The organism is Ruegeria marisflavi (genome assembly GCF_025673445.1).
Lineage (GTDB): Bacteria > Pseudomonadota > Alphaproteobacteria > Rhodobacterales > Rhodobacteraceae > Ruegeria_B > Ruegeria_B marisflavi.
In genome coordinates, this window is the sequence record NZ_JAOVQN010000004.1 from 1 (window position 1) to 55,172 (window position 55,172).

57 protein-coding genes and 1 tRNA gene (1 of these 58 running past the window's edge) are annotated in these 55,172 nt (G+C 61.7%); 34 read left to right on the forward strand and 24 right to left on the reverse strand.

The features are described 5' to 3' along the window. Positions 1-691: 691 nt before the first annotated feature. From OEZ49_RS05275 to OEZ49_RS05290, 4 genes are all read right to left on the reverse strand, one after another. Positions 692-767 (reverse strand) — tRNA-Thr (locus tag OEZ49_RS05275). A 107-nt stretch (positions 768-874) separates the two neighbouring features. Beyond that, positions 875-2,368: a heme biosynthesis protein HemY gene (locus tag OEZ49_RS05280; RefSeq protein ID WP_263387341.1), complete on the reverse strand. Its 1,494-nt coding sequence runs from the start codon at positions 2,366-2,368 to the stop codon at positions 875-877. Positions 2,369-2,378: 10 nt separating this feature from the next. Further along, a complete protein-coding gene (locus OEZ49_RS05285; RefSeq protein WP_263387342.1) occupies positions 2,379-3,605 on the reverse strand; it encodes a COG4223 family protein in 1,227 nt (408 codons plus the stop codon). 53 nt (positions 3,606-3,658) lie between these two features. After that, positions 3,659-4,339 carry a uroporphyrinogen-III synthase gene (locus tag OEZ49_RS05290; RefSeq protein ID WP_263387343.1) on the reverse strand — a complete coding sequence of 227 codons (681 nt, stop codon included), beginning with the start codon at positions 4,337-4,339 and terminating at the stop codon, positions 3,659-3,661. 131 nt (positions 4,340-4,470) lie between these two features. Between OEZ49_RS05290 and tsaD the strand changes: the two genes are divergently transcribed. Genes tsaD through OEZ49_RS05315 form a run of 5 tightly spaced genes read left to right on the forward strand, consistent with a single transcriptional unit; the run spans position 4,471 to position 7,657 of the window. Beyond that, on the forward strand, positions 4,471-5,568 hold the full coding sequence (gene tsaD, locus OEZ49_RS05295) for a tRNA (adenosine(37)-N6)-threonylcarbamoyltransferase complex transferase subunit TsaD (RefSeq protein ID WP_263387563.1): 1,098 nt from the start codon (positions 4,471-4,473) through the stop codon (positions 5,566-5,568). Then, the gene (locus tag OEZ49_RS05300) at positions 5,565-6,527 is read left to right on the forward strand and encodes an NAD(P)H-dependent glycerol-3-phosphate dehydrogenase (RefSeq protein ID WP_263387344.1); all 963 of its coding nucleotides are present in this window, start codon (positions 5,565-5,567) and stop codon (positions 6,525-6,527) included. Before tsaD ends, OEZ49_RS05300 begins: the two co-directional genes overlap by 4 nt. A 1-nt stretch (position 6,528) precedes the next feature. Further along, positions 6,529-6,795, forward strand: a complete 267-nt coding sequence (locus OEZ49_RS05305) for a YciI family protein (RefSeq protein ID WP_164131405.1) — start codon at positions 6,529-6,531, stop codon at positions 6,793-6,795. After that, the gene (locus OEZ49_RS05310) at positions 6,795-7,217 is read left to right on the forward strand and encodes an EVE domain-containing protein (protein ID WP_263387345.1); all 423 of its coding nucleotides are present in this window, start codon (positions 6,795-6,797) and stop codon (positions 7,215-7,217) included. Before OEZ49_RS05305 ends, OEZ49_RS05310 begins: the two co-directional genes overlap by 1 nt. Positions 7,218-7,261: 44 nt before the next feature. Then, entirely contained in the window at positions 7,262-7,657 is a 396-nt protein-coding gene (locus tag OEZ49_RS05315; RefSeq protein WP_263387346.1) for a DUF1761 domain-containing protein, read from the forward strand. Between the two features lie 232 nt (positions 7,658-7,889). On the opposite strand, the gene OEZ49_RS05320 is transcribed toward OEZ49_RS05315, so the two are convergent. The 4 genes from OEZ49_RS05320 to OEZ49_RS05335 all read right to left on the reverse strand — a co-directional run bounded on the left by OEZ49_RS05320 (position 7,890) and on the right by OEZ49_RS05335 (position 10,902). After that, a complete protein-coding gene (locus tag OEZ49_RS05320; protein ID WP_164131411.1) occupies positions 7,890-8,231 on the reverse strand; it encodes a DUF2853 family protein in 342 nt (113 codons plus the stop codon). Positions 8,232-8,416: 185 nt separating this feature from the next. Further along, positions 8,417-9,076 carry a DUF922 domain-containing Zn-dependent protease gene (locus OEZ49_RS05325; protein ID WP_263387347.1) on the reverse strand — a complete coding sequence of 220 codons (660 nt, stop codon included), beginning with the start codon at positions 9,074-9,076 and terminating at the stop codon, positions 8,417-8,419. A gap of 17 nt (positions 9,077-9,093) precedes the next feature. Continuing rightward, positions 9,094-10,488 (reverse strand): adenosylhomocysteinase, encoded by a 1,395-nt coding sequence (ahcY, locus tag OEZ49_RS05330; RefSeq protein WP_263387348.1) that lies wholly within the window; start codon positions 10,486-10,488, stop codon positions 9,094-9,096. A 99-nt stretch (positions 10,489-10,587) separates the two neighbouring features. Continuing rightward, positions 10,588-10,902, reverse strand: a complete 315-nt coding sequence (locus OEZ49_RS05335) for a hypothetical protein (protein WP_263387349.1) — start codon at positions 10,900-10,902, stop codon at positions 10,588-10,590. Positions 10,903-11,107: 205 nt separating this feature from the next. On the opposite strand from OEZ49_RS05335, the gene OEZ49_RS05340 reads away from it, so the two are divergent. Then, on the forward strand, positions 11,108-11,701 hold the full coding sequence (locus tag OEZ49_RS05340) for an HD domain-containing protein (RefSeq protein ID WP_263387350.1): 594 nt from the start codon (positions 11,108-11,110) through the stop codon (positions 11,699-11,701). On the opposite strand, the gene OEZ49_RS05345 is transcribed toward OEZ49_RS05340, so the two are convergent. The 3 genes from OEZ49_RS05345 to OEZ49_RS05355 all read right to left on the reverse strand — a co-directional run bounded on the left by OEZ49_RS05345 (position 11,674) and on the right by OEZ49_RS05355 (position 14,164). Then, the gene (locus OEZ49_RS05345) at positions 11,674-12,897 is read right to left on the reverse strand and encodes a glycosyltransferase family 61 protein (protein WP_263387351.1); all 1,224 of its coding nucleotides are present in this window, start codon (positions 12,895-12,897) and stop codon (positions 11,674-11,676) included. The two genes, OEZ49_RS05340 and OEZ49_RS05345, sit on opposite strands and share 28 nt — an antisense overlap. Positions 12,898-12,907: 10 nt before the next feature. Continuing rightward, positions 12,908-13,462: an ActR/PrrA/RegA family redox response regulator transcription factor gene (locus OEZ49_RS05350; RefSeq protein ID WP_263387352.1), complete on the reverse strand. Its 555-nt coding sequence runs from the start codon at positions 13,460-13,462 to the stop codon at positions 12,908-12,910. 84 nt (positions 13,463-13,546) lie between these two features. Next, positions 13,547-14,164: an SCO family protein gene (locus OEZ49_RS05355; protein ID WP_263387353.1), complete on the reverse strand. Its 618-nt coding sequence runs from the start codon at positions 14,162-14,164 to the stop codon at positions 13,547-13,549. An 88-nt stretch (positions 14,165-14,252) separates the two neighbouring features. Between OEZ49_RS05355 and regB the strand changes: the two genes are divergently transcribed. From regB to OEZ49_RS05425, 14 genes are all read left to right on the forward strand, one after another. Beyond that, a complete protein-coding gene (regB, locus tag OEZ49_RS05360) occupies positions 14,253-15,650 on the forward strand; it encodes a sensor histidine kinase RegB (protein ID WP_263387354.1) in 1,398 nt (465 codons plus the stop codon). A 27-nt stretch (positions 15,651-15,677) separates the two neighbouring features. Beyond that, positions 15,678-17,216, forward strand: coding sequence for a PAS-domain containing protein (locus OEZ49_RS05365; RefSeq protein ID WP_263387355.1), 1,539 nt, complete (start codon positions 15,678-15,680; stop codon positions 17,214-17,216). A gap of 39 nt (positions 17,217-17,255) precedes the next feature. After that, positions 17,256-17,720 (forward strand): tRNA (adenosine(37)-N6)-threonylcarbamoyltransferase complex ATPase subunit type 1 TsaE, encoded by a 465-nt coding sequence (gene tsaE / locus OEZ49_RS05370; RefSeq protein ID WP_263387356.1) that lies wholly within the window; start codon positions 17,256-17,258, stop codon positions 17,718-17,720. Next, entirely contained in the window at positions 17,684-18,733 is a 1,050-nt protein-coding gene (locus OEZ49_RS05375; RefSeq protein WP_263387357.1) for an aminoglycoside phosphotransferase family protein, read from the forward strand. The genes tsaE and OEZ49_RS05375 overlap by 37 nt, the downstream gene beginning before the upstream one ends. Further along, positions 18,730-19,416 carry a nucleotidyltransferase family protein gene (locus OEZ49_RS05380; protein ID WP_263387358.1) on the forward strand — a complete coding sequence of 229 codons (687 nt, stop codon included), beginning with the start codon at positions 18,730-18,732 and terminating at the stop codon, positions 19,414-19,416. Before OEZ49_RS05375 ends, OEZ49_RS05380 begins: the two co-directional genes overlap by 4 nt. Further along, positions 19,409-22,336 (forward strand): double-strand break repair protein AddB, encoded by a 2,928-nt coding sequence (addB, locus tag OEZ49_RS05385; RefSeq protein ID WP_263387359.1) that lies wholly within the window; start codon positions 19,409-19,411, stop codon positions 22,334-22,336. The genes OEZ49_RS05380 and addB overlap by 8 nt, the downstream gene beginning before the upstream one ends. Further along, on the forward strand, positions 22,333-25,689 hold the full coding sequence (addA, locus tag OEZ49_RS05390; protein ID WP_263387360.1) for a double-strand break repair helicase AddA: 3,357 nt from the start codon (positions 22,333-22,335) through the stop codon (positions 25,687-25,689). Before addB ends, addA begins: the two co-directional genes overlap by 4 nt. Before the next feature lie 65 nt (positions 25,690-25,754). Next, positions 25,755-26,075, forward strand: a complete 321-nt coding sequence (gene trxA / locus OEZ49_RS05395; RefSeq protein ID WP_164131423.1) for a thioredoxin — start codon at positions 25,755-25,757, stop codon at positions 26,073-26,075. Positions 26,076-26,266: 191 nt separating this feature from the next. Then, a complete protein-coding gene (locus tag OEZ49_RS05400; protein WP_263387361.1) occupies positions 26,267-26,617 on the forward strand; it encodes a Lin0512 family protein in 351 nt (116 codons plus the stop codon). Beyond that, positions 26,614-26,976 carry a Lin0512 family protein gene (locus OEZ49_RS05405; protein WP_263387362.1) on the forward strand — a complete coding sequence of 121 codons (363 nt, stop codon included), beginning with the start codon at positions 26,614-26,616 and terminating at the stop codon, positions 26,974-26,976. The genes OEZ49_RS05400 and OEZ49_RS05405 overlap by 4 nt, the downstream gene beginning before the upstream one ends. A 241-nt stretch (positions 26,977-27,217) precedes the next feature. Next, complete coding sequence (locus OEZ49_RS05410; protein ID WP_263387363.1) at positions 27,218-29,317, forward strand: hydantoinase/oxoprolinase family protein; 2,100 nt, start codon at positions 27,218-27,220, stop codon at positions 29,315-29,317. Then, entirely contained in the window at positions 29,314-30,963 is a 1,650-nt protein-coding gene (locus tag OEZ49_RS05415; RefSeq protein WP_263387364.1) for a hydantoinase B/oxoprolinase family protein, read from the forward strand. Before OEZ49_RS05410 ends, OEZ49_RS05415 begins: the two co-directional genes overlap by 4 nt. Further along, entirely contained in the window at positions 30,960-32,042 is a 1,083-nt protein-coding gene (locus OEZ49_RS05420) for a pyridoxal phosphate-dependent aminotransferase (protein WP_263387365.1), read from the forward strand. Before OEZ49_RS05415 ends, OEZ49_RS05420 begins: the two co-directional genes overlap by 4 nt. After that, a complete protein-coding gene (locus OEZ49_RS05425) occupies positions 32,039-32,800 on the forward strand; it encodes a maleate cis-trans isomerase family protein (RefSeq protein WP_263387366.1) in 762 nt (253 codons plus the stop codon). The genes OEZ49_RS05420 and OEZ49_RS05425 overlap by 4 nt, the downstream gene beginning before the upstream one ends. A gap of 73 nt (positions 32,801-32,873) precedes the next feature. Here the strand turns inward: OEZ49_RS05425 and OEZ49_RS05430 are convergent, their stop codons facing one another. Beyond that, entirely contained in the window at positions 32,874-33,068 is a 195-nt protein-coding gene (locus tag OEZ49_RS05430; RefSeq protein ID WP_263387367.1) for a DUF1127 domain-containing protein, read from the reverse strand. Between the two features lie 194 nt (positions 33,069-33,262). On the opposite strand from OEZ49_RS05430, the gene hslV reads away from it, so the two are divergent. From hslV to OEZ49_RS05450, 4 genes are all read left to right on the forward strand, one after another. Next, positions 33,263-33,820, forward strand: coding sequence for an ATP-dependent protease subunit HslV (gene hslV, locus OEZ49_RS05435; RefSeq protein WP_263387368.1), 558 nt, complete (start codon positions 33,263-33,265; stop codon positions 33,818-33,820). A 227-nt stretch (positions 33,821-34,047) separates the two neighbouring features. Beyond that, positions 34,048-35,355, forward strand: a complete 1,308-nt coding sequence (gene hslU, locus OEZ49_RS05440; protein ID WP_263387369.1) for an ATP-dependent protease ATPase subunit HslU — start codon at positions 34,048-34,050, stop codon at positions 35,353-35,355. Positions 35,356-35,509: 154 nt separating this feature from the next. Beyond that, positions 35,510-35,911, forward strand: a complete 402-nt coding sequence (locus OEZ49_RS05445) for a hypothetical protein (protein ID WP_263387370.1) — start codon at positions 35,510-35,512, stop codon at positions 35,909-35,911. Between the two features lie 240 nt (positions 35,912-36,151). Beyond that, positions 36,152-37,255 carry an alpha/beta hydrolase gene (locus tag OEZ49_RS05450; protein ID WP_263387371.1) on the forward strand — a complete coding sequence of 368 codons (1,104 nt, stop codon included), beginning with the start codon at positions 36,152-36,154 and terminating at the stop codon, positions 37,253-37,255. Positions 37,256-37,262: 7 nt separating this feature from the next. Here OEZ49_RS05450 and OEZ49_RS05455 read toward each other — a convergent pair whose 3' ends face one another. Beyond that, complete coding sequence (locus OEZ49_RS05455; RefSeq protein WP_263387372.1) at positions 37,263-38,120, reverse strand: LysR family transcriptional regulator; 858 nt, start codon at positions 38,118-38,120, stop codon at positions 37,263-37,265. Positions 38,121-38,214: 94 nt separating this feature from the next. Here OEZ49_RS05455 and OEZ49_RS05460 point away from each other — a divergent pair, with 94 nt between their 5' ends. Beyond that, complete coding sequence (locus tag OEZ49_RS05460) at positions 38,215-38,595, forward strand: tautomerase family protein (protein ID WP_263387373.1); 381 nt, start codon at positions 38,215-38,217, stop codon at positions 38,593-38,595. Between the two features lie 12 nt (positions 38,596-38,607). On the opposite strand, the gene OEZ49_RS05465 is transcribed toward OEZ49_RS05460, so the two are convergent. Genes OEZ49_RS05465 through OEZ49_RS05475 form a run of 3 tightly spaced genes read right to left on the reverse strand, consistent with a single transcriptional unit; the run spans position 38,608 to position 40,891 of the window. Further along, positions 38,608-39,198: a Smr/MutS family protein gene (locus OEZ49_RS05465; protein ID WP_263387374.1), complete on the reverse strand. Its 591-nt coding sequence runs from the start codon at positions 39,196-39,198 to the stop codon at positions 38,608-38,610. Further along, positions 39,198-40,238, reverse strand: a complete 1,041-nt coding sequence (mltA, locus tag OEZ49_RS05470; protein WP_263387375.1) for a murein transglycosylase A — start codon at positions 40,236-40,238, stop codon at positions 39,198-39,200. The genes OEZ49_RS05465 and mltA overlap by 1 nt, the downstream gene beginning before the upstream one ends. Continuing rightward, the gene (locus tag OEZ49_RS05475; RefSeq protein ID WP_164131439.1) at positions 40,235-40,891 is read right to left on the reverse strand and encodes a Tim44/TimA family putative adaptor protein; all 657 of its coding nucleotides are present in this window, start codon (positions 40,889-40,891) and stop codon (positions 40,235-40,237) included. The genes mltA and OEZ49_RS05475 overlap by 4 nt, the downstream gene beginning before the upstream one ends. Before the next feature lie 108 nt (positions 40,892-40,999). On the opposite strand from OEZ49_RS05475, the gene OEZ49_RS05480 reads away from it, so the two are divergent. Both OEZ49_RS05480 and secB read left to right on the forward strand, forming a co-directional pair. After that, positions 41,000-41,506, forward strand: coding sequence for an FxsA family protein (locus OEZ49_RS05480; RefSeq protein WP_263387376.1), 507 nt, complete (start codon positions 41,000-41,002; stop codon positions 41,504-41,506). 56 nt (positions 41,507-41,562) lie between these two features. Beyond that, a complete protein-coding gene (gene secB, locus OEZ49_RS05485) occupies positions 41,563-42,081 on the forward strand; it encodes a protein-export chaperone SecB (RefSeq protein ID WP_263387377.1) in 519 nt (172 codons plus the stop codon). Between the two features lie 25 nt (positions 42,082-42,106). Here the strand turns inward: secB and dnaQ are convergent, their stop codons facing one another. From dnaQ to OEZ49_RS05505, 4 genes are read right to left on the reverse strand one after another with little or no spacing between them, the layout of a single operon-like run. After that, complete coding sequence (gene dnaQ / locus OEZ49_RS05490) at positions 42,107-42,829, reverse strand: DNA polymerase III subunit epsilon (protein WP_263387378.1); 723 nt, start codon at positions 42,827-42,829, stop codon at positions 42,107-42,109. Then, the gene (gene coaE, locus OEZ49_RS05495; RefSeq protein ID WP_263387379.1) at positions 42,822-43,415 is read right to left on the reverse strand and encodes a dephospho-CoA kinase; all 594 of its coding nucleotides are present in this window, start codon (positions 43,413-43,415) and stop codon (positions 42,822-42,824) included. The genes dnaQ and coaE overlap by 8 nt, the downstream gene beginning before the upstream one ends. After that, entirely contained in the window at positions 43,412-44,245 is an 834-nt protein-coding gene (locus tag OEZ49_RS05500; protein ID WP_263387380.1) for a shikimate dehydrogenase, read from the reverse strand. The genes coaE and OEZ49_RS05500 overlap by 4 nt, the downstream gene beginning before the upstream one ends. Next, positions 44,242-44,841 (reverse strand): Maf family protein, encoded by a 600-nt coding sequence (locus OEZ49_RS05505; protein WP_263387381.1) that lies wholly within the window; start codon positions 44,839-44,841, stop codon positions 44,242-44,244. The genes OEZ49_RS05500 and OEZ49_RS05505 overlap by 4 nt, the downstream gene beginning before the upstream one ends. A gap of 411 nt (positions 44,842-45,252) precedes the next feature. Here OEZ49_RS05505 and OEZ49_RS05510 point away from each other — a divergent pair, with 411 nt between their 5' ends. The 7 genes from OEZ49_RS05510 (at position 45,253) to OEZ49_RS05540 (ending at position 52,616) form a co-directional block, all read left to right on the forward strand. Next, positions 45,253-45,702 (forward strand): CopD family protein, encoded by a 450-nt coding sequence (locus OEZ49_RS05510; protein ID WP_263387382.1) that lies wholly within the window; start codon positions 45,253-45,255, stop codon positions 45,700-45,702. Between the two features lie 123 nt (positions 45,703-45,825). Next, entirely contained in the window at positions 45,826-47,097 is a 1,272-nt protein-coding gene (rho, locus tag OEZ49_RS05515) for a transcription termination factor Rho (RefSeq protein WP_263387383.1), read from the forward strand. Positions 47,098-47,127: 30 nt separating this feature from the next. After that, the gene (mnmE, locus tag OEZ49_RS05520; RefSeq protein ID WP_263387384.1) at positions 47,128-48,414 is read left to right on the forward strand and encodes a tRNA uridine-5-carboxymethylaminomethyl(34) synthesis GTPase MnmE; all 1,287 of its coding nucleotides are present in this window, start codon (positions 47,128-47,130) and stop codon (positions 48,412-48,414) included. A 12-nt stretch (positions 48,415-48,426) separates the two neighbouring features. After that, positions 48,427-50,295, forward strand: coding sequence for a tRNA uridine-5-carboxymethylaminomethyl(34) synthesis enzyme MnmG (mnmG, locus tag OEZ49_RS05525; protein WP_263387385.1), 1,869 nt, complete (start codon positions 48,427-48,429; stop codon positions 50,293-50,295). Continuing rightward, positions 50,292-50,909 (forward strand): 16S rRNA (guanine(527)-N(7))-methyltransferase RsmG, encoded by a 618-nt coding sequence (rsmG, locus tag OEZ49_RS05530; RefSeq protein WP_263387386.1) that lies wholly within the window; start codon positions 50,292-50,294, stop codon positions 50,907-50,909. The genes mnmG and rsmG overlap by 4 nt, the downstream gene beginning before the upstream one ends. After that, positions 50,902-51,705 (forward strand): ParA family protein, encoded by an 804-nt coding sequence (locus tag OEZ49_RS05535; RefSeq protein ID WP_164131451.1) that lies wholly within the window; start codon positions 50,902-50,904, stop codon positions 51,703-51,705. Before rsmG ends, OEZ49_RS05535 begins: the two co-directional genes overlap by 8 nt. A 20-nt stretch (positions 51,706-51,725) precedes the next feature. Beyond that, positions 51,726-52,616, forward strand: coding sequence for a ParB/RepB/Spo0J family partition protein (locus OEZ49_RS05540; RefSeq protein ID WP_263387387.1), 891 nt, complete (start codon positions 51,726-51,728; stop codon positions 52,614-52,616). Here the strand turns inward: OEZ49_RS05540 and OEZ49_RS05545 are convergent. The 4 genes in view from OEZ49_RS05545 to rph are tightly spaced (at most 3 nt apart) and all read right to left on the reverse strand, a layout consistent with a single transcriptional unit that may run on beyond the window. Continuing rightward, positions 52,606-52,959, reverse strand: coding sequence for a YbaN family protein (locus OEZ49_RS05545; RefSeq protein WP_164131453.1), 354 nt, complete (start codon positions 52,957-52,959; stop codon positions 52,606-52,608). The genes OEZ49_RS05540 and OEZ49_RS05545 overlap by 11 nt on opposite strands. A gap of 3 nt (positions 52,960-52,962) precedes the next feature. Beyond that, the gene (gene hemW, locus OEZ49_RS05550; protein WP_263387388.1) at positions 52,963-54,120 is read right to left on the reverse strand and encodes a radical SAM family heme chaperone HemW; all 1,158 of its coding nucleotides are present in this window, start codon (positions 54,118-54,120) and stop codon (positions 52,963-52,965) included. Further along, the gene (gene rdgB / locus OEZ49_RS05555; protein WP_263387389.1) at positions 54,110-54,724 is read right to left on the reverse strand and encodes an RdgB/HAM1 family non-canonical purine NTP pyrophosphatase; all 615 of its coding nucleotides are present in this window, start codon (positions 54,722-54,724) and stop codon (positions 54,110-54,112) included. The genes hemW and rdgB overlap by 11 nt, the downstream gene beginning before the upstream one ends. Then, positions 54,721-55,172: the 3' portion of a ribonuclease PH gene (gene rph / locus OEZ49_RS05560; RefSeq protein WP_164131456.1), read on the reverse strand. 262 nt of this gene lie beyond the right edge of the window; only the last 452 of its 714 coding nucleotides appear in the window; its start codon lies off the right edge, out of view; the stop codon is at positions 54,721-54,723. Before rph ends, rdgB begins: the two co-directional genes overlap by 4 nt.

Consider the following 55,172-nt stretch of genomic DNA (forward strand, 5'->3'; position numbering starts at 1 on the left):
CGAATGCCGCCGTCTCTCCAGCGCGTCCGGCCGTCTCTCCAGCCCGTCAGCAGCACCTCAGCGCCGCCGGTGAGGGGCTATCTACGGTCTCTCTCCAACAGCCGCAAGAGCCTTTTTACAAAAAAATCAAAAAATGCACCAAAATCTTCGAAGCCGCTCTTCACCACAACTTTGCGACATACGGCCCTCTAAAAGCGACACAAATCCGGTGCGCACTCCGAATCTTTGGTCTATGTTCATCGGGAATACCCGTGGGTACCCACATATTGTAGGCCTGGAGGCAGTCAGCGCCAAGGCAGAGGTATCCCCAATACCCCGGTCGCAGGAGTCTTCTGCTTTCGGAAGAAAAACACTCGGTATTCGTCTGCCGGATTTCGATGGAGAGGGCTTGGGTCCCAGATGGAGTTCCGGCGGGTTGCCCCGGGATGTTCGGGCAAGAATCCGTCGTTTCAACTGTCGTGAAGTTCTTAAACTAGGATACCAGAAAGAACCAACCGGACCTGTTTTTCCGAAGGTATTCAAATTTCGAAGAGCCGAGAATCACCAAGAAACGCTGGACCCGCCTGTCACAGCGCCAATCCATTTGCGGCAAAGCGCGTCCCAACGAAGACCGGCGCAAGGCACACCAGGAAACAAGGGATACTGCCAGTAAAACGGAAAACGGAGAAACGTCATGTTTTTCCGAGAAGAATGGTGCCGCTGAAGGGACTCGAACCCCCGACCCCATCATTACGAATGACGTGCTCTACCAGCTGAGCTACAGCGGCATTCTTCTCTTGTAGCGGCCCGAACAGGGACCCAATCGTTACAATCAGCAGCCTAAGCTACCTTGACCGCGCGTGACTTATCAGTCGTTCAGGCCTTAGAAAAGAGGTTATTTGCGGTCGTTCTCCTCTGAGACGTCGGTTGGTGAGTCTTCCAGTACTTCCCCGTCTTCGGCGACAGAAACGTCATCGGACTCTTCCTCTTCCGGCTCGGATTCGGTTCCGTTGGACGCACCCACAATCAGCGGCAACAAGTTTGCTGCCGTGACCGATGCGATTTCCGGTGTCTGCGGCGCAGACCAGGCCAAAGTGTCGAAACCACCGCAGTTTTCACAGACCGGCGCCCATTCGCGGTGAACATGGCGGCAGTTGTCACAGACCCATTGCGGACCGCGCGGGGCCGTAAGCGCGCGCGCCAGCCAGCCCTGTACAACGGCGTCCGATGCCCCCTCGCCTCGTTCGATTGCGGCCATGAGCGTATAGGCCCGAGCGTCAGGATTACGCTCCAACAGGTCGCCCAATGCCCGCCTTGCTTCTGGAAAATCCTCCGCCACGATGTTGAGTTCCGCCATCATCAGACGGGTTTCCGCGTTGTCGGGCTGTACTTTTGCAAGCGCGGCAAAGCGTTTGATGCGTTCTGAGGGTGTTTCGTCAGGCACGATCTCGGCAAAGGCGTAGGCCAGATCGGGATGCGGGCGGACCTGCCAGGCCTTGGTCAGGATCTTGGCGGCATTGCGCGGTTTACCTTTGGCGATATGCGCCCGGGCCGCCATTGCAGCGGCGGGAATCAGATCGGGAGACAGTCGGTTGGCCTCGATCGCGCGCTCCTGCTGATCGACCGATGCGCCCTCGGCGATCAGATCCTTGGCCTCGGACAAGGCGAGAATCGCGTCGCGGCGCTTGTAAACGTCACGCGGCAAAGAGCCCGTCTTGAGCTTTGTTCCCAGTGTCGCCCGCGCGCCGGCCCAATCCTGTGCCCGTGTCTGAAGGTGCAGGAGCACATCCTGCGTCTCTTCGTGACGCGGCTTCAGGGCCAACGCCTTTTCCGCCAGCTTGCGCGCGGTTTCGTCATCCCCTTCGGCGAGTTTCTGTTTCATGATGCCCCGGACGCCGACGAAACGGGTCGACTGGTCACCGATCAGCTTGCGATAGGTCTCGGTCGCCTTGCGCGTGTCGCCTGTCATCTCGGCGGCTTGGGCGACCACCAGATTGGTCAGTTCAGGCTTTTGCAGCAATTTCTCGGCCTTTGCGGCCTTGCTCATGGCAAGGCGACCCTCACCCGAGGCCAGCGCCATCAGCCCTTCGGCCAGCGCCTGGTATCCGCGTCTTTCCCGGCCACGGTCAAAGAAGCGAGACAGCGCCGTCTCATCCCCGTTCAGGAATTTCAGCGTGGCGATCAGAAGCGTGAGAAGCTTGAAGAACAGCCAGACCAGCCCGACCAATGCCACAAATGCGATCACCGATTGCAGCGGACCAAGCGTATATTCCATCCCTGAAACAGTGATCTGGACACCGCCACTGGTTTCCATAAGGAACCCTGCGCCCAATGCCAGCATGGCAATGATCGCGACGAAAACCAGGATCTTGAGCAATGACCACAGCATGGACTGTCCTTCAGTTCGTGTTCAGGCTTTGCGCCAGCGAGGCGGCCGCCGTGATTGCATCGTGCCGTGCGCGGGCAAGTTCAGTCCATTCCGCCAGCGCGGCTTGGGCCGGATCCGGCAAACGCGATACCAAGTCGAGCGCCGATGCAAGGTCTCCGTTAGTCACCGCTGCCTCTGCTCTGGAAAGTACCGCATCGGGATCGTCCCCATCTCTCGGAACAACCGAACGGGCCCCGGTCTGCCGTTCAAGAAACGCAAGGAAACCGGTGCCTTTCTCGGTCTCGCGAAGATCGGACAACGCGGCCCTGGCAGCGACCGGGAAACCCTGTCGCAATTCTGCCAGGGTTGGCGCGCCTTCGGAGGCCGTTGCAGAAAGCGCTTTTGGCACGTCGACGCCCGCCAGGGAAAGCTGTTCCAGCAACGATGCATAAGGCATTCCCGCGTCCAGATCGGCATGAAGCCGGGCCATCAAGGCCCTGTTTGCGGCCGCCGTTGCATCGGATGCGGCGCTCGCTTTCAATGCCTGGGCCTCTTGCACCATTTGTTCGACTTCCGCCCGCTGCGCGGCAAGCGCCTCGCGCATTCTGGCAAGTTCGGCCTCGTAGGCGGCTACCGCTTCGGGTGATGCGCCTTCGGTGATTGGTCGCTTCTCGATTTCCGTCAGCCTGTTGGCCAATGCTAAAATTGCGTCGGATCGGCTGGCGCTTTCCGCCGTCATGGCCTCCGCATTTTCGGATAGCTTTGCGGCGATCTCTCCGACACGCGCATCAAGACCGGATATGTCCGGGATCTGAATCTGGCCGACCGACGATTTCAGTTCGGCCAGCGTAGCTTCCTGTTGTGCGATTCGGGCGCTCAGTTCGGCGATCTCTTCCTCGGCATTTCCTGCCCGCAGGTTCGGCGGCAGGAAAGAATCGATCACATCGGTCCGGCCGGCGAAATAGCCGAGCGTCGCAGCCAGAACCCCTCCAAGCATGATTGCCAAAAAACCGCCACGACGCTCTGTGGTTGGTGCGGGCGCAGTCGATTGCTCCTGGGTATTCGAAACTGCTTCTGCTTCTGCTTCTGCTTCTGCTTCTGCTTCTGCTTCTGCTTCTGCTTCTGCTTCTGACGAAACCTTGTTTTCCGACTCGGATTCAAGCTCTTTGTCGAGTGCAGGCTGGTTTTCAGGTGTCATTGAGTCCCCAGGGACTTGGTAGGTGACGGTTTCCAACTCTTGGTCTTTCTTGTCCGCCACTGCGATGTCCCTTTCGATTCTGAAAATCAAAAAATACCAGATACCGGTCGAGATTAATGCGGCTCCGACAGCCCCTCAACCCGCATGGCTTCGCGGATCAAGGTTTCCATCGCGTTCCGCATTGCTTCGGCATCTGGTCTCTCGGCCGTCACAAGGCGAATATTCTTCACGTTTTCAAGTGGTTCCCTGACAGCGCGACTCAAGGCAACCAACCATACAGGGGCCTTGGGGGCGGCAATGTCGGCAAATTGTCGCGCGGTGCGCGGTGAAAACAGCGATGCGACAACCGGCGATGTCCCGGCCAAAGCCGCTTGGGCAGGTTCAGACAATGGCAAGAGGTGCTGGGCGTAAATGACCCGCTCGGTGGTCGGCATACCTGAACGGGACAGGGTTTCCGCCACATCGCCGCGGGCATGATCCCCTCTGAGGTGCAAAAGCGGTGTCGCAGGTCGCGCGGCAAGCATAAACGCGATCAGCGTTTCCGCGTTCTCACCGGCCATCGTGGCCTTCCAACCCTCGCGTCGCGCGGCATCTGTCGTGGCTCGGCCGACGCAGAAACAGGGCAGGTCGCGGGACTCGGTCATTTGCGACGCGGCCGCAACTCCATGGGCCGACGTAAAAATAAGCCCCCGCACTTTTCGCAAGTCGAGGTCGTCCTGAAGATACTCTATTTCGAGCAAGGGAGAGTGAACCACCGTCACCTTGTTGAGGATTTCAGGGGAGAGCCTGGCCACGAACCTCTCGGATGAAGCCAGTGGACGAGTCATCAAGAGATAGGTCAGGGCAGCCTCCAGTGTGACGGGATTGTTTGCCGTTGCCTGCGGTGATACCCCGCCAACTGAACAGGATGCAACGGTTGGAACCGATGATCGAAAGCTTAACCGTACTTGGACTGGAAAGCAGTTGTGACGATACCGCCGCTGCCGTTGTGCGGCTTGTTGACGGTTCCACGCCTCAGATTCTGTCCTCGGTCGTGTTCGGGCAGTCCGAATTGCATAGCGCCTTTGGCGGTGTTGTTCCAGAAATCGCAGCGCGGGCGCATGCGGAAAAGCTGGATGTCAGCGTTCGTCAGGCGTTGGATCAGGCGTGCGTCGGCCTGGACGAGTTGGATGCCGTGGCCGTTACGGCCGGGCCGGGGCTCATAGGCGGTGTCATGTCGGGGGTCATGTGCGCCAAGGGGATTGCCTCCGCCACCGGTCTGCCGCTGATTGGTGTGAACCACCTTGCCGGTCATGCGCTGACGCCACGGCTGACCGACCGGGTCGGCTATCCCTATCTGATGCTTCTCGTCTCGGGCGGGCATTGTCAGTATCTGATCGTCCATGGCCCCCAGGCGTTTACCCGCCTGGGAGGGACAATTGACGACGCGCCCGGCGAAGCGTTTGACAAGACGGCGCGTCTGCTTGGCTTGCCGCAACCCGGCGGCCCCTCTGTCGAGGTCGAAGGCAGACTCGGCGACCCGAAAAGGTTCCGCTTTCCCCGACCCCTGCTGGACAGGCCCGATTGCAACCTGTCCTTTTCCGGCCTCAAGACCGCGCTCATGCGTCTGCGAGACCAACTGGTTGCCGAGCAAGGCGGCCTGACACGTCAGGACCGCGCCGATCTGTGTGCCGGCTTTCAGGCGGCGATCGTCGATACTCTGGCGGAAAAAACGCGTCGCGCGATGAAAATCTATCTGGAGGAAACTCCAGACACTCCCGTGCTAGCGGTTGCGGGCGGAGTAGCCGCCAATGCGTCCATCCGGTCCGCTCTCGAAGAGGTCTGTGGCGAAATGGGCATCGGGTTTGTCGCGCCACCCCTACGCCTGTGTACCGATAACGCGGCGATGATCGCCTATGCGGGCATAGAGCTGTTTCTTGCGGGTGCGCACGACAGCATGACCCTGTCGGCCCGCCCACGCTGGCCTCTCGATCAGAACAGCCCGGCCTTGTTGGGCAGCGGCAAGAAAGGCGCAAAGGCATGACTGTCACCGTTCTGGGCGCAGGTGCTTTTGGCACGGCGCTGGCAATCTCGCTGGCAGGCCAGGGAAAGGTTCGGCTGTGGTCGCGCAATCCTGACCATGTGCTGGAAATGAAAGTGACCAGGCGGAATGACCGGCGCTTGCCGGGCGCGCCGTTCCCCGACGATTTGATGGTTATCGACGATCTGGCAGAAATCCCTGACACGGAGACGATTCTGCTGGCGGTTCCCATGCAACAACTGCGCCGCACATTACAGGCTCATGGTCCGGTGTTGGCTGGTCGCCGTCTGGTCGCCTGTTGCAAGGGGATCGAATTGGGCAGCGGGTTGGGACCTGTTGCCGTCATCTCGGAAACCCTGCCTGACGCTGTGCCCGCCTTGTTGACTGGACCAAGCTTTGCTGCGGACATTGCCCGCGGGCTCCCAACAGCGCTGACACTTTCGTGTGAAGACACCGAAATCGGTAAGGACCTGCAAGCCGAATTGTCGACCGCCAGCCTGCGCCTGTACCGCACAACAGATATCATCGGAACCGAACTGGGCGGTGCCCTGAAGAACGTGATCGCAATTGCCTGCGGCGCTGTGATCGGCGCCGGTCTGGGTGAAAGCGCCCGTGCGGCGCTTATGACCCGGGGCTATGCGGAGATGCAGCGCATGGCGCTGGCGCTTGGTGCCCGGGCCGAGACACTGGCCGGGCTCAGCGGTTTTGGCGATCTGGCTTTGACCTGCACGTCAAACCTGTCGCGGAACTACCGGCTTGGCCTGTCAATCGGGCGCGAAGAGGAGTTTGACGGATCAATTACGGTTGAAGGCGCGGCAACCGCGCTTGCGGTGGCTGAAAAGGCCGCGCAAATGGAGTTGGATATGCCGATCACCTCTTGCGTGACCGGATTTGTGAACCAGAGCTTGACCCTGCCCGAGGCGATGGCTCAACTGCTGGCAAGACCGCTCAAGGAGGAATGACATGCTGGTTGCCCTGATCGCCAAGGACAAGGAAGGCGCCCTGCAAACCCGGCTCGACAACCGCCCGGCACATGTGGACTATCTCAAGACCTCCGGCGTCGTATCACAGGCCGGGCCCTTGCTGGATGGCGAGACCATGATCGGATCGCTGGTGATCCTCGACGTCGAAGACATGGCCGCCGCCGAAGCATGGGCCGCCAACGACCCCTATGCCAAGGCCGGTCTGTTCCAGTCGGTCGAGCTGATCCCTTGGAAAAAGGTGATCTGATGGCCTATTGGCTGTTCAAATCCGAACCCTCGACCTGGAGCTGGGACGATCAGACCGCCAAGGGCGAGACAGGCGAGGAATGGGATGGCGTGCGCAACTATCAGGCACGCAATTTCATGCGCGCCATGAAGCTGGGCGACAGGGGGTTTTTCTACCACTCGCAAACCGAAAAGGCGGTTGTCGGCATCGTCGAGGTCTGCGCCGAAGTGCATCCGGACAGCAAGGCCGGGGATCCGCGCTGGGAATGCGTGGATATCAAGGCAGTTCGTCCTTTCGTGCAGCCCGCGACCCTGGATCAGATCAAGTCGGATCCGCGTCTGTCTGACATGGTGCTGGTCAAGAACTCGCGCTTGTCGGTGCAACCCGTGAGCGAAGACCAATGGCTGGCGATCTGCGCATTGGGGCAGACAGAACCCGATTGATCGGGCATTCTTGACCTTGTCGTAACTCTTCGACGAGGCGGAAGATGGAAGTTCTCAATGTTTTCGCAGCCGCCCTTGGTGCCTTTGTCCTTGGGTCTGTGTGGTACATGGTGCTGGCCGAACCCTGGATGCAGGCGTCCGGCGTACCCCGCGGCCCAGACGGTAAACCCGAAGGCGGAATAAACCCTGGCATTTTCGCAATGAGCTTTGTGCTACAGCTGGTTGTGGCCGGAATGATGCGTCATGTCTTTGCCCTGTCGGGTCTTGATACACCGGGCGCGGGTCTTGTTGCGGGGATCGGTGTCGGTCTTTTCCTCATCTCGCCGTGGATTGCCCTCAACAACCTTTATGCCATGCGTCCATTCCGGCTCAGCCTGATTGACGGCGGTTATGCCACGCTGGCATGCGCGGCGATGGGACTGATCCTGACGCTATTCTAAGCGTTAGATCAAAAGAAAACGGGGAAGGTTCCGACGGCGCAGAACCTTCCCCCCACCCCGCGTGCTCCCAACTCACCACACGCGAACGAATTTCAAGGTTCTGACCGTACTGATCATGGACTCTCTATACCGCGAAAACCGGGACCTACTCAAACACCAAGCACGAAGAATACTCGTAAAATGCGAAACGCCTGCAAGAGCACAGGCGTTTCAACGTTCTTAGGGCTTGGTATCAGCCGTAGACCGCTTCTTTGCCGAAATGCTTCGTCAACATGTAATAGACCACGGCGCGGTACTTGTTGCGCTCGGACTGGCCATAGGTCTCCATTGCCTTGGCAATCGCCGCGTCCAGTTCCGGGCCGTCGGACAGGCCCAATTTCTTGATAAGGAAATTGTTCTTCACAGTTTCCAGCTCACCCGATTGGGTTGCCGCGACTGTCGAGGCATCAGCATCGTAGATTGCCGGCCCACAACCGATCGTGACCTTGGTCAGCAGGTCCATGTCCGGGGTCATCCCGCACTTGTTCTTCAGGTCATCGGCGTATTTTGCGATCAGATCGTCGCGTTTTCCCATCTCTTCACTCTCCCGAGTTTTTCTGTTTTCGACCGGTCAATCCGGCACTGGGGAGAGCGTAACGGCAGCCCGAGCATGCACAAAGGGAAAATTTGGCCGGTTTTTCCCTGTAAACAAACAAGGTCAGAGCGATGCCACGTAGGCACCATCGGTTTCCGCCTTTGGTGCCCGAGCTGGTCGATCCGTTACTTCAGAACCACACCCTCTTTTTTGCCATGGTCGGTACGCTTGTCCAGAACCTTGTCCTGGTTGCTCCATTTCTTGATGACGGCCTGACCATCGGCGCATTTTGTCTGTTCGATCTCCTGCGCGGCCTGAATGCCATGGGCACCATGCTTTTCCTCGTGTTTCCGCAGAACCGCAAGGAAGGTTTTCCAGTTCTCGCGCACCGCCGGATCAAGTTTGGCTTCGTTCTTGTGCTTGGGCATCGTGTAAGTGATCTTGACCGAGAGATCGCAGCTTCCGGTCCAGTTCACATACCAGTCGGTATAAGCCCAATAACCATTCGGCCCGCGCTGTCCCATCTGCTGAACCATGGCGCGCGCAGTGGTGGCATCCACAGTATAAGTCTTTTCCACAACCGAGATCTTTGGCTTGGCCTCAACCATCGTCGCGCCAAGCATCACGCCCAGAGCAAATACAAAAGCGGTTTGTTTGAAACCAGCATCTGAAAAGGACATCTTCATAACTCCACACTCCAATAAACGCCCCGCATATTGTCTTGCGGGTTCAGAACTCGTTGTTCTGCGAAGCTGTCGCACAACAGTTTTCTTTTCAACAATTTCGAACCGAATGAAAAAACCGCCCCGGTTTCCCGGGGCGGTCAGAATTCTCAGGACGGGCATCCGCCCGTCGCTGGATATCAATAGCGGTAGTGTTCCGGCTTGAACGGGCCTTCGGGCGTGACCCCGATGTAATCGGCCTGTTCCGGGCTCAGTTTGGTCAATTTCACACCGATCCGGTCCAGATGCAGGCGCGCGACCTTCTCGTCCAGATGCTTGGGCAGGATATAGACCTCGTTCTGGTACTTGTCGCCCTTGGTGTACAGCTCGATCTGCGCCAGAACTTGGTTCGTGAACGAGGCCGACATCACAAAGGACGGATGCCCGGTCGCGTTGCCGAGGTTCAGCAGGCGACCTTCGGAGAGCAGGATGATCTTGTTGCCCGAGGGCATCTCGATCATGTCGACCTGGTCCTTGATGTTGGTCCACTTGTGGTTCTTCAGCGCGGCAACCTGGATCTCGTTGTCGAAATGGCCGATGTTGCCGACGATGGCCATGTTCTTCATCTCGCGCATATGCTCGATGCGGATCACGTCCTTGTTGCCGGTGGTGGTGATGAAGATGTCGGCGCTGGCGACTTCATCTTCCAGGGTGCTGACTTCGAAACCGTCCATCGCAGCCTGAAGCGCGCAGATCGGATCAACCTCGGTCACCTTCACCCGTGCACCGGCGCCACGCAGCGAGGCGGCCGAGCCTTTGCCCACGTCGCCATAGCCGCACACCAGCGCGACCTTGCCTGCCATCATCGTGTCGGTGGCGCGGCGGATACCGTCGACCAGCGATTCCTTGCAGCCGTACTTGTTGTCGAACTTCGATTTGGTGACGCTGTCGTTCACGTTGATCGCGGGGAACGGCAGGTGGCCCTTTTCCATCATCTTGTAGAGACGGTGAACACCGGTGGTGGTCTCTTCGGACACGCCCTGGATCATGTGGCGCTGCTTCACGAACCAGCCCGGGGTTTCGGCGATCCGCTTGCGGATCTGGGCGAACAGGTACTCTTCCTCTTCGCTGGTCGGAACCGCGATCAGGTCTTCCTCACCCTCTTCGACGCGGGCGCCCATGAGGATGTACAACGTGGCATCGCCGCCGTCGTCCAGGATCATGTTGGCGCCGCCCTCGGGGAACTGGAAAATCTTGTCGGTGTAAGTCCAATACTCCTCCAGCGTCTCGCCCTTGACGGCGAACACCGGAGTGCCGCTGGCCGCGATCGCGGCGGCGGCATGATCCTGTGTCGAGAAGATGTTGCACGACGCCCAGCGCACGTCAGCGCCCAGCGCCACCAGCGTTTCGATCAGAACTGCGGTCTGGATGGTCATGTGCAGCGAACCGGCGATGCGCGCCCCCTTGAGCGGCTTGCTTTCACCGTATTCAGCGCGCAGCGCCATCAGGCCCGGCATCTCGGTTTCGGCAATGTCCAGTTCCTTGCGGCCATAGTCGGCCAGTGCAATGTCCTTGACGATATAATCCCCGGCCATTCTTCACTCCATTCCGGTAAAATCGGTCGCCAGACGCCCTATCATTCATGGGGACAAGTGGCAACGACGTTCGGCCCGGTCAGGTTTTTGGGGAAAGTTTCAGCTGGGAATATCCGTCTTGCGCGGCACCGGCGTGGCCTGAAAATAGTCGGTTCCCGCCGCCACAATGCAACTGACGCCATTCGCGTCTGTCAATAGAACAGTAAACGTGCCCGTCTCGGCCGAGACCCAAAGCTCGATCATCGACTGGCCTCGATGCATGGGTTGCAGGCCACCGGCGGTCAGTTGTTCGGAATATTTTTCCTGTAGCTTGCCAATCACCGCATCGCGATCCGCACAGGATTGCGCCACGGCCGGGGACATCAGGGCCACCATGCCAAATGTTGTTCCAATCCCCATCAGACGCTTGAACATGGCAAGCTCCTTTCGATAGAGGTTCAGGTCTGAAAGGGGACGTGCAGGGAGGAAAACACGTCCCCCCTCACTTGATATCGCGATCTTGCCGCCGGGCTGAACCCTCGACGAAAATTGGAACGGCTGGCAGCATTTGATCGGGATAAGGCAAAGGCTGCGCCCGGAATGTGGCGAAAAAAAGGCACTTGGAAAGGGACGTGGCAGAATGGCAACACAGCCCAGAGCATGGCAACGGATGCTGTCGGGGCGGCGACTCGACCTGCTGGATCCGACGCCGATGGATATCGAGATTGAGGATATCGCCCATGGCCTGGCCTTTGTCGCGCGCTGGAACGGGCAGACGCATGGCGATTATGCCTATTCGGTGGCGGAACATTCGCTGCTGGTTGAGACCCTGTTTGCCCGCATAGCCCCCTCCACCGGGCCGAAATGGCGCCTGGCGGCCTTGCTGCACGATGCGCCGGAATACGTGATCGGCGACATGATTTCGCCGGTGAAGGCTGCGGTCGGACCGGATTACGGCCATCTCGACGCCAGGCTTACCGCAGCGATCCACATCCGGTTTGGCCTGCCGGCGCAACTGCCGGTAGCGATCAAGAAACAGATCAAGCGCGCCGACCGTATAAGCGCCTGGATGGAGGCGACCCGCATCGCCGGTTTTTCCGAGGCCGAAGCGAACAGGTTTTTCGGGCGCCCGAACCCGGTCCTGATGGAAGGGCTCGACATTCTGCTCAGACCGCCCGTTGAGACGAGAAAGGCCTATACCGAACGTTACTTGGCGCTGATATCCGCGCTTTGATCCGACACCGCGCGTTCCGCACGACGGGCGCGGCGTTCATGTCGCATCTTTCGGCGACGGCGCGTCTGGTAGTCGGCGCTTTCGACAAAATCGCCAGCCTGATCCAGACCCTTGTCGCTGAACATCTTGGCGCGCTCTTCGTCTGTCGCCCGCGGCCAGTCGATATCCGGGCGAACAAATCCCCCCGCGATCAGGCCCCGGCCAATCACCGCGTGATCCAGCTCACCAAAAGACAGGCGGTTTGATTTGCCTTTGTCGCCGCGCACCCATTCGGTGTAGAGCGCGTCGATGACCAGCGGATTGTTCCGGCAAAAATGCGCAACGTTCTTGGCCAGCAGGTTGTTGGGCCCCGCCTTGCGCCGCAGGATCATCGCCACGTTCTGGTCGGGCCTTCCCACCATCGCAAATAAATGCAGCGCCGAACCATCGGCGGCCACGACATGGCTGGCGGCCTTGTATCTGGCAAGCTGGGTTTCGAGAGAGAACTTCTCGGGGTGGAAAATGTCGTACCCCTCGGCACGCAGCAGGTCTTCCAGCCGTTCTTCGCCCAACAGGCCACCCTTTCCCAGACCTAGCGCGGAACGGGAGATGTAAAGCTTGCTTGGACCGTCGGGTTCGACCGATTTGGCGAAACTCCGATGGATCGCATCGCGGAACCTTGGCGTTCCCTGCGTGATGTTTCCCAACCCGAACCCTTGTCCGGGTACGATCAGCTCTTCGACTTGCGTCGGTTCGGTCGCGACATGGATCGGCAGGTCCGGCCGCATCAGGTCGATGAAATCGCGCTGATATCCCCGGACCTGATCGCCGACCTTCGGTCGTTTGGGAATGAAGAGAATGCCGTCGATCGGGCCATCGACATGATCCAGTGCCCAAAGGCGGGAAGTGCTTTCGACCAGGAAATGACCGAAATGCGCCCACAGCACGCCGCCCCAGATCCAGCGCCCCGGCAATATCTGTGCCACGTCCTGCGGCATATCGGGGCGGGTCGTCAAAGGCCGGTATCGGCGCCAAAGGGCACCTTCGGGACAATAGCTGCCATCCGAGTACAAAACCCCGGCGGCCTGAGTGAAACCGCTGACTTCGGGTGGCACAACAACCGCCTCGGCCAGCCGCGTCAATGTCTCGGACCAGCCCCCTTCGGGCAGCGGCTGTGAATTTGGGTCGTCTGGATTAAGGTCGGGCGTTTCCGCCATTGCGAACCTCTCAGCGCGGGCTTCGTTTGGCCAGAATCCGTTGCAGGGTCCGGCGATGCATGTTTAGCCGGCGCGCGGTTTCGCTAACGTTTCGATCGCACAACTCGTACACGCGCTGGATATGTTCCCAGCGCACCCTGTCGGCACTCATCGGGTTTTCCGGCGGCGGCGGCAGGGTATCTCCATTGGCCAGGAGAGCATTGGTGATGTCGGTGGCATCTGCGGGCTTTGACAAGTAATCGGTTGCGCCAATCTTGACGGCAGCGACCGCCGTGGCAATCGCCCCGTATCCGGTCAGGACCACCACCCGGCTATCCGGACGACGTTCGCGCAAGACCTCGACGACATCTAGGCCATTGCCATCCTCAAGCCGCAAGTCGACCACCGCGTAGGCAGGTGGCCTTGCAGTGGCTATCGCACGCCCGGCGGTGACTGACCCTGCCGTTTCGACTTCGAACCCCCGCTTCTCCATCGCCTTGGCCAAACGGCGCAGAAACGGTTCATCGTCATCGACAAGCAAAAGCGACTTGTCGGGACCGATATCTGGCTGGAGGTTGTCCGTCATGCTCTGTCTTTCGCTGTTTTTCGTCTTTTTGGCTTGCCGCGAGTATTACCAGCCATCGCGCCCGCGTCAAACAGCCTTCACGCCCTACATTGCATCTATGAAGCATCCGATCTTGTCGGCCATTTGCTCAGGCGTGTCATCGCGACGGAAAAACTCGACGAATCCGACCTCGGGCAGGACGAGATAGGAAAAGGTCGAATGGTCGACCAGATAGTATTCATCGCTCTTGTCCTGCGCCCGGTAATAGGTCTTGTAGGCCTGGCTCGCGGCCTTCACCTGCTCGGGCGAACCGGTCAACCCGATCATCCGCTCGTGCAGGTTGGCGGCAAAATCGCCCACCACCTCAGGCGTGTCTCGGTCGGGGTCGATGGAAATGAAGACCGGTGTCACCATCTTGCCCCGGCCTTCAAGGATATCCACGGCCTCGGCATTGCGCGAGGTGTCGAGCGGACAGACATCCGGGCAGAAAGTATAGCCGAAATAGAGCAGCGACGGCTGGGTTATCACATCCTTGTCAGTCACCGTCTCGCCCTTGGAATTCAACAACTCGAACGGCCCGCCAATGGTATCCGCCCCGCCCGCGATCTGGCTGGACCTGCACTGCGCAAACCGGTCGTCCGAACCGCCGCGGGTCGCGATCCATGTTGCGCCCAGCGCCACCACTGCAACCGTGGCGGCAAGAATAGCATAAAATCGGTTCATCGGGATCCTCATGGACAGCGGCTGTTGATCGTGTCGGGCCGGAGACCTATCAAGAAACCCGACGGTTGCAACAGGACATAAGTGCGCGATGCCGGAATCCAACATGAGCCTTGTGCTGGGACAAGAACGCAGCAGCTGGATTCGCCTGCGCACCATGATCCTGTTGCGGTGGGTCGCCATCGCAGGCCAGATCGTGGCCATCACGGTGGCGCAACAGACCTATCACCTGCAATTGAATCTGGGTCTGTGTTACCTGGCGATCGGGGTTTCCGCCGTCGTCAACGTGATGGCGATCTTTGCTTTCCCCGGAAACAAGCGCCTCAGCGAGTTCGAGAACTTTCTGATGGTTCTGTTCGACTTGCAGCAATTAGGCGTTCTGCTGTACCTTACAGGCGGCTTGCACAACCCCTTTGCGCTGCTGCTGGTCGGACCGGTGATCATCTCGGCCAACGTGATGGGCCTGCGCTCGACCCTAATCATAGGCACCACCGCAATCGTTCTGGTGACGTTGCTGGGACTGTACCACATGCCGCTCAGAACCGAGATGGGATTTGTTCTGCGCATCCCGGATGTCTTCGTTTTCGGACACTGGACCGCAATCGTCATCGCGATGATTTTCCTGGGCGCCTATTCTTATCGGATCAGTTCCGAGGTTCAGTCGATGTCCGAGGCACTGGCCGCGACCCAGATGGCACTGGCCCGCGAACAGAAACTGACCGATCTTGGCGGCGTTGTCGCTGCCGCCGCGCATGAGTTGGGTACTCCGCTCGCTACCATCAAGCTGGCCAGTTCCGAGCTGGTCGAGGAATTGGACGACCGGCCCGACCTGCGCGAAGACGCGGCGTTGATCCGGGAGCAGGCCGATCGTTGCAGGGACATCCTGCGCAACATGGGCCGTGCCGGAAAGGACGACCTGCACCTGCGTCAGGCGCCCCTATCCACCGTTATCCACGAAGCCGCTGAACCACATGTCAATCGCGGCAAGGCGCTACATTTCGATGAGGGCCCCGGCGAAGGTGGCGATTTGCAACAACCTTCGATCCTGCGCAAGCCCGAGGTCATCCATGGCCTCAGGAACCTGATCCAGAACGCTGTCGACTTTGCGCGATCCACCGTTTGGGTCGAGGCCGAATGGACCGCCGACGCGATCACCGTGACGATCATGGATGACGGCCGCGGCTATCCCGCGCATATGTTCGGCCGGATCGGCGATCCGTTCGTGCGCCGGAGAAGGGCCGAGGTCGATACCCGATCGCGGCCTGAATACGAAGGCATGGGGCTTGGTCTGTTTATCGCCAAGACATTGCTGGAACGTAGCGGCGCTGAATTGAGATTTGCCAATGGGTCCGACCCCTACCAAACCTTGACGGACCTGTCCGAGCGGCGCGGTGCCATTGTCCAGGTGGTCTGGCCACGCAGCCAGATCGATGCGCAAACCGGCGAAAACGCCGTTCCGGTCGGGCTAAACGAACCATTTAGGGTTTAGTTAAGGTTGCCTTAACCACTTGAGCCAATGATTGCCAAAGTTGGTGTTGGCGTTCTGGATGCGATCATGGCGGAATGGGTGGCTTTAGCGGTAATTTGCCTTTCTTCGGCTGGGCTTACCGCCTGGTATCTGTCTACTCCGAGACAACTGTCCGGCTTTTCCCGCGATCTGTTGACCGCGGAAGACGCGGCACCGCATGTTTTCCTCTTCGATGGGTCGACTGTTATCGGCTCTTCTCACCTGGGCGACGACAGGCACGTTCTCAACTGGGAAGAACTGCGCCAGAAACTGTCCGACGAGTTTCCCGGGTTTCCGCCAGACCCGGATACCGTCGAGCAAGAGGGTGAAATCGTCGTCGAACCCATAGACGGTCGCACCGGGCGAGAGGTGTTCTGTGAATGGGTAGACGGTGTTGTCCGGGTTGAGCTGCGCAGCGGCAGCAAGGGGCAGCACGCGTTGCGGCGCTCTGACCCCGACCCGATCAGAATGGCAATGGATCCGGCGCCCTATCCGGTGTGGCATCTCGACAACGCCGGGAAGATCCGCTGGTGCAATGCCGCCTATGTGGCGTTGGCGCGAAAACTTCGGAACGGAAACCTCGATCTCTATGAGCCGCTGTTTCCCAAGGTCGAAGAGTTGGGCGGTGATAGAAAGAAATCCCGCGTTTCGATTTCGGTTTTTCCCACACAGGCAAAGCTTTGGTTCGACGTTGTGGTGGTGCCCCAGGAGTCGGGCAGCCTATGCTATGCGGTGGACATCAACGCGGTCGTCGACGCCGAAGTGGCCCAGCGCAACTTTGTGCAGACATTGGCAAAGACGTTCGCGCAACTATCCATCGGGCTGGCCATCTTCGACAGGAACAGGCAGTTGGCTCTTTTCAATCCGGCGCTGATAGATCTGACCTGCCTGCCCGCCGATTTCCTGACAAGCCGGCCATCGGTTTCAAGCTTCTTCGACCGGTTGAGAAACCTCAACATGATGCCGGAACCAAAGAATTACGGCGGATGGCGCCAAGAGATGAACGATCTGTTACAGGCGGCATCGGATGGCATGTATCGCGAAACTTGGACACTGCCGTCGGGGTCCGTTTATTCGGTGAACGGTCGCCCTCATCCGGATGGGGCCATCGCGTTTCTATTCGAAGACATTACCGCAGACATCACCCTGACCCGCCGCTTTCGGTCCGAGCTAGAGCTTGGTCAGGACGTTCTCGATCACATCGAAGATGCGATTGTCGTGTTTGCTTCTGACGGCACGCTCGCGTTTTCCAACAAGGCGTATCACACTCTGTGGAAATCGGATCCCGAGCGAAGCTTTGCGAAAGTCTCGATCGTCGACGCCACCCGCGCCTGGCAGGAGCAATGCAGTGCCACACCGCTGTGGGGCGACATTCGGGATTTCGTGGCCAATCGCGAAAATCGCACGCTCTGGGATGGTCAGGTCAGGTTACGCGATGGCCGGCCGTTGAATTGCACCATCAACCCAATCCAGAACGGCGCGACAATGGTTGTTTTCTCTCTGACGACCATCTCCAAGACGCTGACCGAAACCGCAAGGATCGGATAGCCGCTTGCAGCCGGAAAGCGGCGCGGCCATTGTGCGGCCATGACGGCTTCGCACCTTGAACTGACCATAGACTCCCCCGAAGAAACCGCCGCCATGGCGGTGTCCTTGGGCACCACGCTCATGCCCGGCGACTGCTTGTTGCTTTCCGGTGAAATCGGCAGCGGAAAAACCCATTTCGCCCGGAGCCTGATCCAGTCCATGATGACCGAGCCGGAAGACGTTCCATCGCCCACCTTCACTCTGGTACAGGTCTATGACACCGACCGGGGTGAACTTTGGCACTCCGATCTCTATCGCCTCTCCTCGCTCGAAGAGATTGAGGAACTAGGTCTTTCAGAGGCGTTCAACAATGCGATAACTCTTGTGGAATGGCCCGACCGGCTGGGCCCGCTGACACCCCCACATGCGCTGATGATCACCTTTGAGATCGACCCCGAACATGAAACCCGCCGAAAGCTGACTGTCGAATGGACCGACCCGAAATGGCCACCCCGTCTGACATGACCCGAGCGACCAGCCGGACCGCGCAGGCAGAAGAGTTTATCGCCCGGTCACCCTGGTCTGGCGCCCGGCGCGTGCCCCTTGCCGGAGACGCCTCGGCCCGGCGGTACGAACGGCTGACCGATCAGGATACCGGTAGGACCGCGATTTTCATGGATGCCCCACCGGACGGTGGAGAAACGATAGACAGGTTTGTCGAACTTGCCGAACACCTGCGGTCGATCGGTTTGAGTGCGCCGGAGATCTTGTTGTCGGACACCGACCATGGGTTTCTCCTGCTCGAAGATCTCGGAGACGATCTATTTGCGCGGGTGATTGACCGCGCTCCAGACCTTGAACGCCCATTGTACGAAGCCGCAACAGACCTGCTGATCTCGTTGCAGGATACCCCCCTGCCCGCCGGACTGGAAAGTTTCGGCCCAACCGTCATGGCCGAGAAGACGGCCATCGCCTTTGAGCATTATGTCGAAGGGATCACAGGGGATGCCCGCCCCGAAACGATGGCTCGGTTCATCGAAAGGTTTGAAAGTCTTCTTTTTCGCACTACGCAAGGACCCAAAGTCCTGATCTTGCGAGATTACCACGCCGAAAACCTGATCTGGTTGCCAGACCGTAAGGGTCTAGCGCGCGTTGGTCTCTTGGATTTTCAGGATGCAGTGACGGCGCACCCCGCCTATGACCTTGTCAGCCTCTTGCAGGACATTCGCCGCGATGTCTCGACCGCCACCGAGATGCGCATGATCGACAGGTTCATCGCCGCGACAGGCGCGAATGATCACGAGTTTCGCACCGCGTATCCGGTGCTTGGTGTCCAGCGTAACCTGCGCATTCTCGGCGTGTTTGCCAAATTGTCCCGTAAGCTCGGGAAAACGCGGTATCTGGCGTTGATGCCTGCGGTGTGGGCGCATCTGTTGCGTGATCTGGAACACCCCGCGCTGGCAGGGGTCGCCGATCTGTTGCGGGAAACACTGCCGCCCCCGACCCCGGAAAACCTTGCGCGGTTGAACCCGACATGAGCCAGCCCCGTTTTCCTGTCATGCTGTTTGCCGCCGGGTTCGGAACCCGCATGGGCGATCTCACCCGGTCCCGGCCGAAACCTCTGATTGAGGTCGCCGGCCGCCCGTTGGTTGACCATGCGCTCGATCTGGCCCGCGCCGTCGAGCCGCCCAAAATCGTGGCCAACACCCATTACCTCGCGCCGATGCTGGCAATGCATCTGGAGCCGCAGGGTGTGATCCTATCGGACGAACAGCCTGATATCCTCGACACCGGCGGGGGGCTGCGGCAGGCGGGACCAATGCTGGCCTCGGACACGGTATTTACCATGAACACGGATGCGATCTGGTCCGGCCCCAACCCCTTGGCCCTGCTGGCCGAACATTGGAACCCCGACAGGATGGATGCGCTGCTGATCTGCGTTCCGGTGTCGCAAACAGTGGGATATCTGGGCCAAGGCGATTTCTCCTGCGATGACGAGGGCAGGCTCCACCGGGGCGCCGGGCTGGTCTATGGTGGGGCGCAGATTGTCAAGCTGGATGGGTTGGCAGATATCCCCGAGCGCAGTTTCTCCCTAAACCTGCTTTGGAACAGGATCGGTGCGCAAGGACGGCTGTTCGGCCTCACCTATCCAGGCCGGTGGTGCGACGTCGGCCATCCGGGCGGGATCACCCTGGCCGAGGAACTGCTTGCGCATGTTTGATCCCTGTCCGCATCCGCGTGTCTTTGCGCTGCCACCCGGTGTCGATTTCCCCCGCGCGCTGGTGGACGGTTTGCGCAGCCGATGCGCCCATCTGCCGCCACAAGCGCTGGCGCAGGTGCAACTGGTGGTCAACACCCGCCGGATGGAGCGCCGTATCACCGCCCTGTTCGACGCGGGCCCGGCCAGCCTGCTGCCACGCATCTCTTTGGTCACCGACCTGAGCGCGCTGGGCCTGCCCACACACCTGCCCGCCGCCGTGCCGCCACTGCGCCGCAGACTGGAATTGGTGCAACTGATTACCCGACTTCTGGATCAACAGCCCGATCTGGCCGCGCGCGCCTCGATCTTCGATCTCTCCGACAGCCTTGCCGCGCTGATCGACGAGATGCAGGGCGAAGGTGTTGCGCCCGACACCATTCGCAAACTGGACGTGACCGATCTGTCCGGGCACTGGGCGCGCGCGCAGCAGTTCATTGCGATTGCCGAGCGCTACCTGGGCGCCGCCGAAGGCGCGTTGGATGTTCAGGCGCGGCAAAGGCGCATCGTGGAAACCCTGATCGCCGACTGGCAGACCGCCCCACCGCAGCACCCGGTCATCCTTGCCGGATCGACCGGGTCGCGGGGCACAACCATGCTGCTGATGGAGGCGATCGCCCGTCTGCCGCAAGGTGCCGTAGTGCTGCCCGGCTTTGACTTTGATCAGCCCGGCCACGTCTGGTCCGAGCTGGGCGATGCGTTGACGGCCGAGGACCATCCCCAGTTCCGGTTTGCCCGGCTGATGGAGCAGCTCTCTCTTTCGCATGACCAAATCGACAGGTGGACAGACCTCCCCGCCCCCTGCCCCGCAAGGAACCGGTTGGTTTCGCTTGCGCTCAGACCGGCACCCGTCACCGATGCCTGGATGACCGAGGGCCCGGAACTAACCGGGCTCGATATCGCAACGCGCGACGTTACCCTGATCGAGGCAACGTCGCCCCGGGGCGAGGCGCTGGCCATTGCGCTACGCCTGCGCCAGGCGGCCGAGAACGGGCAGACCGCCGCCTTGATCACTCCCGACCGCATGCTGACCCGCCAGGTCAGCTCCGCCCTGGATCGCTGGAACATCCTGCCCGACGATAGCGCCGGTTTGCCGTTGCAACTGTCGCCTCCAGGGCGGTTCCTGCGCCACGTGGCCGGGCTCTTCGCCTCCCGCCTTGATGGCGAGGCGCTGCTCACCCTGCTGAAGCACCCGCTGTGCCATTCCGGCTCGGGCCGGAACGAGCATCTGCTGCATGCCCGCGATCTGGAACTGGACCTGCGCCGCAATGGCCCGCCCTTTCCCGAGGCTGGCGACCTGGCATCCTTTGCCACCCGCCGCGACGTGCCGACGGATTGGACCCACTGGGTCGCTGAGTGCTTCTGTGGCCAAACGGTCGCCGGAACGCTGCCGCTTTCCGAATGGGTTATGCGCCTGCGGCAGTTGGCCGAAAGGCTCTCCGCCGGACCCACCGGCCAGACCGGGACCCTATGGGACCAGAAAGCCGGGCAAGAGGCGCTGGCCATCGTCAAAGCGCTCAAGGACGAGGCGCCACACGGGGGCGATATGTCCGCCCGTGATTTCGCCGATCTGCTGGGTGGGCTCTTGTCCACCGGCGAGGTGCGCGACCGCGACGCCCCTTATCCCGGCATCATGATCTGGGGCACGCTCGAGGCGCGCGTGATGGGGGCCGATCTGCTGATCCTCGGCGGGCTGAACGAAGGCAGCTGGCCCGAGGCCCCTGCCCCCGACCCATGGCTGAATCGACGCATGCGCCATGATGCGGGCCTGTTGCTGCCCGAGCGCCGGATCGGTCTGTCGGCGCATGATTTCCAGCAGGCCATCGGCGCGGCCGAGGTCTGGCTGACCCGTGCCAAACGCTCGGATGACGCGGAAACCGTGCCGTCGCGCTGGCTGAACCGGCTGACCAACCTGTTGCAGGGCTTGCCGGATCAGGGCGGCGATGTCGCGCTGGCTGAAATGCGCGCGCGTGGTCAAGGCTGGTTGACCTGGGCTCAGGCCCTGGAGGACGCGCCGCGCGTCGATCCCGCGCCACGCCCCTCGCCCCGGCCACCTGTCGCCGCGCGGCCAAGGCAATTGTCTGTGACCGAGATCAAGAAACTGATCCGCGATCCCTATGCCATCTACGCCCGTCACGTGCTGCGACTGAAGCCGCTGGACCCGTTGGTTCGGGCCCCTGACGCGTTACTCAGGGGTATCGTGATCCACGAGATCCTGGAAAGTTTCGTCAAGGACAGCCTGCTGGATAGCGCCTTGCTCAGCCGTGAGAATTTCCTCAAACGCGCCGCCGCGCTGCTGGACGAACTGGTCGCATGGCCCACCGCGCGCGCGCTCTGGCTGGCACGGCTGGAACGGGTGGCGGATGCCTTTCTGACCGCTGAAATGGAACGCCGTGCCGATGGTGGCCCGGTGGCCTTCGAGGTACGGATGAACCGTCGGCTTGATGGGCTGGACTTCACCCTGACCGGACGGGCCGACCGGGTCGACATGACCGGGCGCGGGTCATTGTGCATCTACGACTACAAGACCGGCACGCCCCCCAGCGAAAGGCAGCAGGCCAAGTTCGACAAACAACTGCTGATCGAGGCCGCTCTGGCCGAAGAGGGCGGGTTCGAAGGGCTGGACCCGTCGCCAGTGGCGCGCGCGGTCTTCATCGGCATGGGCGGCAGCTACAAGGAAGTGCCCGCGCCTTTGGCCGAGGAACCCCCCGCCCGGGTCTGGGCTGAACTGCACCAGTTGATCGCCGCGTATTTCGAGCCGGATCAGGGGTTTACCGCACGCCGGATGCTGCACAAGGACACGGACTTTGGCGATTATGACCACCTGGCCCGGTTCGGTGAATGGGACCACACCGCCACGCCCCTGCCCGAGGATCTGACATGACCATGCGCGATGCCGCCACCGAGGCGCAATTTCGCGCCTCGCATCCCGCCGCCTCGACCTGGCTTGCGGCCAATGCGGGATCAGGCAAGACCAAGGTTCTGACCGACCGCGTAGCGCGCCTGCTGTTGAACGGGGTCGAACCGCAACATATCCTGTGCCTGACCTATACCAAGGCCGCCGCCAGCGAGATGCAGAACCGCCTGTTCAAACGCTTGGGCGAATGGGCCATGCTGGGCGACGCATTGCTCAGGACCCAGCTTGCGGATCTTGGCGTTCCGGGCACGATTGACAGTGCCCGCTTGGCCCATGCCCGGACACTCTTTGCCCGCGCGATCGAGACGCCGGGCGGGCTGAAGATCCAGACCATCCACTCGTTCTGTGCGGCTCTATTGCGCCGATTTCCGCTCGAAGCACGGGTCAGCCCGCAGTTCGCGGAAATGGAGGATCGGGCCGCCGCGCTCTTGCGCGAAGAGATTGTCGAGGACTTTGCCGAAGGAAGGAAGGCACCGCTGGTCGAGGCGGTCGCTCGGTTCATAACCGACACCGGATTCGACAGCCTGACCGCCGCGATCTGCCAGCACCGGGCCGGTTTTGTACAACCTATGGACTGGGAGCAACTGGCCGAAGCCTTCGGCCTGCCGCCGGGCTTCGACGAAGACACGCTTCTCCCCTCTGTCTATCTGGGCGGCGAGCTGGAGCTTGTCCGCTGGCTCCTGCCGGCGCTTGCGGGCAGCGGGACAAACGACCAGAAGGCCGGTGCAAAACTGGCCCGGTTCGACGGCCCCACGCTGGATGGGCTGACCGTTCTCGAAGAGGTGCTGCTGACCGGTGCCAGCGCCAAGGAACCCTTTACCGCCAAGATTGGCGCTTTCCCGACCAAAGGCCTGCGCGAAGGGGTATTGGCCGGACAGATGCCGCAGCTTGAGGCGCTTATGCTGCGGGTCGAGGAGGCCCGTGACCGGCGGCTGGCCTTGACCGCCGCGCGAAAGTCACTGGCGCTGCACCGGTTCGCGGCGGACTTTCTGCCGGAATATGAAAGGCGCAAGCAATTGCGCGGCTGGCTCGACTTTGACGACCTGATCCTGAAGGCGCGGCAACTGCTGTCCGATCCGGGCGTCGCGGCCTGGGTGCTCTACCGGCTTGACGGCGGCATCGACCATATCCTTGTGGACGAGGCGCAGGACACCAGCCCGGAACAATGGGACGTGATCGAGAAGCTGGCGCAGGAGTTCACCAGCGGCGAAGGCGCGCGGGCAGGGGTCGAACGCACGATCTTTGTCGTAGGTGACAAGAAACAGTCGATCTATTCCTTCCAGGGCGCGGACCCGGACGCCTTTGACCGGATGCAGGCCGAATTCGGCCGCAAGCTGCGTCAATCAGGCTCTAACCTAGAGGATTTGACGCTGGAATACTCCTTCCGCTCTTCCAGCGCGATCCTTGGGCTTGTCGATCTGGTGTTCGAAGACCGGGCCGAGGCCGGGTTCCGCAAGGAAGCGCTCCATCGCGCCTTCAAATCCGACCTGCCGGGCCGCGTGGATCTGTGGCCGGTGGTCGAAAAGGTCGAAGAAGACGAGGATGGCGACTGGACCGACCCGGTGGACCGGCCTGGTGCGCGCCATCACACCGTGATCCTGGCCGAGCGTGTGGCGGCGCAGATCAAGGCGACGATCGACGGGGGCGAAACCATTCCCATCGACGGCGACTCTCCTGGCACATTTCTGCGGCGTCCAGTGCGGCCAGGGGATTTCCTGATCCTCGTCCAACGCCGGTCCGACCTCTTTGCCGAGATCATCCGAGCCTGCAAAGCCGCTGGCCTGCCTATCGCCGGGGCAGACAGGTTGAAGGTGGGCGCGGAACTGGCGGTCAGGGATCTGGCCGCGCTGCTGAGTTTCCTCGCCACGCCCGAGGACGACCTGTCGCTGGCCACGGTGCTGAAATCGCCGCTTTTTGGGTGGAGCGAGCAACAGCTGTTCGATCTGGCCCACCGACGCACAGAGCGGTATCTGTGGGCGGCGTTGCGGTCCAGAAAAGATGAATTTCCCCAGACACTTGCCGTTCTGGACGATCTGCGCGGGCAGACCGATTTCCTGCGCCCCTATGACCTGATCGAGCGGATTCTGACTCGCCATGACGGACGGCGGAAACTGCTGGGCCGTCTGGGGGCCGAGGCCGAAGACGGGATCAACGCGTTGCTCAGCCAGGCGCTGGCCTATGAACGGTCTGACATTCCCAGCCTGACTGGTTTTCTGGTCTGGATGCAGACCGACGACCTTGAGATCAAGCGCCAGATGACCGGTGTGGGCAATATGGTGCGGGTCATGACCGTGCATGGCTCCAAGGGGCTGGAGGCGCCGATCGTGATCCTGCCCGATACCGCCCAGCGCCGGGCACAGCGCGATGCCGAGATCATGAAGGCGGGCGATCTGCCGCTGTGGCGGGTGGCCAAGGATGGATCGCCCGCCGTGCTGTCGGCGGCGCGCGAGGCGGCACAGGCGCGGGAAACCAACGAGCGTCTGCGGTTGCTATATGTGGCTCTAACCCGGGCGGAAAAGTGGTTGATCGTGGCGGCGGCGGGTGACATCGGCAAGGATGGCGGCAGCTGGTACAACATGGTTGCCGAGGCAATGGCACAGGCCGGGGCGGTGCAGGTTGAGGGGCAGGATTTCCTGCGGCTGGAGCACGGAGACTGGGAGGCGCTACCGCTGACCGAGGCCCAATCAGCGGAGATCGCTGCGCATCCACTACCCGATTGGGTGCGGCAGCCAGCGGAGAAACCTATTGAATTAAAAGCGATTTCTCCATCGGACCTGGGCGGTGCCAAGGCGCTGCCCGGCGAGGTGGGGCTGGACGAAGAGGCGGCAAAGCTGCGGGGCACACGGCTTCACCTGTTGTTGGAACATCTGCCGCGGGCCGAAGCGGCCACATGGACCGAGATCTGCACCCGGCTTCTGCCGGATATGCAGGCAGCGGAACGTGACGATCTATTGGCCGAAGCGCGCGGCGTTCTGACCCACCCCGATCTGGCGCCGATCTTTGCGCCGGAAACCCTGGCCGAGGTGCCGATCAGCGCGGCACTGGGCGCGCGTCGAATGCACGGGGTGATCGACCGTTTGGTCATCACGGAAACCGAGGTTCAGGTGATTGATTTCAAAAGCAATGCCGTGGTCCCCGGCACCGTTGAGGCCTGTCCCGAGGGGCTGCTGCGGCAGATGGGTGCCTATGCTCAGGCATTGGCGCAGATCTATCCGGACCACGAAATCCGGACCGGAATCCTGTGGACACGCACCGCCCGGATGATGTGGCTGCCACACGATCTTGTGACGGCAGCGCTGGGTCGCACCCAGATATCTTGACCTTGCGCCCCGTCGCTCCTACTTTCCTGACCCAAGCGCATCGCATCCCATTCAGGAGACAGATCATGTCCACCGTAGCCGTCACCGACGAAACCTTTGACGCCGAAGTCAAGAACTCGGACATCCCCGTTGTGGTGGATTTCTGGGCGGAATGGTGCGGCCCCTGCAAGCAGATCGGCCCGGCCCTGGAAGAGCTGGCAAACGAATATGCGGGCAAGGTGAAAATCGCCAAAGTCGATGTGGACAGCAACCCAAATTCGGCCGCCGCCATGGGCGTGCGGGGCATTCCGGCGTTGTTCATCTTCAAGGACGGGCAGGTGGTGTCGAACCGGGCCGGTGCGGCGCCGAAAGCGGCACTGCAAAACTGGATCGACAGCTCGATCTGAGCCCGGCCAGACCCGGAATTCAGAAGCGCCCCTAGCGGGCGCTTCTTTCGTTTTGACCGTTTTGTACGCGGTCTGGCACCCGGATTGACCGTTTTGTACAGCGAATTTGGCCCCATCCAAGGACCGGTTCTGGTGCTGGTATCCGGCACGCGATAGGTCAGGATCGGGCGCACCAAGATCGGAGGAACGAAATGGCCAAGACACGGGTGCTGGTGGAATTCGGCATGGGCTCGTCGCTCAGGCGTGAGGACTATACCGAGGCGGCGCTGAGGGCGCTGAAGGATGCGCTGTGGCACAACTCGGTCAACATGGCCGAGCTGTTCGGCTTTCCGAAACAGGCGATGATCGTCGATGCCGAGATCGGGGTGCAGAAGCCCGACGCGGTGGATGTGGCGCGGCTGGCAGAGGTGTTCCCTTATGGTCAACCCAACATCACCGTCCGGCAGGGCGGGCTGGACATCGAAAAACCGCAGGGGGGCGGGCGCACGGTGATCGCCAATGCGGCCGTGGTGGTGTCGTTCGACATGGAGACCGTGCAATGACCGAGCGCCGGATGATCCTGGAGATGGGAACGGGCAACGACCTTTATGGTCAGGACTATACCAAGGCCGCGCGCCGGGCGGTGCAGGATGCGTTGCACCATTCCTCGATCACGTTGTTTTCGAAACTGGGGATCGATCATGCCGAGATGCGGGTGCAGGTCACAATCGGGGTGCAGCGGCCTGAAGAGGTGGATTGCGCCGCCGTTGCCGCCGAGCTGCCGCGCGGCCGGGCCGAAGTGCGCGCCGTCATGGGGGGCCTTGATGTTGAGGACGCCGAGACCGGTAACCGCCATGTGATCGCCACGGCGGCGGTTGAGGCATTCCTGCCCGACCTGACCGGCAAGTACCGGCTGTCTTGACCGCGAAGGGGCCGATTTCATTTCCGTTGACAGGGGATCGGCCTCACGCTCAATATCCGGGCGACGGACTCGGGTGAGTGCTGAAACATGCGCGAAGACTTCGGAACAGCAGAGACAGGGCGCCGGGCGACCGGCTGCGACCTCGTCGTCTGACAGGGAAATGGGTGTGCTGCCCAAAGGGCAGATGGCGGTCCGGAAAAAGCGGACCTTGGTCCCAATTTTCTGAATCCGGTTCACTTTCATGCACAACACGAACGGGTGTCGTATCGCCATAGATATCGGCGGCACATTTACCGATACCGTCCTGGTCGACGCGGCGGGCCACAGCCTTGCCACCACCAAGACGCCCACAACGCCTGAGAACCCGACGCTGGGCGCGCTTGAGGGCGCGCGGCGGGTGCTGGAGGAGGCGGGCGCCCATTGGCACCAGATCAGCGGTTTCATCCATGGCACCACGCTGGCCACAAACGCGCTGATCGAGCGGCGCGGCGCAAAGGTGGCGACGGTGACCACCGAGGGGTTCCGGGATATTCTGGAGATCGCCTATGAGCGGCGCTACAGCCAGTACGATATCGACCTGGTGAAACCGGATCTGATCGTACCTCGGTCGCGCGCCTTTACCATCGGCGGGCGCATGGATGCCCGGGGCCGCGAATTGCAACCACTGGACGAGGCGGGCGTTGCGGCGCTGGCCGTCGCGCTGGAGCGCTGCGGCGCCGAGGCGGTTGCGGTCTGCCTTATGCATGCCTATGCCAACCCCGCGCATGAAATCCGGCTGCGCGAGATGCTGAGTGCCGCGCTGCCCCGGCTGGTGATTTCGCTGTCGCACGAAGTGAGCCCCGAGGCGCGCGAGTTCGACCGGCTGTGCACGACCATAGCCAATGCCTATGTCCTGCCGCAGATGGCCAGCTATCTGGCGGATTTCCAGGCGCGGTTCACGGCAGATGGGCTGGTCTGTCCGATCCTGATGATGACGGCGGGCGGGGGCATGACCACGCTGGAGACCGCCGCGCGGCTGCCGATCCGGCTGGTTGAATCGGGGCCTGCGGGCGGTGCCATTCTTGCGGCGCGCATCGCCGCCGAGACCGGCGCGCAAGAGGTGCTGAGTTTCGATATGGGCGGCACCACGGCCAAGCTGTGCCTGATCGACGGATTCCGGCCGCAGACCGCGCGCCGGTTCGAGATCGCGCGGGCGGCGCGGTTCATCAAGGGGTCGGGGATGCCGGTGCGCATCCCGGTGATCGAGATGATCGAGATCGGGGCCGGGGGTGGCTCCATCGCGCATGTCGACCGATTGGGCCGGGTGCAGGTGGGGCCGGAAAGCGCCGGATCGGAACCGGGGCCTGCCTGCTTTGCCAAGGGCGGGACCAAGCCCACGGTCACCGATGCCGATGTGTTGCAGGGGCTGATCGAACCGGCACGTTTCGCCGAAGGACGGCTGAGGATCGACGAGGCGGCAGCCGAGGCGGCGGTGGCGCGCGATGTGGGCGCGCCGCTGGGGCTGGACCCGGCGGCGGCGGCGCGCGGCATCAGCGAGATCGTGGACGAGAACATGGCAGGCGCGGGCCGGATGCATGCGGTGGAATCGGGCAAGGACCTGGGCGCGCGGCTGATGATCGCCTTTGGCGGCAACGGGCCGCTGCATGCCACGCGGGTGGCACGGCGGGCGCAGGTCGGGCGTATCCTGATCCCGCGCGATCCGGGTGTCGGGTCAGCAGTCGGGTTCCTGTTTGCGCCGGTGTCGTTCGAGATCGTGCGGTCGCGCTATGAAACGCTGGATACGTTGAACATTGCCGGGCTGAACGCGTTTTTCGACGCGATGATAGATGAGGCGCGGATGGTGGTCCGGGCCGGGGCGCCCGAAGGGCCGCTGACGATCCGGCGGCAGGCCTTCATGCGGTATCACGGGCAGGGGCACGAGATCGAAATCGCCTTGCCGGACCGACCGCTGGAGGCGGGCGACATTGCCGATCTGCGCCGCGCGTTCGAGGCGGAATATGGCCGTCAGTTCAGCCGCGCGGTGCCGGGGATGACGATCGAGATCCTGAACTGGGCGCTGGATGTTTCCTCGGCCGCGCCCGCGTTGCGGCAGTATCCGCTGGTCGAAAGGCGGCAAGCTGCCCGACCTGTCGGGCAGCGGCGCATCCTGTGCGACGTGACCGGCGACTGGCGCGCGGCGGAGGTTTTTGAACGCGCGGCGCTGGCGCCGGGCGATCACCTGTCCGGGCCCGCGCTGATCATCGAACCGCAGACCACCACATTCGTCAGTGCCGATTTCGGCGCGCAGGTGGATGGCGGCGGCAACATATGGCTGACACGCAAGGCGGAGGACGCGCGATGACACCGACTGATACCCGTTTGCAGGTGATGTGGAACCGGCTGCTGGCCGTGGTCGAGGAACAGGGACAGGCGCTGATCCGGGCGGCGTTTTCGCCCATTGTGCGCGAGTGCGGCGATATCTCGGCCGGGATGTTCGACCTGAACGGCCGGATGCTGGCGCAGGCGGTGACCGGCACGCCGGGCCACATCAACACCATGGCCGAGGCGGTCAAGACCTTGCGCGGGCGCTTTCCGATACAGGAAATGAAGCCCGGCGATATCTACATGACCAACGATCCCTGGATCGCATCCGGGCATCTGAACGATTTCCTGCTGATGATGCCGGTATTCTACAAGGGGCGGGTGGTGGGGTTCACATCCTGCACCTCGCACCTGGTGGACCTGGGCGGGCAGGGCATGGGGCCCGAGGGGACCGATATCTATGACGAGGGGTTGCTGATCCCGCCCTGCCGGTTGATGGCGGCGGGCGCGCTGAACACGTTCCTGATGGAGGTGGTCAAGGCGAACTCGCGCGAGCCGGTGGCGAACGAGGGGGATATCTATGCGCTGATCGCCTGTTGCGAGACCGGCGCACGGCGGTTGGCCGACATGATGGCCGAGTTCGGCATCGACGATCTGGACCGGCTGGCCGATTACATCATCGACACGTCGTACCGGGGCACGCTGGAGGCCATTGCCGAGCTGCCGCAGGGCCGGTGGCACGCGACGCTGAAGGTCGACGGGTACGAGCAGGAGATCGAGTTGTGTGCGGCGCTGACGGTATCGGCCGACCGGGTGGAGGTGGATTTCACCGGCACCTCGGGCCTGTCGCGGAAGGGGATCAACGTACCGCTGAACTATGCCACCGCGTACACTGTGTTTGCGCTGCGCTGCATCATCGGACCAGAGATTCCCAACAATGCCGGATCGCTGGCGCCGTTCCATGTGAGCGGGCCGGAGAACTGCATCCTGAACGCGCGGCATCCGGCGCCGGTTGCGATGCGGCATACGCTGGGACAGATGACGCCCGATCTGGTCTATGGCTGCCTGTCGCAGGCCCTGCCGGGCAGGGTTCCGGCCGAAGGGGCGTCGTGCATGTATGACCTGCCGCTGAGGCACACACCCGAGGCGGTGGCCCGCGGTGGCACGCAATTCGCGCTGGAACTGGTTTTCAGCGGCGGTACCGGGGCGCGACCGGGGCTGGATGGGCTGTCGGCCACGGCCTTCCCCTCGGGTGTGTGGGGATCACAGGTGGAAACCACCGAGGCGGTGGCACCCGTGTTGATTACCCGGCGCGAGCTGCGCCAGGACAGCGGCGGTGCCGGACGGCTGCGCGGCGGGTTGGGCCAGCGGATCGAGATGCGCTCGGCCACCGATGAGGATGTGATGCTGTTCCTTTCGGTCGAGCGGGTGCTGAACCCCGCGCGCGGGCGGCAGGGCGGTGGCACCGGGGCCGCCGGGCGCATCCGTATCGGCGAGGATGGGGCGGACCTGCCCGGCAAGGGCGAAATCCGGGTGCCGGCGGGCGAGACGCTGATCTTTGAAACGCCGGGCGGGGGTGGGTTCGGGCCAGCGGGAGAGCGGGACCGGGCGCAGGTTCTGCGCGATCTGGCGGAAGGGTTGATCAGCGCTGAGGCGGCGCGCGATATCTACGGGGTAGAGCCATGATCCGCCCGGTTCCCCATGTGGCGGCGATCACCGCCTATGCGCTGTCACAGTTGCAGGCGCCCGAAGGCAAGCGGCTGGTGTCGCTGTCCCAGAACGAGAGCCTGCGCCCGCCCAGCCCGGCGGCGATCCGGGCGGCAGCGGGGGCGCTGGAGGCCGGGCACCTCTATCCCGATCCCGATTGGTCGGACCTGCGGGCGGCGCTGGCGCGGGTGCATGGAATCGCGGCGGGGGATATCCTGTGCGGCAGTGGTTCGATGGAGTTGATCGCCTGTCTGGCGCGCGCCTATGCCGATCCGGAAAATGCTGTTCTGGCGCCCGCGCACGCCTATCCGTTCTTTCGCACCGCCGCGCTGCTGGCGCGGGCGCGGTATGACATGGCACCCGAGGTCAAAGGACAGGTGTCGGTGGATGCGCTGCTGGCAGCGGTGCGACCCGACACGCGGCTGGTTTTTGTCGCCAATCCCGGTAACCCGACCGGCACGCGGATTGCGCGGGCCGATCTGCTGCGGCTGCGCGACGGGTTGCCCGGTGACGTGTTGCTGGTGATCGACGAGGCCTATGGCGAGTTCGCCGACGGGTTGGACGAGCCGATGTTCGATCTGGTCGCGCGCGGCGATACGGTTGTGCTGCGCACCTTGTCCAAGGCCTATGGCCTGGCGGGGGCGCGGGTGGGCTGGGGCCTGTTTTCGCCTGCGGTGGCGCGCGAGATCCGCAAGGTCATGTCGCCCAACAATATCCCGGCGGCGAGTCAGGCGGCGGCGGCGGCAGCGGTGGCCGATCAGGCGTATATGCGCGAGACCTGCGCGCTGACGGCGGAAATGCGCGACAGCTTTGCCGGGCGGTTGCGGCAATCGGGGTTCGACGTGCCCGAAAGCCATACCAATTTCGTGCTGATCCGCTTGGGTGACCCTGACAGGGCGCAAGGGGCCGAGGCCGCGCTGCGCGCCGAGGGGATCATCCTGCGGCCACAAGGCGGGGTCGGGTTGGGCGATTGCCTGCGGGCGACCGCGGGGCAGGCCGGGGCGATGGACGCCACGGCAGAGATTTTGGAACACTGGGCAAGAAAGGAAACAACATGACAGAGTCGCGCGGGCGGGCCCGGTTCGGGATCCTAGTGCCGTTTACCAATACAAATCTGGAACCTGACATGGTGCTGTTGCGCCCGTCCGGCGTGTCGCTGCATTTCGCGCGGCTGGGCGGGTATGATCAGGACGAGATTCCCGATGCCGAGCAGATGCACGGGCTGGGCGCCAGCGATCTGGACGAACCGCTGCACCTTTTGCAGGGGGTGCGGCCGGATGTGATTTTGTATGGCTGTACCTCGGCGACGCTGACCCATGGCCCGGCGTTCGACCGGGACCTGGCCGCGCGGATCCGGGCCGAAAGCGGCGCGGCGACGGTGACGGCGGCGGGCGCGCTGGTGCATGCGCTGACGACACTGGGGGTGACGCGGATCGGCTTTGCCTCGCCCTATGTGCGGGCGATCAACGACATGGCGGTGGGGTTTCTGGGTGAGACCGGGTTTGAAACGGTGGCGCGGTCCGAGGTGACCGAGACGCTGGACAATTACGGGCAGGGCGAAATGGGGCCGGACCGGGTGTTCGAGCTGGGCCTTGCCGCCGATCACCCGGAGGCGCAGGCGATCGTGCTGTCCTGCACCGACATGCGCAGCGTGGAAACCATTGCGCGGCTGGAACAGGCGGTTGGCAAGCCTGTGATCACCTCGAACCAGGCGATGGCGTTTCAGGCGATGCAACTGGCGGGGATCGGTGAGCCGGTGGCGGGCTATGGCCGTTTGCTGGAACTGGCCCGGCTGGAGGCAGGTGTGGCGGCCTAGTGCCGCCGGTCCACCAAAAGAAAAAGCCGCCCGGTTTCGAGCGGCCCTTCTATCGGTCTGCCATGGGACTTGATCAGAGCTTGGCGATGTCGGCGCGGGTCAGGCCGATGTCGTCCAACTGGGCGTCGGTCAGGACCGACAGCGCCTTGCGGGTCAGACGGCTCTCGTTCCACGAGACGACGGCGTCTTTTGCCGAGATGAAAAGGTCCACCGCGCGGAGAACGGTGACTGCTCCGAGCGGCGCTGTGGTGCTGGTGGTATATGCCATTTGCGCGTTCCTAGATTGAAACAGCCGACCCTGCGTCGGTTGTGAGGCTCATGTAGGAGAAGGCCGCGAGTCTTACAAATGCCCGGTTTACAGTCCCGCTTTGCAGCCAATGCATAACGATTGGGCAGTACGCATAACTTGCCCTTGCGGCGGCGACGGCCCATATACGGGCGCAACACAGAATGGAGGCAGACATGGCAGACGATCAGTTCCCGGGCTGGCACGGCACCACGATCATTGGCGTCAAGAAGGGCGGCGAGGTGGTGATTGCCGGGGACGGCCAGGTCAGCCTGGGCCAGACAGTGATCAAGGGCACCGCCCGCAAGGTACGGCGACTGTCGCCCGGTGGGTATCAGGTGGTGGCGGGCTTTGCCGGGTCTACGGCGGATGCGTTCACCCTGCTCGAACGGCTGGAGGCCAAGCTGGAAGCGACGCCGGGGCAACTGGCGCGCGCCTCGGTCGAGCTGGCCAAGGACTGGCGCACCGACAAGTACCTGCAAAAGCTGGAGGCGATGCTGATCGTCAGCGACGGGCAGGACATGTTCGTGATCACCGGCGCGGGCGACGTACTGGAACCCGAACATGACGTGGCGGCCATCGGCTCGGGCGGGAATTTCGCACTGGCCGCCGCGCGGGCGATGATGGAAAGCGACAAGAGCGCCGAAGAGGTGGCCCGCGCCGCCATGGCGATTGCCGCCGATATCTGTGTCTATACCAACGGCAATCTGACGGTCGAGAAGATCACGAAGTAGATGAGGCCGCGCCGGAGGCGCGGCCTCATGGGCGGAAAAAGTAAGTGGTGGCGCCCATTGGTGTTTCCACGATCAAGGTGGGCTTGGCCCGGAGAATCGGAAAGGGGCGCTCACGATCCTATGAAATGGCGTGCGCGGTCTGTGTTGGGACCTTGCGGCAAGGGTTTGCCTTGTGTTTTCGCCTCCCATGCTTAGTTTCCCGGCTGACACAACGAGATAGAGAGCACATGACCGACCTGACCCCGCGCGAGATCGTCTCGGAGCTTGACCGTTTCATCATCGGCCAGAAGGACGCCAAGCGCGCCGTTGCCGTGGCGCTGCGCAACCGTTGGCGACGCAAACAGTTGGCCGATGACCTGCGCGACGAGGTGTATCCCAAGAACATCCTGATGATAGGCCCCACCGGCGTGGGCAAGACAGAGATCAGCCGCCGTCTGGCGAAACTGGCGCGCGCGCCCTTTATCAAGGTCGAGGCGACCAAGTTCACCGAGGTGGGATATGTCGGGCGCGATGTCGAACAGATCATCCGCGATCTCGCCGACGCGGCGATCATGCAGACCCGCGAATACATGCGCGACGAGGTCAGGACGCGGGCGCAGAAGGCGGCCGAGGACCGGGTGATCGAGGCCATCGCCGGCGAGGATGCCCGCGAAGGCACGCGCGAGATGTTCCGCAGGAAGCTGAAGACCGGCGAGCTGGACGATACGGTGATCGAGCTGGAACTGGCCGATGCCGGAAACCCGATGTCGATGTTCGAGATCCCGGGCCAGCCCGGCGCCAATATGGGGATGATGAACCTGGGCGATCTCTTCGGCAAGGCGTTTGCCGGACGCACCACGCGCAAGAAGATGACGGTCGCCGACAGCTATGACGTGCTGGTCGGGGAAGAGGCCGACAAGCTGTTGGATGACGAGGTGGTCACCCGCACCGCGCTGGAAGCGGTAGAGCAGAACGGTATCGTGTTCCTGGACGAGATCGACAAGGTCTGTGCCCGTTCGGACGCGCGCGGCGCCGATGTCAGCCGCGAGGGCGTGCAGCGCGACCTGCTACCGCTGATCGAGGGCACCACTGTCAGCACCAAATACGGGCCGATCAAGACCGACCATATCCTGTTCATCGCCAGCGGCGCGTTCCATATCGCCAAGCCCAGCGACCTGCTTCCGGAATTGCAGGGGCGGTTGCCAATCCGGGTGGAGCTGCGCGCGCTGACCGAAGAGGATTTTGTGCGCATCCTGACCGAGACCGACAATGCGCTGACCCGGCAGTATACCGCGCTGATGGGGACCGAAGAGGTAACGGTCGCCTTTACCCCCGACGGGATCGCGGCGCTGGCCCGGATCGCGGCCGAGGTGAACCAGAGCGTCGAGAATATCGGAGCGCGGCGCCTGTATACCGTGATGGAACGGGTATTCGAGGAGCTGTCCTTTACCGCACCGGACCGGGCGGGAGAGGCGGTGACGGTCGATGCGGCGTTCGTCGAGACCAATCTGGGCGAGTTGTCACGGTCGACCGATCTGAGCCGCTACGTTCTGTAGCGTCGAATGCTCGCTGGCCCTGTCCGGGGCCAGCGAGTATCCGATCTGGATTTTCCGGGGATCCCGGTATCGTTCGGGTATTGAGACCTGTTTTTGATATCCAGATTGGGCGACCCATGATCAGACCCTTTTCAACTATCGGCGCAGCCGTGTCTTGCGCCACTTTGCTGGCCACCGGGCCGAAGCGCACAACAGCAAGCTTGATTTGACCGGCGTTTCGATTGCCCCGATGAAAACCGCCAACCTGTGTTCCAAGATCGGCGGCAAGGGCGTGCAACCCGAACTGGTGCTGAAACACAGCGTGGTGGCCGGGACCAAGATCAAGGTCCGGATGTATGACGTCCACGGCAAGCGGGATGTCACAGAGCATAACACGGTACGGGTGAAATCCTCGGGCTCGGGTCAGACGGTTGTCAACTCGGGCTTCCGGCCACCCTGCAACACGACGGGCGGGCGCAAGAATTCGAGCTACCGCTTCGACGTCTCGGTGGGCGACAAGACGACCACCGTCATCTGGGGCAATTACGATTCCGGCAAGAAAAAGATCGTTCCGTGATCTGACGGCGCGATCTAGGCACCGGCGGGAAACCGCCGCGGCGGCGACCCGGGTCGGCGCCCGATTGCGATTGTGCCCGAACCAAGGGCAACTTGTCACATAAAGGTAGCGGTTGGCGGGTCCTTCGACTATGTGAACGGGCGGGTGCAAAAGGGCCGGACGGTCCCGACCCATCCGACAAGATCCCGGTTTCCGGCGTCTTAACTCCTTTGCGCGGATCCGCCCGCCACGAAGAAGCCCATGCGTGTTGCGACCCTGGTTGTTGTTCTGGTTTCGATTGTCTCGGGCTGTACCGATCGGTCTTATACCCCGGTGACACCGGACGCCTTGCAGGTTGGCACGGCGGCAACCGTGTTTGCGGCCACAACCCGGGTACAAGAGGCGGACGGGTCATTTGGCCCGGATCGGGCAGACCGGCTGAGCCTGTTGGAACTGACCGTGTCGATCCCGCCTGACCGCCGCCCGGGGCGTCTGGATTTCGGATATGGCAGCGCCAACCCCGAAAAGCAGTTCATCCTGGCGGGGCAGAAAGTGTTCGACCAGCCAGAGCAGTTCGGCGCGCGATTGCGCGAGGAACTGGTGGGGCGGCCCCGGGGCGATCGCGAACTGACGCTGTTCATCCATGGGTTCAACTCGACTCAGACCGAAACCGCTTACCGGGCTGCGCAACTGGCCCATGACATCGAAATGCCGGGCGTGCTGATGGTGTATTCCTGGCCCAGCAAGGGGCACGCGCTGGCCTATGCCTATGACGGCGACAGCGTGGTTTTTGCGCGGGACGGGCTGGAAGAGGTGCTGTTGCGGCTTGGCGCGTCGGATCTGGACCGGTTGAACGTCGTGGCGCATTCGATGGGGTCGTTTCTGTTTATGGAGGCGCTGCGCCAGATCGACTTGCAGAAACCGGGATGGGCGGCGCGCAATCTGGATGGCGTTGTACTGATCTCGCCCGATCTGGATCTGGACGTGTTCCGCAGCCAGTTGAGTCGGTTGACCGAGGTGCCGCAGCCCTTTGTGGTGATGGCGTCGGAAAAGGACAACGTGCTGAACCTGTCGCGCAGGCTGCGCGGCAAGCAGAGCGGCGAGCGGTTGGGGCAAATCAGTTCTGCGGCGCTGATCGCCGATTTGCCGGTGACAGTGATCGACACCAGCAAGTTTTCGGACGAGGCGGAATCGGGCCATTTCGTTGCCGCGACCTCACCCACCTTGCTGGCGATGATCGCCGATGCCCGTAACATGACAAACCTGTTCGAAGCCGGTGGTCTGCCGTTGGAACGCGCGTTTCCGGGTATCGTAACCTATGCCGAAGAGTATCTGGGCGTCGATCTATCCGGTGGTTCGCGCTGAGGGTTCGTCAGGACCGCAGCACCACACGATACGCCATCGACAGAGCCTCGACCGCCGCATGCGCGCGTTCGTCGCGGGTGCGCGAATGCAGTACGATAGGCAGGCTCGGCAGATCCGGCAAACCCAGGCGCGGGCCGATATCGACACTGCCCAAAGGCACCATGCGCGGCGCCAGCGCGGCAACCCCCAACCCCGCCATGACCGCTGCGGAAACAGCGGCAACACCGCCGCCGGAAAACACCTCGGTCCAGGGAATCCCGGCCTCGTCCAACAACTTGCCAGCCAGGACCCGAACGCCGCAGGGCTCGGGCATGGTGGCCACGGGCAAGGGTGTGCCCGCGCGCGGCTGCCAGGCATGTGATGCGATCCAGCAAAACCGCTCGTCCGCCAGGACGGTCCCGTCGTCGCGCCCGTCATGCCGCCGGACGATCACGGTATCCAGCTCGCGCCGGTCGAACCGTTGCAACAGGTCGCCCGACGATCCGATTCGTATCTCGATCAACAGATGCGGGTCCTGCGCATTCATCCGTGCGATCAGCGATGGCAGTTCCGGGCCCGCGACATGGTCGCTGATGCCGATGGTCAATCGGCCGCGTGCCTCGGACAGCGAGGACAGGGCCTGATCATGGGTATCAAGCAGCGCACGCGCATGGGGGATGAACGCGGCGCCCTGTGGGGACAGCCCGACATAACGCGGCGTGCGCTCGACCAGTCGGGCGCCCAGACGCTCCTCCAGCCGTTTGAGTTTCAGGCTGACGGTCGACTGGCTGGTCCGGGTGGCTTCGGCGACACGGGTAAAGCTGCCCAACTCTGCAATCATTACAAAGTTCCGGACGGCATCGAGGTCAAGCGGCAGCTGAATCATTGACTATCTCAATATCTGATATCGTAATTTATTGAGTATTGTAATCGAAAGTCGGCGTCTACAGTGATCTGGACCCAATCAGAGGAAACCACAGATGCCCTATGTTCAGATTTCGATGCGCGCCGGTACGTCGGACCGGTACAAACAGGCCATATTCGACAGCATCTATCGCGCGATGACCGAAAACTTCGATGTTCCCGAAGACGATCAGTTCATGACCATCACCGAGCACGAGGCGGCGACATTTCGCTATGGTGCGCGCTATCTAGGCATCGCGCGAACCGATGCGCTGGTGTTCATCCGCATCACCGCGAACAACACGCGCTCGCTCGCTCAGAAACAGGCGTTGTTTGCGCAGATCGCCGCGCTGCTGGCGGACGATCCGGGCCTGCGGCCCGAGGACGTGTTCATCAGTCTTGTCGAGGTTGGCAAGGAGAACTGGTCGCTTGGCAATGGTATCGCCCAATACACTTAGCCGCGCCTTGCGCTAACCGCGCATGCGCCGCAAGTAGACGTAATAGGCACCCTCGCCGCCATGGCTGATATGGGCTGGCGTGATCTGAAGCACCGCCTGCGCCAGTGGCGGCAGGGACAGCCATTGCGGCACCTGATGGCGCAATACGCCTCGCGGGGTGGGGATGGGGCCTGGCTCGTCGCGATATTTGCCCTTGCCGGTGACCACCAGAACCAGCCGCTTGCCCTGGGCCTGGGCGCTCAGGATGAAACGGGTCAGAGCGGGATGGGCGGTATCCACGCGCATCCCGTGCAGATCCAATTTGCCCTCGGGCTTCAGCTTGCCCCGCCGCATCCGCGTATAGGCCTTTGGGTCCATCTGCACCGGGGCGCGCGACAGCCGGTCGGTGACCGAGGGGGACAGCGCATGACGCGCCGGATTGGCGCGCGCCGCCTGCCCAAGTTCGAACGGTTCCAGGGACATCGGCAAGGGTTTGGTTGGCTTTGGTTTTGGCAGCGTCTGGGGGTGTACCCCATCCAAACGCTCGGGGTGCAGCCTGTCCGCTTGCCGGACCACCTTGCGCCAGAGGTCCACCTCGTCCCTTGTCAGTTTTCGCCGCGTCATCAGAGCCCGTCCGGCAACAGGGCATAGGCGCGCTGGATCGGCAGCAGTACCACCATGCGGCCTGGATCGCGCAGGGTGCCGGCCGCCTGACCGGCGGCATCGCCGGTGCCAAAGAAGATGTCGGCCCGTTGTGCCCCCTTGATCGCCGAACCGGTATCCTGCGCCACCATCAGGCGGCGCATCTTGCCCTGGCCGTTCTTTTCGATCCAGACCGGCGCGCCCAGCGGCGTATGCGCGGGATCGACCGCGATCGACCGCAACGCCGTGACGGAACGGTTCATCGCGCCAAGCGGCCCCTGATCGGCGGGCACGTGGCGCAATTCGCGGAAGAAGACATAAGACGGATTGTGGAACAGCAATTCCTGGCCCGCTTCGGGATTGCGGCGCACCCAGTTCTTGATCACTTCGGCGCTGACCTGATGCGCAGAATAGACGCCGCGCCGCACAAGCTCTACCCCGACCGAGCGGTAGGGATGACCGTTGGCGCCGCCGTAGCCCACACGCAGGGTCTGGCCGTCGGGCAGGCGGATCCGCCCCGACCCCTGGATCTGGAGAAAGAACAGCTCAACCGGATCATCGACCCAGGCGATTTCCAGACCGCGATTGTCCATCACGCCCGAGGTCAGGATCTGGCGCCGGTCGAGCCAGGGGTTCGCCTCGCGCGCCTCGGGCGGCATCCTGTAGAGCGGGTAGCGAAACCGCGCCGTGGGAAACCGCGATCCGGTCAGTTCGGGTTCGAAATAGCCGGTGAACAGGCAGTCCTGGCCGTCTTCGATCAGCACGGGGCGAAAGAATAGCTCGAAGAAGGCGCGGGCGGTCTCCGGAGTTTGTTCCCGCGCCATGGCGCAAAGCGCCCGCCAGTCGGGATCGTTGAACGTGTCGCAGGTGTTGGTAAAAACCGACAGGGCCGCGGCATGATCGTCCGCGGCCCATCCATCGAGCGTATCGAAGGTGAGAATCGTATGCATCGTCTCAGCCGCTCCGGTCTGGGCGGTCAGGATGGCTCCTGCCAGAACTGCCGACCGGAGCGCGCCAATCATGCGTCCGTTGCAACAAGCAACCAGTTGGGGTCGTCGTTGCCCATGACGCGGGCAAAGGTCCAGACATCCTTTTGACGTTTGACTGCGGTCGGGCTGCCTTCGACGATATCGCCGCCGCGATCGCGCACGACCGAAGTCAGTTCACCCATGAAGCGCATGGTGATCTCGGCACGGTTGCTGTCCTTGTCGAAGTGGACATTCTGGATCGCGGTTTCGCGGACGCCGACAAATTCGGCCTCGATGCTGAGACCCTGATCCTCGCGGGCGGCGACCACGTTGACGAAGGTTTCGAACACATCCTCGGCCAGGAAGGGTTCGATTTCCTTCAGGTTGCCGCGTTCGAAGCCCATCACGATCATCTCGTAAGCGCCCCGGGCGCCCTGAACAAAATCGGTGACCGAGAACGAGGGTTCGACCCGCTTCATGGCGGCCAGCTCCTGGGCTTGCGGGCTGTCTTCGGGCACGTGATCGGTGATGTCGCGATCGGGTCCACCCTCGATCACCTCGAAATCTCGGCGGGCGCGGGTTTCGGGCTGCTGTGGCACGGGTGGCTTTTCAAAACCCTCGCGGGTGCCCAGCACACTTTTCAGGCGCAGGATCAGGAATATCGCGATGCCGGCCAGCACAAGCAGCTGGATCAGGGGTGAGTTCATTGTGTCCTCGTCTCAGGCAAGAAACTTTGTAAGTTTCGCTTCCGGTCACTATGTAGGGAACCGATCCGGTCAAGTCCACAGCCGAGGATAAGCGAAAGGGCAAAGCACATGTACTTGTTTCTGGCATTTCTGCTGGTTCCCATCATCGAAATTGCCCTGTTCATTCAGGTTGGCGGCCTGATCGGGCTGTGGCCGACGCTGGGTATAGTGGTGCTGACCGCTGTTCTGGGCACATGGCTGGTGCGGACACAAGGTCGCATGGCGATGGGCCAGTTGCAGCGGGCTTTCTCGGATCTCGACGATCCGACCGAACCGCTGGCGCATGGGGCGATGATCCTGTTTTCCGGCGCGCTGCTTCTGACGCCCGGCTTTTTCACCGATGCGCTGGGGTTTGCTCTGCTGATTCCGGCGGTACGGGTAGCGGTGTTCCGTTACGTTCGGTCGCGGGTGACCGTGACCCAGTTCCGGATGGGGACGAGAGCGGGCTTTGACAGTCCGCGCGGTACTTATGGTGGCGGCGGTGACGTCATCGATGGCGAATGGGAAGAGGTCCAGCAACCGCGCAGGCGGGACAGCGGCCCATCCGGCTGGGTCGAAGGGCCCGACCGCCATTGAGGTGATCTGACCAAGCTGTTAAGCATGGGCAAATTTGATCATTCCGGAGGAATTTCATGGCCGAAAACGAAGCCCAGGGTGACGCGGCAGCCGCATCGCAGCAACCGCCCCAGATCCAGATGCGGGTTCTGACTCAGTTCATCCGCGACATGTCTTTCGAAAATGTCATGGCGCAGCGTGGTGCAACGGGCGAGGTTCAACCTGACGTCAGTGTCCAGGTTTCGCTGGATGCCAAGAAGCGCGCCGCTGACAATCAGTTCGAAGTGTCGATCAAGCTGAACATCAATTCCAAGGCCAAAGGCATGGACGATGTGCTGTTCGTGCTGGAGCTGGATTACTGCGGCATCTTCCACGTCGAGGGCGTGCCGAACGAGCAGCTGCATCCGTTCCTGCTGATCGAATGCCCGCGCATGCTGTTCCCGTTCCTGCGCCGGATCGTCAGCGACGTGACCCGCGACGGCGGTTACCCGCCGCTGAACCTGGACAACATCGACTTTATGGCGCTGTACCGCAGCGAGCTGGCACGCCAGCAAGCCGCCGCGCAGGCGCAAAAAGATCAGAAGGCCGACGCCTGATCCTGTTTACGCGCCTGGCCCGGGGTCAGGCGCGTTTCCACACCGCCTTGTCGCCGAGTTTGTCGACAAACGCCTCGTGCGCCGCCCGCTCATCCTCGGTGAGGCGGGACGGCAAAGGGGCGGGACGCGGATAGGCGCGCCAGGTCTCGGTCGGACCGGCGCCAGTGTTGGCCACGGCAGACAGGCCGAAATCCGGCTGCTTTCCTCCGATCAGTTCCAGATAGACTTCGGCCAGAATCTCTGAGTCGAGAAGCGCGCCGTGCAGCACCCGGTTCGAGTTGTCGATGCCAAAGCGGCGGCAGAGCGCATCCAGCGTCGCGGGTGAGCCCGGAAACTTGCGCCGCGCCATGGCCAGCGTGTCGATGGCGCGGTCAAAGGGGATCTCTGGAAGCCCCATCCAGCGCAGTTCGGCATTGAGGAACTTCATGTCGAACGCGGCGTTGTGGATCACCAGTTTTGCATCACCGATGAAGTCGCGGAACGCCTGGCCGACGCGGGCAAAGACGGGTTTGTCCTTGAGCGTCACCTGTCCGGGCTGCGGCTGTTGCGGCGGCTCAAGAATATCGGGGCCGATACCGTGCACGCCAAAGGCCTCGGCCGGCATCATACGTTCGGGATTGATGTATTGGTGATAGGTTTCGCCGGTGGCAACGTGATTCCACAGCTCGACCGCGCCAATCTCGACAATCCGATCGCCTGTTTCCGGATCGAAACCGGTTGTTTCCGTATCGAGAACAATCTCACGCATCGATTTGCCTTGCCCGTATCTGCCTGACCACATCCTGCACCTGTGCGCGGGCATGGTCCAGTGTGTCGGTCACGATGACGAAATCGGAACGGGCGCATTTTTCGTCATTGGGCATCTGCTTGGCGCGGATCTGCTCGAACTGGGCCTCGGTCATGGTGCCGCGCGCCATCACGCGGGCCTTTTGCTCGTCAGGCGGGATCGAGACGCAGGCGACGGCATCCATCGCCGCATCGCCGCCGGTTTCGAACAACAGAGGAATGTCGAAGACGAGGATGTCGGCGGTTGCGGTTTCGCGAAATCGCGCGCGATCCTGCGCCACCAGGGGATGAACGATGGATTCGATCCGTTTCAGCGCCGATGGGTCGGCGGCGATGAGCGCCTTGAGCGCATCACGGCTGACCGCGTCATTCAAAATGGCATCGGGGAAGGCGGCGCGCATCGGTTCGACCGCCGCGCCGCCGGGTGAATAGAGCCGGTGAACGGCGGCATCCGCATCCCAAAGCGCGCATCCCTCTTCGACAAACAGGCGCGCCGTGGTCGACTTGCCCATGCCGATGGAGCCGGTCAGGCCAAGTACAAATGTCATCTGAGGGCGGCCGCCCGGGTTGCCGCGTCGACCACGGGGCGTTCGCCAAACCAGCGTTCGAACCCGGGCACCGCCTGGTGCAGCAACATGCCAAGCCCGTCCACGGTGGTGCATCCCATCTCTTCGGCAGTCGCCAACAGGCGGGTCTTGAGCGGGGTATAGACCAGATCGGTCACCACCGCATCGGGGCGCAACCCATCCAGCGGAACCCGCAACTCGGGTTTGCCAATCATGCCAAGCGAGGTGGTGTTGACCACCAGGCGCGCGTCTTCGACGACGTTTCCGGCCTGCACCCAATCGGTGACGGTAACGCGCTGGCCAAAATCGTCGCGCAGCTTTTCGGCGCGGGGCCGGGTGCGGTTTGTGACGATGATTTCGGGCACGCCAGCCTCGGCCAGGGCGGTGATGACCGCACGGGCCGCGCCGCCAGCACCGAACACCACGGCCGGGCCGGATTTCGGATCCCAATCCGGGGCACCGCTGCGCAGGTTTTCCATGAATCCGTAGCCGTCGGTATTATCGCCCAGAATACGTCCATCCTCGCGAAAGGTGAGCGTGTTCACCGCACCGATCAGGGTGGCTCGGTCGGTAATCTGATCGACCGCGGACATCACCGCCTCTTTATGTGGAATGGTGACGTTGACGCCGACAAACCCGGCCTTGGGCAGGGTGCGGATTACCTGCACCAGATCCTGCGGTGCGACATCCATCGGGATGTAATGCCCGTTGATCCCGTAGGTCTTGAGCCAATGGCCATGCAGGCGGGGCGATTTCGAATGCGCGATCGGGTGCCCGATCACCCCGGCCAGTGGAATTCGGCTGTCCGTCATGTTTCTATCACCCCGCGCATCGCCAGAAAGTTGAGTAGTTCCAACATGGGCATACCCAAAACGTTAAAATAGTCCCCGTCAATGGTGGTGAAAAGCCGAACGCCTTCTTCCTCGAGCTTATAGGCGCCGACCGCGTGGCGGATGCTCTCCCAGTTGCGGTTAACGTATCCCGACAGATAGGCGTCGGACATCTCGCGCATCCTGAGCCGCACCTGGCCCACATGGCGCCAGATCGGCTGGCCATCCTGATAGATGACCGCCGCCGACAGCAGCATGTGGCGCTGGCCGCGCATCTCTTTGAGCTGTGCCAGCGCGGTATCTGGACTGTCGGGTTTCGACAGCATCCTGCCCTGAAAGTCGAGCACCTGATCGCAGCCGATCACCATGGCACCGGGGTTTTTGTCGCTGACCTTGCGCGCCTTGAGCTCGGCCAGGGCGTCGGCGATGTCGCGCGGCGGTGCGCCCTCGGCCAGAAGCGCGGATTTTACGGTTTCTTCATCAACTCGCGGCACGATCCTGGTAAATGGAATGGCCGCGTTTTCGAGCAGCCTGGCCCGGATTTCGGAACCGGATGCAAGGATCAAGGGGACGGTCATGTGGAAAACCCCGTGGGCAAGGCGTTGATTTGGCTTGCAAGGGTTTTCATTCTTTTCGGCTTGACACGCAACCCCGGGGAAAAGGCGTGTTTCCCGGGGGAGTCGCCCGGGTTCCGTCCTTTTGGGGTAAGGATAACCCGTGCCGGCGGGAGAAACCGGGTTTTCCCGGTAAAGACCTCGCCTGCCCTTGGATTGTCCACTCAGGTGATCAAGGTTTAACCTGTTGTTTAATAACACTATATTACAAGATTTCCACATCCGTGGATCAATCTGACCCGAGTTGTTCAGGCTGGGGAAAAACCCGGGATGACAAAATAATCCACGGGGTTCGTCATGCCTACAAAACCTACATCCTTTCTTCTCTTCTATATTTATGATTAGACCCGACCCGGCGTATCGGAGCGAGACAAGATGGAAGACCTGCTGTTCGTGATCTATCCTTGGGTCAAGTCCCTGCACATCATGGCGGTGATCAGCTGGATGGCCGGATTGTTCTATCTGCCCAGGCTCTTTGTCTATCATGTCGAAAAGGCAGAGAAGGTGCAGGATGCACCGGCGATTTTTCAGGAAATGGAAGAAAAGCTGATCCGGGTGATCATGCGCCCGGCAATGGTGGTATCCTGGGTGTGTGGCCTCTTGATGGTGATGACACCAGGGATCGTCGACTGGGCCGAGATCTGGCCCTGGGCCAAAGGTGCGTCGGTGATCGGCATGACCTGGTTCCATCATTGGCTGGCCATGCGCCGCAAGGATTTCCTGGAAGGCCGCAATCGTCTGACGGGCCGTCAGTACCGGATGATGAACGAGGTTCCGACGCTGCTGATGGTGGTGATCGTGCTGGCGGTGATCCTAAAGTTCTGATCCCCCTTTGACTCTGCCCGCCAGCGGGCTTATCTAGGCCACAAGCGCCCGTCCGGGCAGCCGTGCAATTCCCGATGCCAATTCCGTTTGAGCCGCTCTTGCAGCGGCAGAGGACCGTATACGATGACGATCGAATCCCTGAATCTTGCCGACCTCAAAGCCAAGAGCCCCAAGGACCTGCTGGCCATGGCAGAGGAGCTGGAGATCGAAAACGCCTCAACTATGCGCAAGGGCGAGATGATGTTCCAGATCCTGCGCGAACGCGCCGACGAGGGCTGGACCATCGGCGGTGACGGCGTGCTGGAAGTGTTGCAGGACGGGTTCGGGTTTCTGCGCTCGCCCGAGGCGAACTATCTGCCGGGCCCGGATGACATCTATGTCTCGCCCGACATGATCCGCCAGTATTCGCTGCGCACGGGTGACACGGTCGAGGGAGAGATCAAGGCGCCAGACGACAACGAGCGCTATTTCGCCCTGACCAACGTCACCAAGATCAACTTTGAAGATCCTGAAAAGGCGCGGCACAAGATCGCCTTTGATAACCTGACGCCGCTTTATCCCGATGAACGGCTGAAGATGGAGATCGAGGATCCGACCATCAAGGACCGGTCGGCCCGGGTGATCGACCTGGTTGCGCCGATCGGCAAGGGCCAGCGTTCGTTGATCGTGGCGCCGCCGCGGACGGGTAAGACGGTGATCTTGCAGAACATCGCCCACTCGATCGAGAAGAACCACCCCGAGTGCTATCTGATCGTTCTGCTGATCGACGAACGTCCCGAGGAAGTCACCGACATGCAGCGTTCGGTCAAGGGCGAGGTGGTGTCCTCGACCTTTGACGAACCGGCCGCACGTCACGTGGCGGTGTCGGAAATGGTGATCGAAAAGGCCAAGCGTCTGGTCGAGCATAAACGAGATGTTGTTATCCTACTCGACTCGATCACAAGACTTGGTAGGGCCTTCAACACCGTGGTGCCGTCCTCGGGCAAGGTACTGACCGGTGGTGTGGATGCAAACGCGCTGCAACGGCCCAAGCGGTTCTTTGGTGCGGCGCGGAACATCGAAGAGGGCGGTTCGCTGACCATCATTGCCACCGCGCTGATCGATACCGGCAGCCGGATGGATGAAGTGATCTTTGAAGAATTCAAAGGTACCGGTAACTCGGAACTGGTTCTGGACCGCAAGATTGCCGACAAGCGCGTGTTCCCGGCTATCGACATCCTCAAGTCCGGTACCCGGAAAGAAGATCTGCTGGTCGAGAAGAGCGATCTGCAAAAGACCTTTGTTTTGCGCCGTATCCTGAACCCGATGGGCACCACCGACGCCATCGAGTTCCTGCTGTCGAAGCTGAAACAGACCAAGACCAACGGCGAATTCTTCGATTCAATGAACACCTGATCCGGGTCGGTCCGGGGCAAGGGGCTTGGGATGGACACGATTTTCGCCTTGGCTACGGCACAGGGAAAGGCTGGCGTGGCGGTTATCCGCCTGTCCGGGCCAAACGCGTATGCGGCCGCCGAAAGACTGACAGGATCACCAGTGCCAGCGCGCGGTATGCTGGTGCGGACGCTGTACGGTGGCGATGGTGCGCGGCTGGACGATGGTGTTGTCCTGAGTTTCTCGGGTCCAGCTAGTTTCACCGGCGAAGACGTTGTCGAGTTTCAGATCCATGGCAGCCTTGCCACGACCGAGGCGATATTGCGCCGACTTGCGGAACTGGACGGTTTGCGCCTGGCGGAACCCGGAGAGTTCACCCGGCGTGCGCTGGAAAACGGCAAACTCGATTTGGCCCAGGTCGAAGGTCTGGCCGATCTTATCGACGCGGAGACCGAAGCACAACGCAAGCAGGCGCAGGCGGTTCTGGCCGGGGCCTTGGGGCAGGTGGCCGAAGAGTGGCGGCGCAAGCTGATCCGGGCGGCCGCCTTGCTGGAGGCAGTCATCGACTTTGCCGATGAAGAGGTGCCGACAAATGTGACGCCCGAGGTGCAAGGATTGCTGGGTGAGGTGCGTGCGCAACTGGAACACCAGATCTCTGGGTTTCGCATCGCCGAACGGATCCGAACCGGATTCGAGGTCGCCATTGTCGGGCCGCCGAACGCCGGAAAATCCACGCTGTTGAACATGCTCGCCGGGCGAGAGGCGGCCTTGACCTCGGAGATTGCCGGGACGACCCGGGACGTTATCGAAGTTCGGATGGATCTGGGCGGGTTGCCGGTTACACTGCTTGATACGGCCGGTTTGCGCGATACTGGCGATGTGGTCGAGGGAATGGGGATTGCCCTGGCGCGGCGCCGGGCGGAAAGCGCGGACCTGCGGGTGTTCCTGACCGATGATCTGGCGGCCACCGGGATTCCCATGCGCCATGACGATATCCACGTTCTGCCGAAGGCTGATCAACGGGATACGGTTGATGGCGCTGTATCCGGGGTAACGGGGCAGGGCGTCGATGTATTGGTGGATCGGATCGGGCAAGTTTTGAAAACACGCTCGGCAAGTGCGGGAATCGCCACCCGGGAACGCCACCGCCAGGCCATGCTGAAAGCCGATGACGCATTGACCCACGCCGAAGGTATTTTGGAGTCCGGCCCGGAAATGTACGATATAGCAGCCGAAGAACTGCGCACGGCGATCCGGGCCCTTGAATCCCTGGTTGGGCGGATCGATGTTGAAAACCTGTTGGATGAGATCTTTGCGTCCTTCTGTCTGGGAAAGTGAGGAGTGTTTCACGTGAAACATTCGGAGTTTGATGTCATTGTAATTGGTGCCGGTCATGCCGGTGCCGAGGCCGCTCATGCGGCTGCCCGGATGGGTGTCCGCACGGCCCTTGTCACCCTATCAGAGCGGGACATCGGCGTGATGTCCTGTAACCCTGCCATCGGCGGGCTGGGCAAAGGCCATCTGGTCCGCGAGATCGACGCGATGGACGGCGTCATGGGCCGCGTTGCCGACAAAGCCGGTATCCAGTTTCGCTTGCTGAATCGTCGCAAGGGACCGGCGGTGCAAGGGCCACGGGCGCAGGCAGATCGGGCGTTGTATCGCACGGCAATGCTTTCGGAAACGCGAGGCCGTCAGGGGCTGACCGTTGTCGAGGGAGAGGTTGTCGATTTCTTGATGCAAGGAAACGTGGTTTCCGGGGTCGTCTTGAAGGATGGCTCGGAACTACGATCTCAGGCGGTCATCCTGACTTCGGGCACTTTCCTGCGCGGCGTCATTCATATCGGTGACGTTTCCCATCCGGGTGGTCGAATGGGCGATCGTCCTTCGGTGAAGCTTGCTGAACGTCTGGATGGTTTTGGCTTGCCGATGGGGCGCCTGAAAACCGGTACTCCACCACGCCTGGATGGTCGAACGATCAACTGGGATGTGCTGGAGCGGCAGGACGGCGATGAAGATCCGGTTCTGTTTTCCTTCCTGTCCAAGTCGGTTTACGCGCGGCAGATCTCCTGCGGGATCACACACACAAACTTGCGAACGCATGAGATTATCGAGAAGAACCTGAGCCGGTCCGCCATGTATGGCGGCCACATCGATGGGGTCGGCCCGCGATATTGCCCCTCGATCGAGGACAAGGTTGTTCGCTTCTCTGATAAAGACTCGCACCAGGTGTTCCTGGAACCCGAGGGGTTGGAGGATCACACGGTCTATCCAAACGGGATTTCCACGTCGCTGCCGGTGGATGTTCAAGAAGCCTATGTGCGTTCGATACATGGGTTGGAGGAAGTTCAAATCCTTCAACCTGGCTATGCCATTGAATACGATTACGTCGATCCGCGTGCCTTGACATCGCAATTGGCGCTGCCCGAGGCGCCGGGTCTGTATCTTGCCGGGCAGATCAACGGCACAACGGGGTACGAGGAAGCTGCGGCGCAAGGGTTGGTTGCGGGGCTGAATGCGGCATGCCGTGTTCTGGATCGCGAACCGGTTAAATTCAGCCGCGGCAACAGTTACATCGGGGTGATGATCGATGATCTCACCACCCGAGGCGTAACTGAACCCTATCGGATGTTCACTTCCCGTGCCGAGTTCCGGCTTTCACTGCGGGCGGATAACGCCGATCAGCGACTGACGCCCATGGGAATCGAATTTGGGTGTGTTGACGCAGAAAGGGCAGGGTCCTTTCTTGAAAAGGCGGATAAGCTGACTGCGGCTAAGTCGGTCTTGGAGGGATCGAGCTTTACCCCAAAAGAGATCCTCGCGGCAGGGATCGCGATAAACCAGGATGGAGCCCGTCGTTCCGGGCTTCAAGTCCTGGCATTTCCGAATGCCTCGTTTGAAAACGTCGTTCAGCTGATCCCTGAACTACAGGAAACGGACGACGAAATTCGGCAACAAGTCGAACGGGATGCTTTGTACGCGAACTACATCGTGCGACAGGAGCGCGACGTTGAGGCAATGAAGCGGGATGAGTCCTTTGTGATCCCGTTCGACTTCGATTTTCACGCACTGGATGGGCTTTCGAACGAGTTGAAACTAAAGCTGAGCAAGGCACGCCCTGAGAATGTTGGTCAGGCCTCGCGTGTGGATGGGGTAACGCCTGCGGCGCTAGCCCTGATCCTTGCGCGGTTGCGGCGTGAGGCAAAGGCGCGATCTGCATGAGTGGCGAGGTAGATCGGCAGAGATTTGATGTTTCACGTGAAACATTTGATCGGCTGGCGCATTACGTGGAACTGGTCCGCAAGTGGAACCCAAAGATCAATTTGGTGTCCCGACGAAGCCTAGCGGAAATTTGGGACAGGCACATCGCCGATTCCATTCAGGTTTTTGATCTCGTGGAAACGGTAGATAAATGGGTGGACCTGGGCAGCGGCGGCGGCTTTCCCGGAATGGTTTGCGCAATCCTGGGGCGCGAAAAGATGCCATCGACCCATTTTGTCTGCATTGAAAGCGATCAGAGAAAGGCCGCGTTCCTGAGAACCGTGGCCCGAGAATGCGATACGCACTGTCAGGTCATCGCGCAGCGGATCGAACAGGTGGCACCGCAAGAGGCCGATATCCTCTCAGCGCGGGCGCTGACGGATCTGTCCGGGCTGCTGGGCTTTGCTGAAAGACATTTGAAAACAGGCGGAACCGCGCTGTTTCCCAAGGGGGAAGCCTGGAAAAAAGAGGTGGAGGACGCGCGGAAGCAATGGAAATTCGACCTCGTTCCCGCTACTAGTTTGACTGAGCCTCAAGCCGTTGTTTTGAAAGTCAAAGGAATCGCGCGTGTCTGATCTTTCCCGTCCAACCGGCCCCCGGATCATCGCGGTTGCCAATCAAAAAGGCGGAGTTGGAAAAACAACGACAGCCATAAACCTGGCAGCGGCACTGGCCGAAACCGGCTTGCGTGTGCTTGTTGTGGATCTGGACCCGCAGGGCAATGCCTCGACCGGTCTGGGAATCGAAGATCGGGATGTCACCACATATGAACTGTTGGTCGATGATGCGCCTTTGAATGCTGTCATCCAGGAAACAAGCATTCCCGGTTTGTCCATCGTGCCGGCAACGGTCGATCTTAGCTCTGCAGATATTGAGCTGATGGCAAATGAAAAGCGCAGTTTCCTGTTGCACGATGCGTTGCGGCAGACCGCGATGGATTCGTTTGCCTGGGACTACATCCTGATCGATTGCCCGCCGTCGCTGAACCTGTTGACGGTCAACGCAATGGTCGCGGCGCATTCCGTTCTGGTGCCGTTGCAGAGCGAGTTCTTTGCTCTGGAAGGGTTGTCGCAGCTGATGCTGACCATTCGAGAGGTGCGCCAGGCGGCAAATCCGGATCTGCGGATCGAAGGTGTTGTGTTGACCATGTATGATAAACGCAACAACCTGTCACAGCAGGTTGAAAAGGATGCCCGCGACAATCTGGGCGAGCTGGTGTTTGAAACCCGGATTCCGCGAAATGTGCGGGTCAGCGAAGCGCCGTCCTTTGCCTTGCCGGTGCTGAGTTACGATCCCAATTCGCTAGGTGCGATCGCCTACCGGGATTTGGCGGCCGAGTTGCTGAAGAAACATAACAAGATCGCCGCCTGAGCGGCAGAGAGGAGCGACGCATGGTTTCGAACAAACCTCGGGGGTTGGGACGTGGTTTGTCGGCCCTGATGGCCGATGTGACACAGTCGACGGAAACGCAAGCCGCCGATGCGGCGCGACGTCCCGACCGGACGGTGCCGATCGAGAAACTGCGCGCGAACCCCAACCAGCCGCGTCGGACCTTTACCCAGGATGCGCTGAACGAGCTGTCCGCTTCTATCAAGGAGAAGGGCATCCTTCAGCCGCTGATCGTTCGACCGGCGGACGGTGGTATGTATGAGATTGTCGCGGGTGAGCGACGCTGGCGGGCGGCGCAGCTGGCCCAGCTGCATGATGTACCGGTTCTGGTGCGGGAACTGGACGATACCGAAGTTCTGGAAATCGCGATTATCGAGAATATCCAGCGCGCCGATCTGAACGCCGTGGAAGAGGCGGCGGGATATCGGCAGTTGATGGACAAGTTCGGTCATACACAAGAAAAACTGGCCGAGGCGTTGGGGAAGAGCCGGAGCCATATCGCGAACCTGTTGCGTTTGCTGTCCTTGCCGGATGATGTTCAGCAGATGGTGGTCGAAGGGAAATTGTCGGCGGGACATGCCCGGGCCCTGATTACCAGCGAGAATCCGTCGGAATTGGCCAAGATCGTGGTACGCGATGGGTTGTCGGTACGGGCGACCGAAGCGCTGGTCAAGAAGCAGGGTGAGGGGGATAAGCCGGTGGCGACGGCACGTCCGAAATCCACCGGAGCGGACAAGGATGCCGATACCCGTGCATTGGAAAAGGACCTGTCGGCGATTCTGGCGATGAAGGTTACGATCAATCACAAGCCGGGCACCGAGTCCGGCCAGGTGATCCTGATGTACGAAAACCTTGATCAGCTGGACGATCTTTGCGCTAAACTCAGCCGTTAGGGCGGGTCCAGATAAAAATCAGCACTCCACCTAGAACCACGGCCTGTATGGCCAGGACGTGGGAGGGAGCCGATAATAGAATCGACAGACCGAAGACGGCGGCAATCGACAGGGTTGCCGCCTTTTTTGCACCCGGACGGATGGCGCCGGATTGCTGCCAGTCCACGATCATCGGCCCAAACAGGCGGTGGGTCAGCAGCCAAGTGTGCAAGCGTTCGGACGAGCGGGCAAAGAAAAACGCGGCCAGCAGAAGGAAGGGGACCGTGGGAAGGAGCGGCAGGACAACGCCAATCAGGGCGAGGGCAACACAGACCAGTCCAAGAGCTGCCCAGATAAACTGCATCCTCTACTCCGACATCAGGTCCAGAATGACCGCGTTCAGAACTGCGCGCCCCTGGGCTGTTGCCTTTAGCCGCGGCCCATTGATGTCGATCATGCCCAGTTCGGTCAGATGGGCAAGGCGGTTCCGGTTCAGGGGTTGCGGCGAAAGCGCCTCGTACCGGGTGATATCTAGCCCTTCGGATATACGAAGACCCATCATCAGGTATTCATCTGCTTGATCTTGTAGAGATAGTGTTACGCGGCTCAACTCACCGGAGCCTTTTGCGACGGATGATAGCCAAGCGCCGGGGTTCAGCGGGCTTTCGGTGGCAAACCGCTGACCATCTATGGTGATGCGGCCATGCGCGCCGGGACCGATGCCGACATAGTCGCCATAACGCCAATAAATCAGGTTGTGGCGGGACTCGGCGCCGGGGCGGGCGTGGTTCGAGACCTCGTAGGCGGGCAGCCCATGGGCGGCGCAGACCTCTTGCGTGATCAGGTACATGTCGGCGGCGTCGTCATCGGCGGGCAGGCCGCGCAGCTTGCCGCGCGCATAGCGGTCGCCAAAGGCGGTGCCGTCCTCGATCGTTAGCTGGTAGAGCGAGAGGTGATCGACGGCCATGGCCAGCGCTTCGTTCAATTCGGAACACCAGGCGTCGGGCGTCTGATCCTGCCGGGCATAGATCAGATCGAAACTGACCCGGTCAAAACAGCGGCGCGCGATGTCAAAAGCGGCGCGCGCCTCGGCGACGCTGTGAATGCGGCCCAGGCGGTGCAGGTCCTGGTCGTTCAGCGCCTGCACCCCCATCGAGATCCGGTTGACCCCGCCATCTCGATAAGCCGCAAAGCGACCGGCCTCGACCGAGCCGGGATTGGCCTCGAGCGTGATTTCCATGTCGTTGGCGCAGGGCCAGAGTCGGCGTGCGGTTTCGATCACCGCCGCAACAGTTTCCGGCATCATCAGGGATGGGGTGCCGCCGCCGAAAAAGATGGTGTTCAGTACCCGGCCCGGCAGTTCGGCGGCAGAGCGTTCAAGTTCGGCAATATAGGCTCTAACCCAGGATTTCTGGCCTATTTCACGGGCAACATGGCTGTTGAAGTCGCAATAGGGGCACTTGGCCTGGCAAAAGGGCCAATGCACGTAGAGGCCAAAGCCTCCATGCTGCCAGTCATCCGCCAAAACAGCCCTTTACAAATTTCTCGACCGCGCGGGCGCGGTGGCTGATCTTGTTCTTTTCCCAGCGGTCCATCTCGGCAAAGGTCACATCATAGCCCTCGGGTACGAACATCGGGTCATAGCCGAACCCGGCCGCGCCACGAGTGGGCCAGACCAGGTGACCGGGGGCTACACCCTCGAACACCTCGTCATGGCCTTCGGGCCAGGCCAGCACCAGCGTGCAGCGGAATTGTGCGAGGCGGGGGTGCGGGGCGCCCTTGGCCTCCAGCGCGTCGTGGGCGCGGGTCATCGCCATCATGAAATCACGCCCATTGCCGGTTTCGGCCCAGTCCGCGGTGTATACCCCCGGCGCGCCATCCAGCGCGTCGATGGTGATGCCGCTGTCATCGGACAGGGCGGGCAGGCCGGTGGCCCGGGCGGCGGCATGCGCCTTGATCCGGGCATTGCCGACAAAGGTGTCTTCGGTCTCTTTCGGTTCGGGCAGGTTCATTTCGGCGGCGCCGACGACCTTGACCCCAAAGGGCTGGAGGAGATGTGCCATCTCTTCCAGCTTGCCCTTGTTGTGGGTTGCGATCAGCAGCGTGTCGCCTGTGAACCTGCGGGTCATGCGGTGGCGGCCTTTTGCGCGGCGACCAGTTCACCCACGCCCTTTTCGGCCAGGCCCAGCAGCTGATCCAGCTGCGCGCGGTTGAAGACCGAGCCTTCGGCGCTCATCTGTACCTCGATCAGCTTGCCGGACCCGGTCATGATGAAATTGCCGTCGACGCCTGCTTCGCTGTCCTCGGGGTAATCGAGGTCCAGCACCGGCTGACCGGCATAGATGCCACAGGAGACAGCGGCGACGGGATCGACCAGCGGGTCGGAAATGACATCGCCCGCCTTCATCAGCTTGTTCACTGCCAGGCGCAGCGCGACCCAGCCACCGGTGATCGAGGCGCAGCGGGTGCCGCCATCGGCCTGGATCACGTCACAGTCGACGGTGATCTGACGCTCGCCCAGGGCCACCCGGTCAACGCCTGCACGCAGGGCGCGACCGATCAGGCGCTGTATCTCAA

Excerpts from the sequence above, each read along its gene's own strand:
- OEZ49_RS05280 (WP_263387341.1), bottom strand. The coding sequence starts at position 2,368 with ATGCTGTGGTCATTGCTCAAGATCCTGGTTTTCGTCGCGATCATTGCC.
- tsaD (WP_263387563.1), top strand. The coding sequence starts at position 4,471 with ATGATCGAAAGCTTAACCGTACTTGGACTGGAAAGCAGTTGTGACGAT.
- OEZ49_RS05300 (WP_263387344.1), top strand. The coding sequence starts at position 5,565 with ATGACTGTCACCGTTCTGGGCGCAGGTGCTTTTGGCACGGCGCTGGCA.
- OEZ49_RS05305 (WP_164131405.1), top strand. The coding sequence starts at position 6,529 with ATGCTGGTTGCCCTGATCGCCAAGGACAAGGAAGGCGCCCTGCAAACC.
- OEZ49_RS05310 (WP_263387345.1), top strand. The coding sequence starts at position 6,795 with ATGGCCTATTGGCTGTTCAAATCCGAACCCTCGACCTGGAGCTGGGAC.
- OEZ49_RS05315 (WP_263387346.1), top strand. The coding sequence starts at position 7,262 with ATGGAAGTTCTCAATGTTTTCGCAGCCGCCCTTGGTGCCTTTGTCCTT.
- OEZ49_RS05320 (WP_164131411.1), bottom strand. The coding sequence starts at position 8,231 with ATGGGAAAACGCGACGATCTGATCGCAAAATACGCCGATGACCTGAAG.
- OEZ49_RS05325 (WP_263387347.1), bottom strand. The coding sequence starts at position 9,076 with ATGCCCGTCCTGAGAATTCTGACCGCCCCGGGAAACCGGGGCGGTTTT.
- ahcY (WP_263387348.1), bottom strand. The coding sequence starts at position 10,488 with ATGGCCGGGGATTATATCGTCAAGGACATTGCACTGGCCGACTATGGC.
- OEZ49_RS05335 (WP_263387349.1), bottom strand. The coding sequence starts at position 10,902 with ATGTTCAAGCGTCTGATGGGGATTGGAACAACATTTGGCATGGTGGCC.
- OEZ49_RS05340 (WP_263387350.1), top strand. The coding sequence starts at position 11,108 with ATGGCAACACAGCCCAGAGCATGGCAACGGATGCTGTCGGGGCGGCGA.
- OEZ49_RS05345 (WP_263387351.1), bottom strand. The coding sequence starts at position 12,897 with ATGGCGGAAACGCCCGACCTTAATCCAGACGACCCAAATTCACAGCCG.
- OEZ49_RS05350 (WP_263387352.1), bottom strand. The coding sequence starts at position 13,462 with ATGACGGACAACCTCCAGCCAGATATCGGTCCCGACAAGTCGCTTTTG.
- OEZ49_RS05355 (WP_263387353.1), bottom strand. The coding sequence starts at position 14,164 with ATGAACCGATTTTATGCTATTCTTGCCGCCACGGTTGCAGTGGTGGCG.
- regB (WP_263387354.1), top strand. The coding sequence starts at position 14,253 with ATGCCGGAATCCAACATGAGCCTTGTGCTGGGACAAGAACGCAGCAGC.
- OEZ49_RS05365 (WP_263387355.1), top strand. The coding sequence starts at position 15,678 with ATGATTGCCAAAGTTGGTGTTGGCGTTCTGGATGCGATCATGGCGGAA.
- tsaE (WP_263387356.1), top strand. The coding sequence starts at position 17,256 with ATGACGGCTTCGCACCTTGAACTGACCATAGACTCCCCCGAAGAAACC.
- OEZ49_RS05375 (WP_263387357.1), top strand. The coding sequence starts at position 17,684 with ATGGACCGACCCGAAATGGCCACCCCGTCTGACATGACCCGAGCGACC.
- OEZ49_RS05380 (WP_263387358.1), top strand. The coding sequence starts at position 18,730 with ATGAGCCAGCCCCGTTTTCCTGTCATGCTGTTTGCCGCCGGGTTCGGA.
- addB (WP_263387359.1), top strand. The coding sequence starts at position 19,409 with ATGTTTGATCCCTGTCCGCATCCGCGTGTCTTTGCGCTGCCACCCGGT.
- addA (WP_263387360.1), top strand. The coding sequence starts at position 22,333 with ATGACCATGCGCGATGCCGCCACCGAGGCGCAATTTCGCGCCTCGCAT.
- trxA (WP_164131423.1), top strand. The coding sequence starts at position 25,755 with ATGTCCACCGTAGCCGTCACCGACGAAACCTTTGACGCCGAAGTCAAG.
- OEZ49_RS05400 (WP_263387361.1), top strand. The coding sequence starts at position 26,267 with ATGGCCAAGACACGGGTGCTGGTGGAATTCGGCATGGGCTCGTCGCTC.
- OEZ49_RS05405 (WP_263387362.1), top strand. The coding sequence starts at position 26,614 with ATGACCGAGCGCCGGATGATCCTGGAGATGGGAACGGGCAACGACCTT.
- OEZ49_RS05410 (WP_263387363.1), top strand. The coding sequence starts at position 27,218 with ATGCACAACACGAACGGGTGTCGTATCGCCATAGATATCGGCGGCACA.
- OEZ49_RS05415 (WP_263387364.1), top strand. The coding sequence starts at position 29,314 with ATGACACCGACTGATACCCGTTTGCAGGTGATGTGGAACCGGCTGCTG.
- OEZ49_RS05420 (WP_263387365.1), top strand. The coding sequence starts at position 30,960 with ATGATCCGCCCGGTTCCCCATGTGGCGGCGATCACCGCCTATGCGCTG.
- OEZ49_RS05425 (WP_263387366.1), top strand. The coding sequence starts at position 32,039 with ATGACAGAGTCGCGCGGGCGGGCCCGGTTCGGGATCCTAGTGCCGTTT.
- OEZ49_RS05430 (WP_263387367.1), bottom strand. The coding sequence starts at position 33,068 with ATGGCATATACCACCAGCACCACAGCGCCGCTCGGAGCAGTCACCGTT.
- hslV (WP_263387368.1), top strand. The coding sequence starts at position 33,263 with ATGGCAGACGATCAGTTCCCGGGCTGGCACGGCACCACGATCATTGGC.
- hslU (WP_263387369.1), top strand. The coding sequence starts at position 34,048 with ATGACCGACCTGACCCCGCGCGAGATCGTCTCGGAGCTTGACCGTTTC.
- OEZ49_RS05450 (WP_263387371.1), top strand. The coding sequence starts at position 36,152 with ATGCGTGTTGCGACCCTGGTTGTTGTTCTGGTTTCGATTGTCTCGGGC.
- OEZ49_RS05455 (WP_263387372.1), bottom strand. The coding sequence starts at position 38,120 with ATGATTCAGCTGCCGCTTGACCTCGATGCCGTCCGGAACTTTGTAATG.
- OEZ49_RS05460 (WP_263387373.1), top strand. The coding sequence starts at position 38,215 with ATGCCCTATGTTCAGATTTCGATGCGCGCCGGTACGTCGGACCGGTAC.
- OEZ49_RS05465 (WP_263387374.1), bottom strand. The coding sequence starts at position 39,198 with ATGACGCGGCGAAAACTGACAAGGGACGAGGTGGACCTCTGGCGCAAG.
- mltA (WP_263387375.1), bottom strand. The coding sequence starts at position 40,238 with ATGATTGGCGCGCTCCGGTCGGCAGTTCTGGCAGGAGCCATCCTGACC.
- OEZ49_RS05475 (WP_164131439.1), bottom strand. The coding sequence starts at position 40,891 with ATGAACTCACCCCTGATCCAGCTGCTTGTGCTGGCCGGCATCGCGATA.
- OEZ49_RS05480 (WP_263387376.1), top strand. The coding sequence starts at position 41,000 with ATGTACTTGTTTCTGGCATTTCTGCTGGTTCCCATCATCGAAATTGCC.
- secB (WP_263387377.1), top strand. The coding sequence starts at position 41,563 with ATGGCCGAAAACGAAGCCCAGGGTGACGCGGCAGCCGCATCGCAGCAA.
- dnaQ (WP_263387378.1), bottom strand. The coding sequence starts at position 42,829 with ATGCGTGAGATTGTTCTCGATACGGAAACAACCGGTTTCGATCCGGAA.
- coaE (WP_263387379.1), bottom strand. The coding sequence starts at position 43,415 with ATGACATTTGTACTTGGCCTGACCGGCTCCATCGGCATGGGCAAGTCG.
- OEZ49_RS05500 (WP_263387380.1), bottom strand. The coding sequence starts at position 44,245 with ATGACGGACAGCCGAATTCCACTGGCCGGGGTGATCGGGCACCCGATC.
- OEZ49_RS05505 (WP_263387381.1), bottom strand. The coding sequence starts at position 44,841 with ATGACCGTCCCCTTGATCCTTGCATCCGGTTCCGAAATCCGGGCCAGG.
- OEZ49_RS05510 (WP_263387382.1), top strand. The coding sequence starts at position 45,253 with ATGGAAGACCTGCTGTTCGTGATCTATCCTTGGGTCAAGTCCCTGCAC.
- rho (WP_263387383.1), top strand. The coding sequence starts at position 45,826 with ATGACGATCGAATCCCTGAATCTTGCCGACCTCAAAGCCAAGAGCCCC.
- mnmE (WP_263387384.1), top strand. The coding sequence starts at position 47,128 with ATGGACACGATTTTCGCCTTGGCTACGGCACAGGGAAAGGCTGGCGTG.
- rsmG (WP_263387386.1), top strand. The coding sequence starts at position 50,292 with ATGAGTGGCGAGGTAGATCGGCAGAGATTTGATGTTTCACGTGAAACA.
- OEZ49_RS05540 (WP_263387387.1), top strand. The coding sequence starts at position 51,726 with ATGGTTTCGAACAAACCTCGGGGGTTGGGACGTGGTTTGTCGGCCCTG.
- OEZ49_RS05545 (WP_164131453.1), bottom strand. The coding sequence starts at position 52,959 with ATGCAGTTTATCTGGGCAGCTCTTGGACTGGTCTGTGTTGCCCTCGCC.
- rdgB (WP_263387389.1), bottom strand. The coding sequence starts at position 54,724 with ATGACCCGCAGGTTCACAGGCGACACGCTGCTGATCGCAACCCACAAC.